General features: G+C 36.4%; 55 protein-coding genes and 8 pseudogenes (1 of these 63 running past the window's edge). 31 read left to right on the top strand and 32 right to left on the bottom strand.

What is annotated here, in order from left to right; translation table 11 throughout:
* Nucleotides 1-69 precede the first annotated feature (69 nt).
* Nucleotides 70-871, top strand: a pseudogene (locus AC5EUN_RS16750) (IS5 family transposase).
* 82 nt (nt 872-953) lie between these two features.
* On the opposite strand, the pseudogene AC5EUN_RS16755 reads toward AC5EUN_RS16750, so the two are convergent.
* Nucleotides 954-1,037: pseudogene (locus AC5EUN_RS16755) on the bottom strand (hypothetical protein); the annotation flags it as partial.
* A gap of 164 nt (nt 1,038-1,201) precedes the next feature.
* On the opposite strand from AC5EUN_RS16755, the gene AC5EUN_RS16760 reads away from it, so the two are divergent.
* From AC5EUN_RS16760 to AC5EUN_RS16770, 3 genes and pseudogenes are all read left to right on the top strand, one after another.
* Entirely contained in the window at nt 1,202-3,775 is a 2,574-nt protein-coding gene (locus AC5EUN_RS16760; protein WP_493352500.1) for a sensor domain-containing phosphodiesterase, read from the top strand.
* 156 nt (nt 3,776-3,931) lie between these two features.
* A complete protein-coding gene (locus AC5EUN_RS16765) occupies nt 3,932-4,879 on the top strand; it encodes a sensor domain-containing diguanylate cyclase (protein ID WP_151837486.1) in 948 nt (315 codons plus the stop codon).
* A 124-nt stretch (nt 4,880-5,003) separates the two neighbouring features.
* A pseudogene (locus AC5EUN_RS16770) lies at nt 5,004-5,144 on the top strand (transposase); the annotation flags it as partial.
* A gap of 24 nt (nt 5,145-5,168) precedes the next feature.
* On the opposite strand, the gene AC5EUN_RS16775 reads toward AC5EUN_RS16770, so the two are convergent.
* The gene (locus tag AC5EUN_RS16775) at nt 5,169-5,282 is read right to left on the bottom strand and encodes a transposase domain-containing protein (RefSeq protein WP_143221717.1); all 114 of its coding nucleotides are present in this window, start codon (nt 5,280-5,282) and stop codon (nt 5,169-5,171) included.
* On the opposite strand from AC5EUN_RS16775, the pseudogene AC5EUN_RS16780 reads away from it, so the two are divergent.
* Nucleotides 5,263-5,445: pseudogene (locus tag AC5EUN_RS16780) on the top strand (IS3 family transposase); the annotation flags it as partial. The gene AC5EUN_RS16775 and the pseudogene AC5EUN_RS16780 overlap by 20 nt on opposite strands.
* 50 nt (nt 5,446-5,495) lie before the next feature.
* Here the strand turns inward: AC5EUN_RS16780 and pdxR are convergent.
* Nucleotides 5,496-6,998, bottom strand: coding sequence for a MocR-like pyridoxine biosynthesis transcription factor PdxR (gene pdxR / locus AC5EUN_RS16785; protein WP_493352501.1), 1,503 nt, complete (start codon nt 6,996-6,998; stop codon nt 5,496-5,498).
* Nucleotides 6,999-7,287: 289 nt separating this feature from the next.
* Here pdxR and AC5EUN_RS16790 point away from each other — a divergent pair, with 289 nt between their 5' ends.
* Genes AC5EUN_RS16790 through AC5EUN_RS16805 form a run of 4 tightly spaced genes read left to right on the top strand, consistent with a single transcriptional unit; the run spans nt 7,288 to nt 11,587 of the window.
* Nucleotides 7,288-7,683 (top strand): nuclear transport factor 2 family protein, encoded by a 396-nt coding sequence (locus AC5EUN_RS16790; RefSeq protein WP_004638707.1) that lies wholly within the window; start codon nt 7,288-7,290, stop codon nt 7,681-7,683.
* A gap of 11 nt (nt 7,684-7,694) precedes the next feature.
* A complete protein-coding gene (locus AC5EUN_RS16795) occupies nt 7,695-9,131 on the top strand; it encodes an NAD(P)/FAD-dependent oxidoreductase (protein ID WP_224469563.1) in 1,437 nt (478 codons plus the stop codon).
* A 57-nt stretch (nt 9,132-9,188) separates the two neighbouring features.
* Entirely contained in the window at nt 9,189-10,628 is a 1,440-nt protein-coding gene (locus AC5EUN_RS16800) for an amino acid permease (RefSeq protein ID WP_034616928.1), read from the top strand.
* A gap of 59 nt (nt 10,629-10,687) precedes the next feature.
* The gene (locus AC5EUN_RS16805) at nt 10,688-11,587 is read left to right on the top strand and encodes an EamA family transporter (RefSeq protein ID WP_034616931.1); all 900 of its coding nucleotides are present in this window, start codon (nt 10,688-10,690) and stop codon (nt 11,585-11,587) included.
* A 214-nt stretch (nt 11,588-11,801) separates the two neighbouring features.
* On the opposite strand, the gene AC5EUN_RS16810 is transcribed toward AC5EUN_RS16805, so the two are convergent.
* The 14 genes from AC5EUN_RS16810 to AC5EUN_RS16875 all read right to left on the bottom strand — a co-directional run bounded on the left by AC5EUN_RS16810 (nt 11,802) and on the right by AC5EUN_RS16875 (nt 25,794).
* Nucleotides 11,802-14,984 carry a site-specific integrase gene (locus tag AC5EUN_RS16810; protein WP_081407407.1) on the bottom strand — a complete coding sequence of 1,061 codons (3,183 nt, stop codon included), beginning with the start codon at nt 14,982-14,984 and terminating at the stop codon, nt 11,802-11,804.
* Between the two features lie 28 nt (nt 14,985-15,012).
* On the bottom strand, nt 15,013-17,271 hold the full coding sequence (locus AC5EUN_RS16815) for a site-specific integrase (RefSeq protein WP_493352502.1): 2,259 nt from the start codon (nt 17,269-17,271) through the stop codon (nt 15,013-15,015).
* A gap of 54 nt (nt 17,272-17,325) precedes the next feature.
* On the bottom strand, nt 17,326-17,739 hold the full coding sequence (locus AC5EUN_RS16820) for a hypothetical protein (RefSeq protein WP_034616937.1): 414 nt from the start codon (nt 17,737-17,739) through the stop codon (nt 17,326-17,328).
* 248 nt (nt 17,740-17,987) lie between these two features.
* Nucleotides 17,988-18,302 carry a type II toxin-antitoxin system prevent-host-death family antitoxin gene (locus AC5EUN_RS16825; protein ID WP_224469566.1) on the bottom strand — a complete coding sequence of 105 codons (315 nt, stop codon included), beginning with the start codon at nt 18,300-18,302 and terminating at the stop codon, nt 17,988-17,990.
* A gap of 178 nt (nt 18,303-18,480) precedes the next feature.
* Nucleotides 18,481-18,888, bottom strand: a complete 408-nt coding sequence (locus tag AC5EUN_RS16830; protein WP_227518687.1) for a DUF6088 family protein — start codon at nt 18,886-18,888, stop codon at nt 18,481-18,483.
* A 27-nt stretch (nt 18,889-18,915) separates the two neighbouring features.
* Nucleotides 18,916-19,056: a hypothetical protein gene (locus AC5EUN_RS16835; RefSeq protein WP_227518686.1), complete on the bottom strand. Its 141-nt coding sequence runs from the start codon at nt 19,054-19,056 to the stop codon at nt 18,916-18,918.
* 26 nt (nt 19,057-19,082) lie between these two features.
* On the bottom strand, nt 19,083-19,364 hold the full coding sequence (locus tag AC5EUN_RS16840) for a hypothetical protein (protein WP_078390426.1): 282 nt from the start codon (nt 19,362-19,364) through the stop codon (nt 19,083-19,085).
* 29 nt (nt 19,365-19,393) lie between these two features.
* Nucleotides 19,394-19,639, bottom strand: a complete 246-nt coding sequence (locus tag AC5EUN_RS16845; protein WP_078390425.1) for a type II toxin-antitoxin system HicB family antitoxin — start codon at nt 19,637-19,639, stop codon at nt 19,394-19,396.
* 95 nt (nt 19,640-19,734) lie between these two features.
* The gene (locus AC5EUN_RS16850) at nt 19,735-20,118 is read right to left on the bottom strand and encodes a hypothetical protein (RefSeq protein ID WP_078390424.1); all 384 of its coding nucleotides are present in this window, start codon (nt 20,116-20,118) and stop codon (nt 19,735-19,737) included.
* A 15-nt stretch (nt 20,119-20,133) separates the two neighbouring features.
* Nucleotides 20,134-20,931, bottom strand: coding sequence for a hypothetical protein (locus AC5EUN_RS16855; protein ID WP_078390423.1), 798 nt, complete (start codon nt 20,929-20,931; stop codon nt 20,134-20,136).
* Nucleotides 20,921-22,252, bottom strand: coding sequence for a CAP domain-containing protein (locus tag AC5EUN_RS16860; protein ID WP_493352503.1), 1,332 nt, complete (start codon nt 22,250-22,252; stop codon nt 20,921-20,923). Before AC5EUN_RS16860 ends, AC5EUN_RS16855 begins: the two co-directional genes overlap by 11 nt.
* Before the next feature lie 29 nt (nt 22,253-22,281).
* Entirely contained in the window at nt 22,282-22,890 is a 609-nt protein-coding gene (locus AC5EUN_RS16865) for a hypothetical protein (RefSeq protein ID WP_493352504.1), read from the bottom strand.
* A 1,204-nt stretch (nt 22,891-24,094) separates the two neighbouring features.
* Nucleotides 24,095-25,006, bottom strand: coding sequence for a ParB/RepB/Spo0J family partition protein (locus AC5EUN_RS16870; RefSeq protein ID WP_493352505.1), 912 nt, complete (start codon nt 25,004-25,006; stop codon nt 24,095-24,097).
* 11 nt (nt 25,007-25,017) lie between these two features.
* Nucleotides 25,018-25,794, bottom strand: a complete 777-nt coding sequence (locus AC5EUN_RS16875) for a ParA family protein (RefSeq protein WP_005401940.1) — start codon at nt 25,792-25,794, stop codon at nt 25,018-25,020.
* A 946-nt stretch (nt 25,795-26,740) separates the two neighbouring features.
* On the opposite strand from AC5EUN_RS16875, the gene AC5EUN_RS16880 reads away from it, so the two are divergent.
* The 8 genes and pseudogenes from AC5EUN_RS16880 to AC5EUN_RS16915 form a co-directional block, all read left to right on the top strand.
* The gene (locus AC5EUN_RS16880) at nt 26,741-27,919 is read left to right on the top strand and encodes a replication initiation protein (protein WP_005324312.1); all 1,179 of its coding nucleotides are present in this window, start codon (nt 26,741-26,743) and stop codon (nt 27,917-27,919) included.
* A gap of 471 nt (nt 27,920-28,390) precedes the next feature.
* Nucleotides 28,391-29,260: pseudogene (locus AC5EUN_RS16885) on the top strand (IS982 family transposase).
* Nucleotides 29,261-29,851: 591 nt separating this feature from the next.
* Entirely contained in the window at nt 29,852-30,301 is a 450-nt protein-coding gene (locus AC5EUN_RS16890; protein ID WP_005324305.1) for a hypothetical protein, read from the top strand.
* Nucleotides 30,302-30,454: 153 nt separating this feature from the next.
* Nucleotides 30,455-30,727, top strand: coding sequence for a hypothetical protein (locus AC5EUN_RS16895; RefSeq protein ID WP_493352506.1), 273 nt, complete (start codon nt 30,455-30,457; stop codon nt 30,725-30,727).
* Between the two features lie 17 nt (nt 30,728-30,744).
* A pseudogene (locus AC5EUN_RS16900) lies at nt 30,745-30,870 on the top strand (hypothetical protein).
* A 293-nt stretch (nt 30,871-31,163) separates the two neighbouring features.
* Entirely contained in the window at nt 31,164-31,361 is a 198-nt protein-coding gene (locus tag AC5EUN_RS16905) for a hypothetical protein (RefSeq protein ID WP_005324302.1), read from the top strand.
* Nucleotides 31,362-31,491: 130 nt separating this feature from the next.
* Complete coding sequence (locus tag AC5EUN_RS16910) at nt 31,492-32,424, top strand: IS5-like element ISAha1 family transposase (RefSeq protein WP_493352508.1); 933 nt, start codon at nt 31,492-31,494, stop codon at nt 32,422-32,424.
* Between the two features lie 54 nt (nt 32,425-32,478).
* Nucleotides 32,479-32,631: pseudogene (locus AC5EUN_RS16915) on the top strand (cysteine hydrolase); the annotation flags it as partial.
* Nucleotides 32,632-32,734: 103 nt separating this feature from the next.
* Here AC5EUN_RS16915 and AC5EUN_RS16920 read toward each other — a convergent pair.
* The 5 genes from AC5EUN_RS16920 to AC5EUN_RS16940 form a co-directional block, all read right to left on the bottom strand.
* Entirely contained in the window at nt 32,735-32,956 is a 222-nt protein-coding gene (locus AC5EUN_RS16920) for a DUF6500 family protein (RefSeq protein ID WP_005324298.1), read from the bottom strand.
* 56 nt (nt 32,957-33,012) lie between these two features.
* Entirely contained in the window at nt 33,013-33,231 is a 219-nt protein-coding gene (locus tag AC5EUN_RS16925) for a hypothetical protein (RefSeq protein ID WP_005324296.1), read from the bottom strand.
* Nucleotides 33,232-33,235: 4 nt separating this feature from the next.
* A complete protein-coding gene (locus tag AC5EUN_RS16930) occupies nt 33,236-34,531 on the bottom strand; it encodes a Y-family DNA polymerase (protein ID WP_151732021.1) in 1,296 nt (431 codons plus the stop codon).
* 12 nt (nt 34,532-34,543) lie between these two features.
* The gene (locus AC5EUN_RS16935) at nt 34,544-35,179 is read right to left on the bottom strand and encodes a LexA family protein (RefSeq protein ID WP_005324292.1); all 636 of its coding nucleotides are present in this window, start codon (nt 35,177-35,179) and stop codon (nt 34,544-34,546) included.
* A 107-nt stretch (nt 35,180-35,286) separates the two neighbouring features.
* Nucleotides 35,287-35,937, bottom strand: coding sequence for an SOS response-associated peptidase family protein (locus tag AC5EUN_RS16940; RefSeq protein WP_005324289.1), 651 nt, complete (start codon nt 35,935-35,937; stop codon nt 35,287-35,289).
* A 321-nt stretch (nt 35,938-36,258) separates the two neighbouring features.
* On the opposite strand from AC5EUN_RS16940, the gene AC5EUN_RS16945 reads away from it, so the two are divergent.
* Complete coding sequence (locus tag AC5EUN_RS16945; protein ID WP_005324286.1) at nt 36,259-36,399, top strand: hypothetical protein; 141 nt, start codon at nt 36,259-36,261, stop codon at nt 36,397-36,399.
* A gap of 67 nt (nt 36,400-36,466) precedes the next feature.
* On the opposite strand, the gene AC5EUN_RS16950 is transcribed toward AC5EUN_RS16945, so the two are convergent.
* The 4 genes from AC5EUN_RS16950 to AC5EUN_RS16965 form a co-directional block, all read right to left on the bottom strand.
* Nucleotides 36,467-38,545, bottom strand: coding sequence for a catalase (locus AC5EUN_RS16950; protein ID WP_493352507.1), 2,079 nt, complete (start codon nt 38,543-38,545; stop codon nt 36,467-36,469).
* A gap of 291 nt (nt 38,546-38,836) precedes the next feature.
* Nucleotides 38,837-39,520, bottom strand: a complete 684-nt coding sequence (locus AC5EUN_RS16955) for a DUF421 domain-containing protein (protein WP_004986536.1) — start codon at nt 39,518-39,520, stop codon at nt 38,837-38,839.
* Nucleotides 39,521-39,591: 71 nt separating this feature from the next.
* Nucleotides 39,592-39,888, bottom strand: a complete 297-nt coding sequence (locus tag AC5EUN_RS16960; RefSeq protein ID WP_004981674.1) for a hypothetical protein — start codon at nt 39,886-39,888, stop codon at nt 39,592-39,594.
* A gap of 107 nt (nt 39,889-39,995) precedes the next feature.
* Entirely contained in the window at nt 39,996-40,172 is a 177-nt protein-coding gene (locus AC5EUN_RS16965; RefSeq protein ID WP_004986537.1) for a hypothetical protein, read from the bottom strand.
* Between the two features lie 617 nt (nt 40,173-40,789).
* On the opposite strand from AC5EUN_RS16965, the gene AC5EUN_RS16970 reads away from it, so the two are divergent.
* Nucleotides 40,790-42,196 carry an iron-containing redox enzyme family protein gene (locus tag AC5EUN_RS16970; RefSeq protein ID WP_078424965.1) on the top strand — a complete coding sequence of 469 codons (1,407 nt, stop codon included), beginning with the start codon at nt 40,790-40,792 and terminating at the stop codon, nt 42,194-42,196.
* A gap of 200 nt (nt 42,197-42,396) precedes the next feature.
* Here the strand turns inward: AC5EUN_RS16970 and AC5EUN_RS16975 are convergent, their stop codons facing one another.
* The gene (locus AC5EUN_RS16975; protein WP_004772208.1) at nt 42,397-42,630 is read right to left on the bottom strand and encodes a DUF2171 domain-containing protein; all 234 of its coding nucleotides are present in this window, start codon (nt 42,628-42,630) and stop codon (nt 42,397-42,399) included.
* A gap of 265 nt (nt 42,631-42,895) precedes the next feature.
* On the opposite strand from AC5EUN_RS16975, the gene AC5EUN_RS16980 reads away from it, so the two are divergent.
* From AC5EUN_RS16980 to AC5EUN_RS17000, 5 genes are all read left to right on the top strand, one after another.
* Complete coding sequence (locus AC5EUN_RS16980; RefSeq protein ID WP_224469575.1) at nt 42,896-43,909, top strand: acyl-CoA dehydrogenase; 1,014 nt, start codon at nt 42,896-42,898, stop codon at nt 43,907-43,909.
* A complete protein-coding gene (locus AC5EUN_RS16985) occupies nt 43,897-44,673 on the top strand; it encodes a PIG-L deacetylase family protein (protein WP_151862441.1) in 777 nt (258 codons plus the stop codon). The genes AC5EUN_RS16980 and AC5EUN_RS16985 overlap by 13 nt, the downstream gene beginning before the upstream one ends.
* Nucleotides 44,666-45,265: a class I SAM-dependent methyltransferase gene (locus AC5EUN_RS16990; RefSeq protein ID WP_224469577.1), complete on the top strand. Its 600-nt coding sequence runs from the start codon at nt 44,666-44,668 to the stop codon at nt 45,263-45,265. Before AC5EUN_RS16985 ends, AC5EUN_RS16990 begins: the two co-directional genes overlap by 8 nt.
* Nucleotides 45,262-45,906 carry a glycosyltransferase family 2 protein gene (locus AC5EUN_RS16995; RefSeq protein ID WP_004638728.1) on the top strand — a complete coding sequence of 215 codons (645 nt, stop codon included), beginning with the start codon at nt 45,262-45,264 and terminating at the stop codon, nt 45,904-45,906. The genes AC5EUN_RS16990 and AC5EUN_RS16995 overlap by 4 nt, the downstream gene beginning before the upstream one ends.
* Nucleotides 45,907-46,289: 383 nt before the next feature.
* Entirely contained in the window at nt 46,290-47,480 is a 1,191-nt protein-coding gene (locus tag AC5EUN_RS17000; protein ID WP_034617010.1) for an MFS transporter, read from the top strand.
* Nucleotides 47,481-47,543: 63 nt separating this feature from the next.
* Here AC5EUN_RS17000 and AC5EUN_RS17005 read toward each other — a convergent pair whose 3' ends face one another.
* On the bottom strand, nt 47,544-48,980 hold the full coding sequence (locus tag AC5EUN_RS17005) for a trehalose-6-phosphate synthase (RefSeq protein ID WP_151732050.1): 1,437 nt from the start codon (nt 48,978-48,980) through the stop codon (nt 47,544-47,546).
* On the bottom strand, nt 48,968-49,819 hold the full coding sequence (gene otsB / locus AC5EUN_RS17010) for a trehalose-phosphatase (protein WP_493352495.1): 852 nt from the start codon (nt 49,817-49,819) through the stop codon (nt 48,968-48,970). Before otsB ends, AC5EUN_RS17005 begins: the two co-directional genes overlap by 13 nt.
* Before the next feature lie 259 nt (nt 49,820-50,078).
* Between otsB and AC5EUN_RS17015 the strand changes: the two are divergent.
* A pseudogene (locus AC5EUN_RS17015) lies at nt 50,079-50,281 on the top strand (transposase); the annotation flags it as partial.
* Between the two features lie 76 nt (nt 50,282-50,357).
* On the opposite strand, the gene AC5EUN_RS17020 reads toward AC5EUN_RS17015, so the two are convergent.
* From AC5EUN_RS17020 to xseA, 3 genes are all read right to left on the bottom strand, one after another.
* On the bottom strand, nt 50,358-51,059 hold the full coding sequence (locus tag AC5EUN_RS17020; RefSeq protein ID WP_004986570.1) for an IS1 family transposase: 702 nt from the start codon (nt 51,057-51,059) through the stop codon (nt 50,358-50,360).
* Between the two features lie 63 nt (nt 51,060-51,122).
* The gene (gene xseB / locus AC5EUN_RS17025; RefSeq protein ID WP_493352496.1) at nt 51,123-51,317 is read right to left on the bottom strand and encodes an exodeoxyribonuclease VII small subunit; all 195 of its coding nucleotides are present in this window, start codon (nt 51,315-51,317) and stop codon (nt 51,123-51,125) included.
* Nucleotides 51,310-52,572, bottom strand: a complete 1,263-nt coding sequence (gene xseA / locus AC5EUN_RS17030; RefSeq protein ID WP_034617000.1) for an exodeoxyribonuclease VII large subunit — start codon at nt 52,570-52,572, stop codon at nt 51,310-51,312. Before xseA ends, xseB begins: the two co-directional genes overlap by 8 nt.
* A gap of 563 nt (nt 52,573-53,135) precedes the next feature.
* Here xseA and AC5EUN_RS17035 point away from each other — a divergent pair.
* The 6 genes from AC5EUN_RS17035 to AC5EUN_RS17060 all read left to right on the top strand — a co-directional run.
* Nucleotides 53,136-53,363 carry a hypothetical protein gene (locus AC5EUN_RS17035; protein ID WP_004984985.1) on the top strand — a complete coding sequence of 76 codons (228 nt, stop codon included), beginning with the start codon at nt 53,136-53,138 and terminating at the stop codon, nt 53,361-53,363.
* 94 nt (nt 53,364-53,457) lie between these two features.
* The gene (locus tag AC5EUN_RS17040) at nt 53,458-53,727 is read left to right on the top strand and encodes a hypothetical protein (RefSeq protein WP_004984984.1); all 270 of its coding nucleotides are present in this window, start codon (nt 53,458-53,460) and stop codon (nt 53,725-53,727) included.
* A gap of 501 nt (nt 53,728-54,228) precedes the next feature.
* Complete coding sequence (locus AC5EUN_RS17045; RefSeq protein ID WP_005399465.1) at nt 54,229-54,438, top strand: hypothetical protein; 210 nt, start codon at nt 54,229-54,231, stop codon at nt 54,436-54,438.
* A 545-nt stretch (nt 54,439-54,983) separates the two neighbouring features.
* The gene (locus tag AC5EUN_RS17050; RefSeq protein WP_005327575.1) at nt 54,984-55,340 is read left to right on the top strand and encodes a hypothetical protein; all 357 of its coding nucleotides are present in this window, start codon (nt 54,984-54,986) and stop codon (nt 55,338-55,340) included.
* 166 nt (nt 55,341-55,506) lie between these two features.
* On the top strand, nt 55,507-55,665 hold the full coding sequence (locus tag AC5EUN_RS17055; RefSeq protein WP_493352509.1) for a hypothetical protein: 159 nt from the start codon (nt 55,507-55,509) through the stop codon (nt 55,663-55,665).
* A 42-nt stretch (nt 55,666-55,707) separates the two neighbouring features.
* Nucleotides 55,708-57,671 carry the 5' portion of an excinuclease ABC subunit UvrA gene (locus tag AC5EUN_RS17060; RefSeq protein ID WP_493352497.1) on the top strand. 703 nt of this gene lie beyond the right edge of the window, so the window shows 1,964 of its 2,667 coding nt (coding positions 1-1,964); the start codon lies at nt 55,708-55,710; its stop codon lies off the right edge, out of view.

Genomic DNA, 57,671 nt, shown 5'->3' on the forward strand with positions numbered 1-57,671 from the left:
TTAGAGCCTATCCAGTATTAATTTCATTCTTTTTTAGCAATTGAAAAAATAATTTGTTAAATTTCCCCCATGAGAAAACCATATCCCAGCGACATTAGTCGAGAAGCTTTTAAAGAAATTGAACCGCTACTATTGAGCGGAAAAAAACAAACACGTCCAAAAGTCGTTGATGTCTATGAAGTATTTTGCGCATTGCTCTATATTCTAAAAAGTGGATGCCAATGGAGTATGCTTCCTCGAGACTTCCCACCTAAAAGCACTGTGCATTATTACTTCTCGATTTGGAATAAAAAGTCTTCAGAAACTGAACCTAGCATACTTGAGCAAGCTTTAAAAAAATGTAGTTGGCGAAGCCCGTATCAGCAATAGACGGAAATAACAAACGAGCTTTATCATGATTGATTCACAAAGTGTAAAAAACACAGATACTGCACGTGATAAAGGGTATGATGCTGGTAAAAAAGTTTCAGGCATTAAAAGACATATTATTGTTGATACTGAAGGTCTCCCGCATGGAACATTGGTTACGACAGCAGATAAAACAGATCGTCAAGGTGCGTTAGATACTATAACTTTGCATAAAGATAGCTTACAAAATGTAGAGGTTGTATTTGTTGATGGCGGTTATACAGGTGAACGCTTTTCTTTGGCTGTTAATAATTTAATCGGATCCCGAGTTGATGTAGCTAAACGAAGTGAATTGCATAAATTTGCAGTCATTCCACAACGCTGGGTTGTGGAAAGATCATTTGCTTGGTTAGAAAAGTGTAGAAGGCTCTGGAAAAACTGTGAAAAGCACCTAAATACGAGTCTTCAGTTCATTAATTTAGCCTTTTTAAGGCTACTTTTGCATAGAAAATATTCTGGATAGGTTCTTAAAAGTTTTGATTATTTTTTGATCCAAAATTAAATTTATTTAAGTCAGATGCTTACATATTTATGCAACAAAGCCATTCACGATAGAGGGTTGATCGTGAGCGCCCTAACTCCCGAGCAAGCGTAGCGATTGAACTTTTACTTTTCAAAGTAGTATAAATTTCGTATCTTTAATCTTGAGAAAGTTTAGTGTATTTCTTCATTGTGTGCCTTCCAATTGCGAGTTGAAAAAGTCTAATGATTCTACGAATACACCTAACTTTTTCAACTAACTACAAATGTGTCGCACTTATGATTTGAGTTTGCGTTTATTGAATGGTGTGTAATGTCTAGAGAATCTAATAATCCTGATACTTTATTTATTCTTGATTTTTTAGGTAAACAAACTGATTTAAAAGTTGTTTTGGATACAGTTTCAAAGTGGTTGGAAGGTTTAATTCCTGGATCAATGGTAACTATTATGTTTTTCTCAGAGAATGAAAAACATTTAAATTTAATCAGTGGAGGACAATATTTTACTTCAGCATATCGTAATGCATTAACAAATTTAAAGATTGGGCCATATGTTGGTGCATGTGGAGCAGCAGCTTATTATCGTAAAATCGTTATTTGTGAAGATATTTTTATTCATCCTAACTGGAAAAGATATCAAAAATTTTTTATTGAAGAAAATATTACTGCTTGTTGGTCTGTTCCTATAATTAGTGCTGAAGGTACTTTATATGGAACTTTTGCAACTTATTATCGAAAACCGAAGAGCCCAACAGATGATGAGATTAAAATGCTTAATCATGCGGCATACCTGACTGCTTTAGGGATCGATCTATATTATGAGCGTCAGCATAAAAATGCTATGAATGATAAATATCATTCTTTTTTTGATCATCATCCTGATACGGTATATGAATTGGATTTACATGGAAATATTAACCAATTAAATATAACATCAAAAAAGATTAATGGATTTGAGATAGAGCAGATTGTAGGACTACACTATTTAAATTTTATTCATCTTCAATATCAAAAAATAACAGAAGAAGCTTTTAACAAAGCTACTGAAGGTTATATTCAACGTCTAGAAATACAGATTTATGACGTTAGAGAGGAAAAATATTGGGCAGATCTCACCTTTTTACCATTATTTCAAAATAGAAAAATTGTAGGTGTATTTGCAATTGTAAAAAATATTACAGACCGATATAAAACAGAAGAGCATTTACACTTATTAAAACGGGGATTAGATGCAAGTCCTAATGGTATTGTAATTACTGATGCTACTTCAAATCATGAAATTGTATACATTAATCCTGCTTTTCTAAAATTAACCGGATATTCCGAAAAAGAAATTTCAGGTCGTAATTGTCGCTTTCTACAAGGAGAAGATACAGATATTAATGCAGTTCAGGAAATTCACCAAGCGCTTAAAGATAAGCGAGAAGTTCAAATTACCTTAAAAAACTATAGGAAAGATGGCACCTGGTTCTGGAATCAACTTACTCTTAGCCCAGTATGGAATCAAAATAATGAATGTACTCATTTTATTGGAACGCAGCAAGATGTAACTCAGAAACGTATAGATGAAGAATATATAAATTATCAGCGTACTCATGACAGTCTAACTGAATTAGTTAACCGTCAAGTTTTTGAAGAGTTATTGGACCTTGCCTTTTACAAAAAGGGTGGAATGAACAATACATTAGCAGTTTTATATATTGATTTGGATGACTTCCGTAATATAAATAAAGATCTCGGATATGCTGAAGGGGATCAATTAATTAAGCTGGTCAGTCAGCGTCTACGGACTATTTTACAAGAAGATGATGTTTTATCACGTTTTGCCGCTGATGGCTTTGCTCTATTATTAAACAAAGAATATACTCAGGAAAAAGTAACCCAAACAGTAGAAGGCGTCTTAAAAATTTTAGCTTTACCTTTTAATATAAAAGGGCATCATATTCGTCTGAGCGCAAGTATTGGTATTGCGACTGATACAGAGGAAGTCGAAAATTTTAGAGAGTTATTGCATCATGCAATTCATGCAATGCATGAAGCCAAAAATGAAGGACGTAACATTTGGCACTGGTATACAAGTGGCAGAAATACGGTTCACAAAGTGAATGACATCCAGTTACGCCATGAACTCATTATGGCCTTGGAAGATGAGCAATTTAAATTATTTTATCAACCTATCGTTGATAGTTTAACTAATAAAATTGTAGGCGTTGAAGCACTTATTCGATGGTTCCATCCTGAGCGTGGTTTAATTTCTCCATTGTCTTTCATACCTTTAGCCGAACGTACTGGACAAATTTCAGCGATAGGAAATTGGGTATTAAATCAGGCATGCAAAGATATTACTGAGATTAATAAGAATAGACCAGATCAACTTAGCGTGGCTGTAAATATATCTCCTATACAATTTAAACGTACTAATTTTTTGGCTGAGTTAAGGAATACCCTACTAACAAATAACTTTGATGCTAAGTTATTGAAGATAGAAGTAACAGAAGGGATGTTACTGATGGGTATTGAAAGATCGGTTGAAATTTTAAAAGCTATACGAGCACTTGGAATCAAAGTAGCAATCGATGATTTTGGTACGGGCTATTCCAGCCTGAGTTACCTCCGTCAACTGCCTATTGATCAAATTAAGTTAGATCGTAGTTTTATTCAGCATTTGCCAGAACATAAAAGTGATGCGGCAATTGTTATAGCAATTACTCAAATGGCAAAAACATTAAACTTAGAAGTCGTGGCTGAAGGTGTAGAAACAGAAGAACAAGCTAAGTTTTTAACAGAGAGCAAATGTAATTACTTGCAAGGCTATTATTTTGCTAAGCCCGTTTCTATAGAAGATTTAAAAGTTATTTTAGACAGGCTTTATTTCATAAATACCTGAAAGGATGAGTTCCCCTCTAAATGGCCTACCTTAAATAAAAACGTCTCTGACAAACCCAGTATGGTTCACACGATGAGAATTAAAGTTTCTATCGGTCCTATTTAATGGCATTTTGCCACTTTTTAGGTTTAATCCTAATCAAAATAGTGAGTAATTATGATCCCTTCTTATGAAAACTTTAAAGATTTTAAAGATGCTGGTGAAAAAATTTTAGAGTATTTACATAATCACTTAGGCTTTGCTTTATGGATGATTACTCGTACTGAAAGTAATGATTGGATAGTTTTGCAAGCTAAAGATCATGGATATGGAGTACAGGTAGGACAGGTCTTCAATTGGGCTGACTCATACTGCTCTAAGATGGTATTAGATAAAGGGCCACGTATAGCACCTGATTCGAAAAAGATTCCACTGTATGTAGAAGCAGGCATCAACAAACTGGTCGATATAAACGCCTATATTGGGCAACCTTTATTCAATGAGGATGGTTCTATTTTCGGCACCTTATGTGCTATTGATCCATCAGTACAGCCTCAAAGTATAGAACAATATAGTGATCTATTAGAGCTATTCAGCTTATTACTTAGTCGAATTTTACAAAATGAACTTAAAATTAATGAACAAAAAAGAGTTAGTGAAAAGCTTGAAATGGATTCATTAACCGATCATTTAACGGGTGTTTTTAATCGTCGTGCTTGGGATACATTTTTGGATTTAGAGGAAGATCGATGTAAAACCTACGGACATCCAACCACAGTGATTATTATAGATTTAAATGACTTAAAAGCTATAAACGATAAATTTGGTCATTCGGCTGGAGACCAAATGATCCAAAAAACGGCCGAAATCTTAAAGAAAAATGTACGCTCCAATGATTTAGTCGCGCGTTTAGGAGGAGATGAGTTTGGCATTCTAAATATTGAAACGACTTTAGAAAATACTCAGAAATTGGTGAATCGGCTTTTAAAGTCCTTACAAAATGCTGGAATTAATGCTGCTGTTGGTGTTGCGGCACGTGAACCAAGTAAAAATTTACGAGTGGCAGTAATTGAAGCTGATGAAAAAATGTATCAGCATAAACGTCAAATTAAAGTCATCATTTGATTGATCCATATGAACAGGATGTTTGAGGATCTAAAACAATAATCGTAAGTCTGATCCTAGCCAAAATAATGGACAGCATGTCCCTCTAAAGATAACCTAACTTTAATCTTTGGAGATTCAAGAAATGGCTAAACGTTTTAGTCCTGAATTTAAACAGCAAGCGATTGATTATGCACTTTCAAACTCACACGAGCCTATAGCTGCAATCGCCCGGAAATTAGGTGTGGGTTATTCAACTTTAGATAAATGGATTCGTGAAGTAAGCGTCCGCTGAATCCCATACCAATTTTTAATTCGATTTAGGTTTCCAGCAGTGCGGCAGCAATTCTTCAATTTGGGTCACTTTGTGTGTCGGCAGCTTTTGCAGCACATCACTTAAATAACGACAACTCGGTATTTCCATGAAAACCTTATCAAATTGATACAAGAAAGCAAAGGTTGGGACATTAGCAGGAACACAACAATTTTTGCCCGATCTCGTTGCTCTACTCGAAGAAAACAAGAAATTCAAACAACAACTCAAAATTGCTGAAATGGAAAAAGAATTTCTAAAAAAAGCGGCAACTGATGTGTCCTGTTTTTTCAGCACGCCTCAATAATACAGTGTCGCGGAATGCTAATCTGCCCAATTATATAAACAATATTCTTCAGTGGCTTGAGCCAGCCTTCTTATCCCCTCATCAATTTTATCTGCACTGATTGACCCAAACCCTAAACGAAGGAAATGTTTGTGTTTGTGATCATCTAAAAAGAAAGACTGCCCCGATTCAATGAATACGCCTAAATTTGCGGCATAATGAGACAAAACCGTAGTATCAATATCTGCTGCGGTATCAATCCAACATGCTGAACCACCATTCAAAGCATAAGGTTTCCATGTTGGAAGATATTGTTTTAATGCCTTATTGAGTATTTCACCCCGTTGTCGGTGTAATTGGTGCTGACGGCGTAACATGCTATGGTAATAGCCTTGATCGATAAACAAAGCAAAGACACGTTGATTGAACACATTTGGATGTCGTAACATCAGACGGCGTAAATGTCGAAGTTCTTGTATTAATTCAGGTGCGGCAACGATATATCCCAGACGTAACCCAGGTGCCAATGGCTTAGATAGACTTCCAAGATAAATGACTCGTCCATGTCGATCTAAACTTTTTAGCGCGGGGATCGTTGTATTTTGCACTAACACTTGAGCATCATATTCATCTTCAATAATAATGCTGTCGTTTTGTTCTGCTAACTGTAATAAATTTTGTCGGCGTTGTGGAGACATGGTTACTCCTGTTGGACATTGTCGCCCTGGTGTAACAAATAAATAATCACACTCATTTGCCCGAGTTAAAGTCACCCCCTCATAATCCACGGCTAAAGGCACAATATGCTGGGTCTGTAGCAAAAATATATTACGTGCATCTGGATAACCAGGTTCTTCGACACCAATCACATGATTCTGCCGCATTAATAACGTTGCCAACATATATAATCCATGCTGACTCCCTACGGTTAACAAGATTTCGTTCTCTTGAGCCATGATGCCTCGCGTGGGCAAAATATGCTGCCGGATTGCATCTATGAGATAAGCGTCGTCCCCCTGTGGAGTAATATCTTGTGACCATATTGAGGCATCTTTTGCAGATAAGGCACGTAATGCACATTCCCTCCAAGCCGAAGCAGGAAAGCTTTCCGCATCTGGCTGACCATAAATAAAAGGATAGGAATAATTCATCCAATCACTTGGTTTAGTTAAATGCCTTTGTGCTGAAGGTCGTATACAAAAGCGAGCACCCCAGGTCGTCGCTTTTGATGTAGTCCGAATGGTTTTACTCTCACTACTATCAATCTGGAAATTTAAACAGACAAAATGTCCACTCCGCTGTTTAGATTCCAAAATTCGCTCAGCAACCAATTGTTGATACGCAATGGTGACCGTATTTCTACCAACACCCAGTTGATCAGCTAAATCTCGGCTAGAAGGTACCGCCATACCTGGTTTTAAATAACCTTGTACTAAAGCCGAAAACATCATACGGCAGATTCTGCCTTGTAAATTCAAACCACTCTGTGCCGTATTAGAAAATAATGCCTGCCAAACTGTAGCTGAAATTACTGAACTCACTAATCAATCCTTATATCTGTGCATTGCTGCAATCAATTTTGATGCTTTCCTACTCAAACTGGTGCAAAGCTCATAGTTTCAGTCCACTTTTAAGCTAAAACTGGACTTACTCGATATAAAGCAAAAGGCATTCCACCATCAACAACTTAAACTAATTTTTAAAAAACAATAATTTAAATATATAAACCACTGGATCCATCAAAACTCTAAATCTGGTACTACGCCATATTTCAGTATTTCCGTACATTCATTTCATCAGTTTATAAAACCTAATTTTGGAGCAATACAAATGCAGCAAGCACAATTAATCCAACTTCTTACCGATTTTTCAACAGCTTGGAATCAACATGATATTGAACAACTCATGGCATGCATGCATCCAGAATGTCGTTTTGAAACTGTGGCGGGAGATGATGTTTTTGGAACCAGAATTGAGGGCTTAGATGCAGTTCGTCAAGCATTTAGTAATACCTTTCAAAGTTTTCCAGATGCTCAGTGGCGTAACGGTAAACACTGGATCAGTGATAACGCTGAATTTGGTATTTCAGAAACAACCTTTACTGCGACAACTACTGATGGTGGCTGGATTGAAGCCAATATGGTTGATGTCTTTACATTTAAAGATGGAAAAATTCTCGTCAAAAATGCATTCCGTAAAAATAGACCTGTTCAAGCAATCGCGTAAGGAGTCATTCAATGAATCAATCTGTTCAACATTCAAGTTCATTTCGCGAACACTTAGAACTGCATAAATCTATACCGCCACATAGTTTTAAAAGTTACAACGCACAGTTTGACCCATTAACCTCTCCTGTCCTACAGGGAAATGAAAATTATGCGCCAACTTATTGGGTCGGCACAGCAGGTACGCCACCCGAAGATGATGGGCCATTAATGGGTGACACCGTAGCGGACATTGTCATTATTGGTGGAGGCTTCACTGGGCTATCGACAGCATTAACACTGGCTGAACAATTTGGTGCCGCACCTCTTGTGCTTGAAGCAAACCGTACAGCGTGGGGCTGTACTAGCCGTAACGGTGGGCAAGGTCAAAATGCCTCAGGTCGTCTGTACCGATCCCAATGGATTGAAAAATGGGGATTAGACACCGCCAAACGTCTTGATGCTGAAATTCGGGAAGGTTTTGATTACTTCAAAGACCTCGTGAGCGGCATTGAATGTGATGCTCAAGATGGTGGACATCTTTATATTGCTCATCGCGCAAAAAAAATGGCTTTCCTCGAAAATGAAGGCCGAGTCATGAAAGAAGTGTTTGGCTATCAAACTCGTGTGTTGAGCCGTGAACAACTACATGAGGAATATGTTGCGGATCAGGAAGCTGCAGGTGCTTTGTTGGAACCCGATGGAGTTGGCGTACACCCATTAAAATTAGCTTTTGGCTATTTAAAACGTGCCCGTGCTGCTGGTGCCAAAGTACACACTTCAAGTCCGGTACTTGGATGGGAAACGCACAATGGCATCCATTATTTACGTACTCCAAATGGTATTGTCAAAGCAAAACGTGTGGCGGTTGCAACAGGTGGCTATACGCCTAACGGCTTACACCCGCATCTTTCTGGAAAAATCATGCCGATTTTATCCAACTCTATTGTGACACGCCCTTTAACAGAAGCGGAACGTGCTGAGTCAGGCTTACATAGCACCACATTTATTACAGATACTCGAACTTTACGTCACTATTATCGCCTACTCCCTGATGGATCTATGCAATGTGGTAGTCGAAGTTCCTTAACGGGTGCGGATGCGGATAATCCAGTCCATCTCGAACGGTTAAAAGAAGGGCTTTACCGCAAATTTCCAAGTCTACGTGGCATACCTATTGCTTATTCTTGGTGGGGTTGGGTCGATGTGAGTCATGACATGATGCCTCGTATCGTACAACCCAACCCTGAGGAAAGTATTTATTACGCTATTGGTTATGGTGGTAATGGTGTGTCTTTCTCCGCAATGGCAGGACGCCGTCTCGCAGAACGTGTGATGGGAATACAACGCCCTCAATTTGAGCTTCCGATTTATCAATCCCCTTTGCCTTCACATCTGTTTCGACCATTCCGTCGACTCGGGCAAGCATTGTTATATCGCTGGTACCACTTAAGAGATGAAGTGCTTTAAGCGCACATTCAATCATCTGTAATGATTCGGTTATAAAATTATAAGAGGGAATCCATCATGTATGATTCAGATTCAAATCAAAGTTTAAAAAGTGCTTTAAAACCTCGTCATGTCCAAATGATGGCACTCGGCGGTGTTATTGGAATGGGACTATTTGTAGGTAGTTCTGTAGTGATTCAAGCTGCAGGTCCAGCCGCCATTTTGTCCTTTCTGATTACGGGTGTGTTGATTATTTTAGTGATGCGAATGCTTGGTGAACTTGCAACCGCCTCTCCTGTATCAGGCTCCTTCTATGCATATGCACGCCATGCTTTCCAAGATTCGCCTTATTTATCTCGACTCGCAGGCTTCATGACGGGATGGATGTATTGGTACTTCTGGGTCATCGTGATTGCATTAGAAGCGATTGTCGGTGCAAAACTCTTTGCTTATTGGTTACCTGATACACCGCAATGGATCGTCAGTCTGGTTTTACTCGCCCTATTAACAGCAACGAACTTATTCTCAGTCAAATCCTTTGGTGAATTCGAGTTTTGGTTCTCATCTATTAAAGTTGCTGCGATTGGTCTTTTCATTTTCCTTTGTTCTTTATATATGTTCGGTCTTTGGCCAAACCATCAAGCTGCTGGATTTGGTGAATTGTTAAAGCATGGTGGTTTTATGCCAAATGGTTGGGGACCAGTCTTATCGGGTGCTGTTGCCGCAACAGGATTTTACTTTGGTGCTGAGATCGTTACTATTGCTGCTGCAGAAACCAAAGACCCCGAAAAATCTGTTGCCAAAGCAACTCAATCTGTAATTTCACGTGTACTTATTTTCTATGTTTGCTCAATTTTATTAGTGGTATGTATCGTCCCTTGGAATAGTCCAGAAATTGCGACGCCTTATGTAAGTGCATTAAAAATTCTTAATATTCCGTTTGTTGCAGACATTATGAATGTCGTAATTCTCGTAGCGGTGCTTAGTTGTTTAAATTCTGGTGTTTATGCTGCGAGCCGTATGTTGTTTGCGTTAACCCAAAATGGTGATGCACCTCGTAGCTTAACTAAACTTTCAAAAAATGGTGTTCCAATTCGTGCCATCCTATTCAGCACATTGTTTGGTTATCTATCAATTCTAGCTTCATACTTCTCACCAGATGCTGTTTTCCCTTTCTTGGTCGAATCTTATGGAACTGTAGCCTTATTTGTCTATATCGTGATTGCATTCTCGCAAATCCGTTTGCGTCGCCACTTAGAGCGTGTAGCACCTGAATGTTTAAAAGTTCGTATGTGGTGTTTCCCATACCTCAGTTATTTTGCAATCATCGGCATGCTTTCCATCTTTACTGCCATGGCTTTTATTCCTGGTCTTCAAAAAGCGTTCTGGTTCGGTATCGCAAGTGCAGGCATCCTGTTCTGTATCTTCATTATTCGTGATTACATAGAGCTAATTAAATTACGTCATCAAAGTACACAACTGAATACGCTCATCCCTGCCAAACAAACCAAAATTTAATCCTCAAACACAATGACCTGTACCAAGTACAGGTCATCCACGTCTTTAGGAAATTACATATGCTTTTAAAAGATAAACTTGCTGCCTTCGCAGTCGTGTTCATCTGGGGTATTAACTTTTATTTTATGAAAGTTGGCGTCAGTGAGATACACCCTATGCTCCTCGGATGTTTACGCTATCTACTGGTTTTATTGCCTGCCCTCTTTTTCATTCGTATTCCAAGCATCGGGTGGAAATGGTTATTACTTTATGGCTTTATTAGTAACTTTTCTCAATTTGCATTTATGTTCAGTGCAATTGCGACTGGAATGCCTACAGGTTTAGTCGCTTTGGTGGTTCAATCCCAAGCATTTTTTACTGTCATGATTGCAGCATTTTTATTACGTGAACAAGCCTTCTGGAACCAGTGGTTGGCCATAGCGATTGCCTTTATGGGCTTAATGCTAATTGCATTCGGTCAACAACATAGTCATGTGCCATTAATGGGGCTGGCATTGGTTTTATGCTCTGCAATTTCATGGGCCTGTGGTAATATCGTAGTCAAAAAAATGGGGCCTGTTAACCCAATTGGTCTGGTCGTATGGGGCAATATTCTTACCCCTTTATGGTTTTTACTTTTAGCAGTACAAAATATTGGCTGGCAAGGCGTCATAGCCGATTGGCATGCGCTGACATGGAAAGGATTTGGTGCTGCAGCATTTCTCGCTTACTTTGCCACTATTGTCGGATATGGCTTATGGATCTACCTACTGACACGTTATCCTGCTGCTAAAATTAGCCCATTGTCACTCTGGGTGCCTGTTATAAGTATGATTTTTGCCTATTTATTTTTAGATGAACAATTAAATACTTTGCAGTGGCTGGGTTCTTGTATTGTTATGCTGGGTTTAATGGTGCATTTATTGGGGCAAAAAATTCAATCACACATCACTTCACGTAAACTTGTCCGAACAACATAAAATAATTAAATAAGAGGCTTAGGAAGTTAAGCATATAAAAAAGTATGGTAACTTCCTTAGGCTTTATTGCATAAATATTTTGAAAGTTACTGATTTTTAATGTTTTTGTTGAATTTCAATAAAAATAAACATAATAAAATTATAGTGTTAGGTATTTGTGCAACAAAGCCTTATGAAATGTCAACAGACCTAATTTTAAATAAAAATATATAGCTTAGGCTATTTCCCATAGATAATCGTTTTTTATAGCCTCTAACATCAAACCAAACACAACACATAGCGTAATATTTTTCTCATTTCCGTCACGAAAACTCACCTTAATTTCACGGCTTTTCTGCTTAATATTCACTGGATAATTATCCGTTTTCAACTTGACGTTATCTGGTAAAAGTTGCTGAATGCCGATGATAAAATCCCCCATAATCCATTTCATTTTTGGTTTGTTATTCTCATCAAAACGATATTGAAAATGAATATAGTTTTTTCTTAGCTTGGTATGTTGAATTAAGATTGCTAAAGCAGACAAGGCTTTAGCTTTTAAAGGTTGCTCTAGTTCTGTGAATAGAACCAGTGTTTTTGGATCAAAATTTCTTTTAAGAGCATCATCGTAAAATTCAAGTAAATATTGCTCATCCATCGATTCTGTACTGTTTTGCTCCCACTTAAGTTTACTAAGTTTGGGTGACTTCCATTTCGCAGCTAACCAGATACAACGCTGAAGCCAAATATGCTCTTTATATTCTAAACGTTCAATGTAACAACGTATAATTTCATATGATGATGCCGTCATATCTGACTGGGTTTTAATTATAGGGAATGGTTGTAACTTCTTTAATGCTAAAGACTGGTGATAGAAGTCAAAGCCCTTATTATTTTGAATATACTGACGCAGATCTATCTCATCTTTAGTCTGTTGCTCCCCTAGTAATGTATTTACTAAAGAGTGATGGACTAGACACGGCGTATTGTAAATCCGATCAATCGCTAGCAGATCAAGCGTATGTAAATAGTGAGATGCTGTTTGTTCAATTGAGCTATGCCCCATCCAATCTGCTAACAGACGCCACTTATGTTGAATCACACCCTCATGTTCTATTGCACATTCTCCAAATAAATATTTACGCATCAATTTGGCATGATTCCAAGTATAGTCCGTATAAGTCATAACCATTTCCTTTGAACCACACCATGCGATAGCTAAATGATTTGCAGCACTATGGCGGAAACTATGAAAGCTATAATTGTGATCTTTACCTATAATTTCATTAAAGAGTATTTGTGTCATTTGAGTTATATATAACTCGCTAAGAATTTCTCCTTTACTCGAAAAAACGAGCCGCTTATCAATCGGCTGAATTAGATTGATATGCGAAAAATAAGTATTTAGATATTGTTTAATAAATTCCATTTCGTCTTTGAGTAAGACCGCATTGAGGTCCAATTGACGATTTGCATTTTGGCTTTTTAGTCTTCGATATACATTATTTTTTAAGGTGATCCGAATTTGTATATCTTGATTATGCTGTGAATTTTTCCAGATGAGCTCAGGGCAGATAATTTCTGCGAATGTAAGTCCTCGAATTTCATTGAGACGAAGTCCCAGTCTGTAAGCCAATAAATACATCAGTTGCAGCTGCTGCATATACTCTTGCTCTTGTAACGTTGAACAGGCGTTGATTTTCAACATCAATTTTTGTTTCAATTGATTAAAAATTTGTGGACTGACTAACTTTGCGTGACACAACTGTACTCGCTGAAAAGTATTGTATTTAAAGTTACTCACTTGTGGAGTTCCATATTTTTGTATACAGAATGTATGAAATGACTTGAGCCGTCCAAATGCATACTGAGCGCGACCTTGACGCATGTTCGGTTTCGATGTGCGTTGAATTTCATCACGATCGTCGATACCATTTAGGACGGATTCATACAGCTCTTCATAGTCTTGAGTATTCATTGTTTCAATCGCGTCTTCATACATATATATATGAAATAAATAATCTTTCGCCATGCTACTGAGATAACGCTCGATTGAACTCACTTTATTATTTTTCTCTTTTAAATCAAAAATCCAACCTAACAATCTCAGCTGGGCCTCAATAAGATTTTGTTCTTTGCTATGCACTGCTGTTTTTTTCTTTTGTAAACTTTTTTGGATATGCTTCCAACGCATCAATTTAATACTTTCGCTTTTACGTTGTCGCTTCTTGTTCTGTTTTGATTTTTCTTCATCACGTTCAAATAACATTAGTTCAAACGGAATTTCCTTAAGTTGCTGATGTGCCGTGATCATTTCTAACTGAGCCACTTCAGTTTGTAATGAGGGTCTTTGAGATGATGAAGTAAACGCATCATCTTTTGTTAAGGCCTGTTCCTTAAACCAAGCGGCCTTTTGATCTTGCGGTGTTAGTGACACGGTCTTAAGACGATTTTGCAAGACCTCACTTAAACACATATCCAAGCTTAAATCTGGATGAATTTCTAAACCTAGATTTACATGTTTGAATGTTTTTAAAGCTCCCATATCTATAAGTGCTTGATCGGAACATCGTAATATTTTTTTTAATTCTTGTATTTGTTCAGATACATCGACTTGTACACTGATCACATCAAATACAGCAATAATGGCTTCAATGACACAACGCGGATTTTGTGCTAGTACTCCCTGCCGTTTAATTCCCTCCATAAACATTTGTGCATAAGGATTGAACCACACGTGACGCCACTGATAAATGTTCTTTTCTTCAATTTGGTTGCCGTAATACCGATGTTGGGTGCGGTAATGTAGAACAAGAGGATTAGTAATCTTTTTATAGTCTGCGCGGTATAATTTCGAGCACAATGACGTTCTCGACTGCTGCATCTCATCAATCAAAGTATTACCAATTGCCGTCAGCTGACTCAAATCATTACAACCAGAGCAGTAGATTAAGCTTAGATAAAAATTCCCCCATAACTGTTGCGGTGTTTTCGTATCTACAGTTCTGCTCCGCCAATAAGTTTTAAGCTCTGCATTAATGTGAAAATGCAGTCGTCCCAATTTAATTCGCTCCTCTGTGGTTAATATCTGACGCTGTGGCGGGTCAATAAATTGAGTTTTCGGGCGAAGTTTGATTAGGTACGCATTTTCGGTGTTCCTTTCGTAATTCTCACGGTGTTTTAAGAAACATTTTTCACTATGTTGGATATATGGTTTTCTAAGTACATTTCTATTCAATTTCTTTTGATCTAAGAAGCAAATTAATCCATCATAAAAATCTGTCCAAATTTCTTTAATCTTTGCATCTACTACCCTCGGCTCTTGTCTATATTGGTTAATAAGATTCAATATTTCATCAAAGATAAATCCTACTTGTTGCGTAATTTCATCGTAAATAGCATCACTCTTTTTCATCATTATCTATCCTTTATTGAATGGTGCTCTATCACGATAAATGTTCGATATTAAGGGCTTTGATCATGTCATCAATACCATGAGTCACCTGAACCATGTACTGATGTACAGAAGCTGAGGAATAACGATAAAATAACTCTTGATCACGTTGATCATGGCCATACAGTGCTTGAATAACATTAAATGTAACGCCTTTTTCCACTAACATATTCATATCAAAATGACGATGCCAATTGTTATAAAAACAATGAGAGAGATAACGGTTAACCCAACTGCGATCAAGTGAACATATTTTTATTTTCTTGCTTGCCCATTCTTGAGCCGTCACTGGCAATTCTTTAGGATAAACAATTACCTGGCCAAAGAGATCCTCAAGCAAGATACTTTTACTGAATACAAATTTTAATAAATCCGCATAGTTGTCGACAACACTTTGTAAAAAATTGATATAACGGTTGAATGCTTGAATAAAAAACTTTGGTAAAGGAATAAAGCGACCATCCTTTCGAGAATTACTATTTTTCTTATCGTTTACATACAATAATTTCAATTTGAGATCATAGTCACTCAATTGACCAAGTAAGTTAGCTATCGGGCGTCGTGTTAAGCATAGTAAACTGACATGCCACATCCAAGCACTATATGCATTGACTCGCTCTATCACATGCTGATGTAATTGTATTTTCTCATCACAAAATTGTTTTAACTGAACAAAGAAATCGGTAACGAAACGAGGGTTAAGTGCCAATTGACTACCAAAACGTGCATCTTCAGATAGAGCATATGTTTTGAATTGTTGTAGTACGTCTTGCATCTCTGCAGCAATATCTGGCGTGGTGAGTGTTTTTAAATAAATTAAATAATGCTCATTGATAAGATGCTGTGCGACACCATTATAAAAACTGCTTGGCAAGTCATGATGACTATCTTTTCCCGACAGCACGTGTGCAATATACTCATTAAATGTGCGATGAAAAACATGAAAATACAACTGTGCTTGTAATTTTTCAACTGTGATTGAACCTATCTGCTGTTTTGAACTCCACTTTTTCAAGTATCTATTCACGTGATGGACAGTAATTACCTCACGGTTAACACGTAAGTTTAAATAGTCAAACCAGCTGCTAGAAAGATGAAGATCGTGTGAGACCGTATGATTAAGCTGATGTTGTTTTAAAATTTCAATCTTCTGTTTGGTGATATCTAAGTGTAGCCTGAGACGATACTCTGGCTTCTTAGAATTCTTATTTTTAATAAGCACACCCTCTTCAATCAATTGTGAATAATCAAGTAGTGCAACTGGCGAAAGACCTGTGGTGAGGCTTAGTAAACACGCTGCAGCAATTGCTGCTTCATTCGAATGGCCATTATTCAACTCAAGATTTAAAATATAAACCAAATGCCGAATCACATCTTCGCTCATATAATGAGCATTGGTCACAAACGGTTGTAGTCGACGCTGGCGGTGTCGCAGTAAATGCTCTACATGTTGATCAAGTACTTGATTAAACCGCGCAGTACTTAGATCTGTTGTATGTATTGTAATGCTGGAGTCTAATACATCCAGATCTCCTTCTTCATCTAATACAGTTTCTTGTGTAGCTATAATTTCAGCTGGATAATCGACTAAAACTTGTTGCCCTTTCTTCTTTCGGCGATAGCTGATGAGTTGTTTTTTAGACGGCCAGTCTTTCGTATGCTTTTTCTTTTTACGTTGTCTATGCACAATTTTTTTCTGTGTGAGTCTTTTCAAAATGATCGACAGTGCACGTAAATGTTTTAAAACTTTTTTCTCTTTAAAATTTCTACTCTCAATGTACTTGCCCCAGGCACGATAAACATCTTTATCAAAATCTGCTTGATTGAGCATAAAACTTAAATACAACTGTAATAATAATTCACTTTCTTCTACTAATTGCTGATCTTGATCTTGCTCGAGAATGGGTTTGGCAATATACCGCAATAAATCACAAATCTCTTTTTGCTTTGCGTGAGAACCAGACAACTGAGCCATGGCTTTATAATGTGCGTAAAAGAAATAACTTACTTTTAATACAAGATATTGTGTTTCGCGAAGCTCTGAAGATAAGTAAACACTGAAGTATGTGAATGCAGCATATAGATAATCGGCTCCAATTTGGCGTGATTCAACAATATTTTGATAGATCTTAGCTGCGCCACTTTTAAGCAAATTAATTTGCTTTAAATCATCCTCACTTAATCCAGCAAATTCTTTCAACATAGCAGTTTGCTGGAATTTCAAATAATCTTCTAAAAAGTTTTCTTTCATGTTTTATTAATCTCAGCTCAAATTTTCTGCTTCATCAAAGTGTTGAAGAAAAGATTATGATCGATATTTGAAAATTTCTAAGACTTGTTTTTTGATATCTTCATTACGAAAATCAAAGAAAATTATAAAAAAATGAGCATTTAATATTTTGTCGTCACCAAAAATTTCTTGATGGAATAGTGGATCGATAAATGTATCAAGTCTTAGGATTAACTGTAGCTGTGGGACATAATTCACACTTGCACGTACTTCTCGCTCATTTTTTAAAATAACTAAAATTTGCTTCCAGATCTTTATGTAGAGTTTTTTGAAACTGGACTGCTTACTTTTACTATTTCGCGGTTGAAGATTTTTTAAGCGCTTAAGCTGCGCTTTCACAGTAGTCAACTTGTCAATTTTAGCAGCGAATGGAAACATAAATTGATAAAGAAACACAGTTGTATTTGTTGCAAGCTGATCAAAAATCATACTCAAATAAATCTAAAATCATATACAAACTTTTATACCATTTTTTTTATTTAATTTTCTAAAACTTTAAATAAATTGAAAAATAAATCTCAAATTATTAATATTAAACATATTATTTTTCTTATTAATTAAAAATTCTTCCAAAAAAGTGGTGTTTATCGTTATTCCAACTGTATAACGCCCTTTCCCTTCAAGGGCATCTGAATGGAATCTTACGAAAATCCCATAAATATCACCAATAGCTATGCTTATTGCCCTTCTGCTTCTTCAAACACATCTTTTTTGTTTAAAAGCATATGTTTGATCGGCCGACCAGTTAACTGAGCAATATCCAACAGATCACAAACCATCTGTTGTCCTAGCTGTTCACGTCGAGCAGCTTCAACGATTTCCTGCATGTTTTTAAATTCTTCAAAGCTTAGAACAACAGCTTCGGGCGTATTGTTCGTACAAACAAAAACAGGTTTATGGCTATCTTTGACAACTTGAAAAATTTTACTCCAAGATTTGCGAACATCCGTCGTAGAAACAGTCGCACCATCAATAAAAGTTAATCCCTTCATATCTAAGACCTCATACTATATGGTAAGAATTGCATCATATTTGCCCTATAATTTGACCATCTTTCAAGCATGCAATATCAATATTAACTATGTAATTTAATTCTTGATCGCCTACTTGGAACAGGAATGATAGGTAGGGTGCAAATAGGAATAGTTCGTAGGCTTACACAGAAATAGGCTATTTCGGCAAATCGGCTGAAAGTAACTTTGCATACTCCTCAGGTGATAACTGATCTTTGATCGCTTTGATGATCTTATCATCCACAACATTTGGTCCTAAATAATACAGAGCTGAGATCGCCATACCGACCTTTTGCAAAGGGTATTGAAGCAGTCGTTGATCATCCGTGTGATTCAGTACCACATCTACACCCGCCAGTTTGAATCGTCTTGAACGGCCATTTGTATGTAAGACATGATATAGAGGCACTTGAGTACTTAACCCTAAACGATTGGCACAATAGCCTCCATCATATTGAAACGTCTCACCGGTTAATCGAGTGATCCCGGCTAACACTTTGGAGAGATCAGGGGGTAAGGCTCTCGGCGGATTAAAAAGATTGGAGAATTTAACTTTATAGTAAATATTGGGTACAACTAAACTAACCTCCCCCTAATCCAGATAATGCGATAAAAAGCTTAAAAACTGCTTTTTGGAAAGAGAAACTCTGAAATCTTGAACGGAAAACACGGAGCCTGCTGCTAAGTTTTTCAATTCAGCTTCTACTAAAAGTCTTTTAATATTGTCATCCATAGGCACAATTCATCATCTTGATATACTTATTTCAGACCAAATCGTTCTAATGCAGCTTCGTTAAAATCCTCATTAAACATCTGCTTCACCCGATGTTCTCTTTTTAACGTTGCGACAGTAGCGAAGAAACATGCCTCACATAAATACAGTTCATACTGTTCTCCATCATGCTTCGACCCACTGCCCCAATTGGCAGACAGTATCCCATGGTTCAGTTGCGTGGATTCCATGCAAACGTCACATAAAATATCTGCGGGTTGTTCTAGGTCTTTGTGTTGTTCTAGATCTTCGTGTTCTTTGCTTTCCATATTTGCATCCTCTTTTTTGTTCCCTGTGATTATTTCAGTGCCAGATCCAAAGCAATCAGGATCTCACCCTCTTGGCATTCACTGGGTGGAGGTAAAATCCGACCCTCTTCACGATAGAAGTCCACACTGGTAAACAGCGCATCTTTGGCCATCTGTAGCGCATCCTCGAAATTGTCACCACAAGTCATTGCCTCAGGAATATCTCGAAAAGAGACGTTATAAGCTTGCCCTTCTTGTTCGAATTTTGCTGGATAAAACACTGGACTACACACCATGATTGAATTCCTTTAAATACTGATCGAACTATTCATTTCTTGTTTTAAAGCCCCTACCTCAGCAAGGGCCTGTCTTGATCACTATTCCGATCTTGTTATCTAAAATAATAACCCAGCGTATCGTCTTTTGAGTCTCCCCACCCTGTCCAGATCTCAGTCAGCTGGACATAATCCTGATTGATGCTTTTGACTTTGTATAAAAAGCTACGGGGTGGAGAGGTCTCATTGAGACGTACTTTTTCAATTAAGATAAAGGTCTTGTCATCTAACCATCTGACTCTAAGATGTAGGGGATCCTGACATTGCCCCAGTTCTGCATACATCGCCGCATCTTTGCCATTTTTGGAGAAGGACAAGCCCGCACATTGGACATCCGGGATGTCCATCACCAGACGTTTTCCGATCAGGCTTTCTTTGGCGCCCGCACAGGCCAAGCTTGAAAGGCTGAGACATAAGCCCGCTAAAAATATTTTTTTCATGATGCTACTCGTTATTTATTCAGTTGAAGCGGTGTAAGACATATTGTCAATAAAGCCACACTGTAATATGTGCTGTGATGGATTCACGGGATGGTCATACAGACTGATATAGGCAATCATGCTGCTCAGATCAGAAGCATCCCGTTTATAGTGCTGGGTATAGATGTAAATCTGTTTAGGGCTGTAACGCTTTCCGTTTTGAAAGACCTCCCCGTTAAACACTTTTAAATGCGGATACTGTTGAAAGACCTGTTGGGTCTTAGTACGTTTCTCATTGTCATGTGCTGAGGCTTGATCCCACTGCTGTTTAAAGCGTTTAAATTGCTGCCCGCTATAGTGACTGAGCTGAATTTTTAAACCTTTCTCTAACTTTCGCTTGGTTTGGGCCATGTCATCATTGCGATAAATCGAGGTACTTGCCCCAGCCACACTGACCTGCATCAAAGCCTCAATCCGTTGAATCGGATTGCGTTGATCGTTGGGCAAATAGACCTCGATTTCAGGACAATCCTCACAGTAGTTTTCATCGTCTGGATCATCCACAACGGATGATTTTTGCTGGGTGTATTGCTGCTTAAATTGTTGTTGCAGCGTTGTTAGCTTAGAGGCTGCGGTATGCGTCCAATCTCCCGTAGCCAGTTGATTGCTAAACGACTGTTCTTGCTTGGCCCAATCCAAACAGTTTAAGCCCTGCGCTAAAGTCACTGGCTGCAAAGTCAATGCATTGGCGTTAGAAACGGGTTGAGCCACCGCTGTCTGTAATACCAGTAGTGAAGCACTGGCAAGTAAAAATGGCCTCAGCTTAAATCTCATTGGATGATTCTCCTGATAAGTGTTGTTCACTAGACTGATCATCAACTTTAAACCAGTAGGTATAGTCCTCAGCTTTTCCATCCACCAATACATTCTGCACATTAACGTCATAGATCACGTTGTATTCCATTGCGCTAAAATGGAATTGCAGATTATTGGCGACTAAACCATAGCTGATATTGTCATACTGGATGTTGCTGATCGTTTGGCTTTGCTGATTATCCCGTCTCGTCACGGTTAGTTTCGCCTGAGAAAAATCCACCGTATTGTTGGCATAGGTATTTTGTGGATTGACTAATATCGACAGGGATAAAGGTTCATTTTTTGAAAAGAATTTCTTCGGATAAACATGATACGGATAGGCAATCACCCCTTTCGGCATCGTGGTGCTTAAGGTTTGCGATGCATAGGGATAGACCACTTTCATGGCAGCGCCTAAGATGGTCGGTACGCTTTTAGCCTCAGTATTGGAGACTTCGCCATAGGCAGTTTTGCTCAGGAATGGACTCAAGATATGACGTCGATGTCCAATGCTGCTCGAGTTTTTTTCAATCAACCAATTGATCAGATGGGTATCAGCACCGTAGCTGGCTAAAGGTTGATAGGCTTGAACAAAGTTCAAGTTCGATGTTGAAGCCCCTTGATAGCCAATGTCACTAAAACAGCGCCACGTACGGTCCGGATAGTGTGAGGTCTTTTCATTCACCGCCAGTAACATAGAGGCTTGCATCATTTGGTCTTCATAGGCTTGGTCATAGCGAACTTTCGGCAGATTGTGTAAGGCACGGATCTCATTCAGGGTATTGATAAACAGCTGCCGCTCCGCCTCACTGGGTCTCCCTGCATGACAAGCATTCAAATCTTTATGCTCCTCTGCATGCGCCTCAATGACATCCACTACCATCGTGCTATTCACAGGCAGAAGCTGTGAGGTTCCTGCCTGTGTCAGTTTTAAAGTACATTTGCCCACATCAAGGGCTTTGAGCTCCCCTTGTTCGAAGTCACAAATATTCGGACTCTGACTGCTAAAACTGAAGGTCAGATCTTGATCAGTCTTCAGATTTAACTGATAGGCCTGACCTTTGAGAAAGCGATGGATCTCTAAGGGTTCAAAGCGTTGTGCTGTCTTGTTTTTACAGATTCCTTCTTGTAGATATTCTGTTTCAGCACACGTCACGGGTTGAGGTGAAGTGCTGCCATTATTTGAGTCTTCTACTCCACCAGAACTTGAACCACCACCACATCCGACCATCGCCATACTGATGGCCAGCATCAAGGTGCTGGTTCTAATCGATGGTATCCCCATTTTTGAATGTTTCATACGTTTATTCCCCCTCTTATTCTTAGTTTTTATTGGTAATGATCAGCCGATAGTAATTGGCGGATTTCACTGGCCATTTTTGGGCTACGCCAAGGAAACAACACTTTAAGGCAGTAATGCGGTTTGAATGGGTCGCGTGTTCCAATATTGACTTGATATTCTCTTTTGACTGGGCTGTGATGTTCGTGATGGTGGATATGCGTTCCCGTCATCGGATTGCTGGTGATTGTGCTGGAATAAGAGACTTTATCTTCAACTAAGTTGAAGTGGCCAACCGAAGTAATATAGTCAAATGGGTATTTCACTAAACGCTGTTCAGGTTCATCAAACAGAATAATGGTTTTATGCTGACTGTTAATCCAGACCCCACGATTGTGATAATTAAACTGTTCACCTTGACGGGTCAGTTGCTCCGTCATGCCTGCAAAGTAAGTATTGCCATATTCATAGAAGTAATAAGTGATCACAAACCACAACAGCCAGATGCCAAAGAATAGAGAGCCAAACCATCCAAAGGAAAAGACTTTAGCCATAATTAAAAAAATGACGATCGGCACCACGATGCACTTTATAAAAACTTTGGATTTTGGTGGGCGATTTTCGATTGGAATGATTTTTGGTTGAGTGAATTCAGACATCATTGTTCCCCGCATGTTCAATGCAATTGACAATCACAAGGGGATATAAAAATAAGTATTTTTTTATAGGCGTGATTGAGCCATCCACCTTAGAGATTGTTCGTGTAAAAATGTTTTTTTAATACCGCTTAAAAATTAAAATCAGTGCTGTATGCCTTGTTTAATGACACAACAAGGTTGAACGAGTGCGGAGGTACAGGGAAGAATAAATAGAAATGACATAAGAAATTCCTTTGTTTAGAACAAGAAATTCTGCCAGTTACTGCTAAATAATGGTGGCAGAACGAAAGAGGGTTAGCAGACTGGTAAACAAAGAAACCAGCACGTACAAAGACGTCCCCCTTCCGCCCTACCATAGAGAAAAGGGGGACGAGTGGGTACAGCAGAATATAAAGTCAAACTTTATATTCCTTCTTTGTTTACAGGGTCTGCTAAAACCCACTGGCAATGTAGGCCAGCGAGCTCATATTAGATTTATCCAGCGCTTTAGTCAATTTCGAAATACGATAAAATTCACATTATTCGGTTAAATGAATTTAGTTGAGTTGCTGACTTCAGCGATAAACCCAAAATTAATACAATCCATTAAATGCTTTTGATATTCATATATTTTTTTCATTTCTTCTTGGGTAGTTATAAATATTACCGAAATCATGATCCATTCTTATAGATTAATTGTACCACACTCGACACACTATAACTTGATGATGGAGAAAACATACTAATCTTCGAATTCTCACCTAGAAAATGGTGATAGCCTTCGCCTACTAATGAATATAAAGCACTAGTACTCAATGTTTAAGGTGTCTTAATAAATGCAAATTATAACTAAAAAGTACCAATCTAAATATCATCTCCAAGTTATAGGGGATTTGAAACAACACTCTTTAATCATAATAATGTGAAATTAAAAGCTTTCAAAATCAAAAGAAATGAATCACATGAAATTCATAAAAAATTCTTGGGAAGATCTATTTATAAAATATTCACTCTATCACCATCTCAAGAGGATTAAAGCTAAGTGTCATAGAATTAAATCATTTGTGATAAAGTTAAAACAAAGAACATTTGGAATCGAGTCAATCAAGTGCATACTCATATATCCCTTCTTAATAAACTTACAGAATGAACCAGTCCTTGCACTCAAGTTTATTTAGATAGAGTAACCCGAATTATCGTATTGATGAAAAAGTGTAGCAAATTGCTACACTTTTTCATTTCTCTCTACCAGCTCTTTCAATAAAATTTCAAGTTTATCTAGACTAGCATTGTCAATACTCGAAATATTTAGAGAAACCTTTAACTGCTTATCATTGAACTTGATATTACCAGCGACTTTTCCAGCGTACTCAATTTTTTTTACCACCGATGTTGATGCTGTTTCTTGATTACCCTGTGTAAGTATTTTTTCTGCATGAGATACGGCTTTCGTTTGTTCAAGCTTCCCAAGCTTAACTTTATTCCAAGCATTAATTAAAGCTTCTTCTGCCAATTCTTTTAAGTCTGCATGATCAGATAAAAATTTTTTAAACGCTGTAGCTGCAGTTCGACCAAGCAGTTGCGGATCTTGAGCTAAATCCCCCAGAACTACCTCAGGCAATTTTTCAAATGCCAAATATTTATACATATCTTCACGATTTAGGCCTAAAGATTTGGCTAAACGTTGCTTATTCTTTTTTAAACTCTCATCCAAGCCATTCAGTCCGATATAAATTTCAAAATCGGTTAAATCTTGGCGTTTTAAATTTTCTGCTAATGTTAGCAAAGATGCTTCTTCGTCATTAGCATCTATGATAATCGCTTCAATTGTCGATTTTTTCAAAAGTTCATGAGCGCGTAATCGACGTTCACCAGCAATCAGTTCAAATTTTAAATTTTCAAGCTTTCTGACTGTAATAGGCTGGAGTAATCCAACTTCATCAATAGACTCAGATAGTTCTTTAATCTCCTGCGGATCAAATTTTTTTCGTGGCTGGTACGGACTCCGTGAAATGTCTTCTATATGGACATTTCTTCTGAATTCCTTCAACTCTTTAATATTATCTTTTTGAGCTAGCTGATGTTTTTGAGTATTTTGTTTTAGCTTTTGAGCTAAAAGTTCTTTTGCAGTGGCCATAAATATCCCAATCAGTTAACTTTTTTTAATATTTCTTCTGCTAAACGTTCGAAAGCTTTGCGAACTTTCCCGCTTTTATCTAGTTTTAGAAGTGATTGTTGCATAATAGCTGCTTGATTCACTTTTGTGCTTTGTGGAATTGTTGTTTCCAGTATATGACCTACTTGTTTATATGCTTCATCACGGATCAACTTACAAACATTTTGGCGTTCATCATGTTTAATTAGTAAAGCTCCTAAAAGTTTAAGTTCAGGATTAATGCGTTTGATTTTTTCCAAATGATTTAACAGGTCGGTAACACCGTATAATCCATACTGTGATCCAGATTCAATTGGAATAACTACATGAGTAGATGATGCCAAAGCATTACTAGTCAAAAGTTTTAAACTTGGAGGACAATCAATTAAGATAAAATCATAAAGATCTTTTAAAAACTCAAGTTTAGTTGCTAATTCTTCTGAAGGTCTTGGCGCATCTTCTTTAAGTTGATCTTCCGTTTTACCTAAATTAAGTGAACCATAAATAAGTGATACATTTTCAAAATTTGTATCTTCTTCAAGGGCATCGGTAAGTAATGAAACATCACCTATTAATAGTTCCGCAGTTGTAACACCAACTTCACTTGGATGACGTAATCCTATATGCAAACTAGCATTAGCTTGAGGATCTAGATCTATAACTAATACTTTTTTACCAAAGTTTGCCAGTTCAGAAGCTAAATGAACAACTGTTGTTGTTTTACCACAGCCGCCTTTGTGATTTGCAACAGCAATAATTTTTGCAGACATACTTGTCAAGTCATTCTATATTTCAATAACTAACTAATATAAATAACTTTGCCCTAAGTTACTATACCTTTTGAATTTATAAAATTTGATTGTATGTATGCAATACAATTTTTAAATTTAAAATTTTACATAGCTAGCTTATTAATAATTAAAGTTAATTTATAATTAAGTTAATTTATAATTAGAGTATTTTTTATTATTATATTTCAATTGGTTATATCTGTAAAGGTGGAGGTTTTGTCATTGATAAGTGGAATACATGTCACTAATAAGTGGAGTATTAGTCATTGATAAGTGGAATACTTGTCACTAATAAGTGGAAACAAAATCACCTAAAAGTGCGGTGTATGTCACCACAGTGGAATACTTGTCACATATTTTTATTAATTTGCATAATTTTCATATTAACTTACAGTAATTCAATATTTTATTTTGTGGATATTTTTTAAAATTCAGTCTTTATAGTGGAATATTTGTCACTTTGTAATATTTATCTGTGGGTAAAAAGAAGTGTTATTTAATTGTAAGATTCAGTTTTATTGGCTATTAGGGAAAAACGTGGAAAACTTATCATCTATGCTTATAACCTTGTCTAAAATTTAAGCTAAACAATTAAGTTTATTATCAATACTAAATTTCTAACATATTTAAAGGTGGAAAACTTGTCATACTATCGAACTTTAAGTGAATAATAAAAAATCATCTAGCAATCCTAGTGATTAAACTTTACCTAATTTGAAATCCTAAATCTATTAAAAGTGGAATGTTTGTCACTATCAGTATAATAAAATGACATTATGGTGGAATGGTATATATATTTTCCACTTTATGGTGACGATTATTCCACTTTAAAGTTTTAAGGTGAAAGTGTTGAAAATTTTTCCACTTTTGTATATAAAATTACCCATACACATTAAAACCGCTATTTTGATAGCGAATATGCTCTATGACTGAAGTACATCAAATCAATGAACAATTGGATTCAATCCCATATTGCATAGGCAATATTCGTCAAAACGGTGTTGTAAGCACAAGTAATCGCTTGATAAGGCCTATTGAGCTTTCAGCAAATGAATACAAAGCATTGCTTTATGCAATGGCTGTTGCAAATTATGGGGAAAAAAATAATGCGGATAAAGAAATCACTGAACAAACATATATCTATTTATATAAAGATGATTTAGCAGATCTATTAGGTTTGAGTAAGCGGAATTCTATAAATGTCGCAATTGACCGTATTTATAAAGAATTATCCTCAAGAGTAGCGCACTTCGTTATTGAGGAGCCCGTTGATGATGGGCGAAAAAAAACAAAAAAAGTGCATTCCGTTGTTCCAATAATACGCGAACTTCGATGGGAGGATGATTCTAAGAATGCACTTCAGATTCGATTCACAAGTGAGGTGCTTCCATACTTTACCCAACTGGCTGGAGGAAACTTTACAACATATCAGTTGAAGCATTTGTTTGCACTTGATTCTGTTGCTAGCATGAGTCTTTATACTTACTTTATTAAAAACGAATTTAAATTTAATACTCAGGAAACATACGAAGTGCCACTCCTCTTAGAAAATCTTAAGGCACTTATTGATATTAATGAAACTAAGTATGATCGCTGGGTAGACTTCAGAAGATATGTATTAGATAAAATTGTTGCAGAAATTAATGAAAATACTGACCTACAGTTGGAATATGAAACAGTAAAAAAAGGACGACCAATTGTAGGTGTTAAATTTAAACTGCATCATAGAGGTTTTGATAAGAGTGAAATTGAAGATAAGAAGACAGAAAAGCTTAAAATTTATTTAGATGTACCTTTCGAAGATAATGCAGAAGTTAAAGAATTAGGTGCTAAGTTTGATACTACGGTTCGTTCCTGGTATATCTCAAATGATGATGCTAACTGTATGCAATTAAAAAAATGGTTCAAAGCTATAGGCTGTTTAACGGACTCTCAAGCAAATGTTGTAATAAATGATTCATTATTTCAAATGGATTTTGCGGAAGTTGGTATGAGCTTGGCTGATTTCAAGCGAAAGATGAAACATAAGCTTAAAACAGATCGTATATTTGTTGAAAGTATCAAAGAACGTTTAAATGAAATCTTTGGTAAAAATGTTATTTGAAAGTGTAGCAAGTTGCTACACTTCTTTATGTTCAGGTTTATTGCAATATTTGGTGTAATGTGAAAAAAGGGGTTCCATTTATACTAGATTCACTGCACTATCGTATGAAATATTTATAATTGAGCATAAAGAAGTATATATATTTTATTGAAAACTGAATAAGTACACTAACAGATAAAATGAATAGTTCTTTAAGATATGAACGGTCTAAGTTTTTTAATTTACTAAATCAAGGTAAGTTCAAGCACTTATCGCTAAATTTTAATTTGCATTTTCGAAGGTACAATATATGAGCGTATTATCTTTTTTACAGTCCAATTTTTTGTAAAGGTAGGGTACTACACCTAAAGATGGATAAAAATTTTTAAGAACTCTAATTAACCCGAATAGTGGATAAGAAATGGACTTGAAAAACAGAAGGACTAGAGCCATCAGTTGAGTTACCACACAAAACTCACAACTCTAGTTCTGATGTTCAATAGTACCGAATTATTCTGTGTAATTGATGATTTCTTTCTTAAATTTGAAGCAACTTATTGGAAATTTCTCAAGCAAAACAATCACTGCTTAAGAATCCGAAAAGTGCAATTGAGTATCTCTGAAATCCTCTTTATCGCCATTTGGTATAAGTGTTCTCACTTCAATAATTTCAAAGCATTTTTTTCATGGCTGAAACAGCATAAAAGTCATTTATTTAAGAGCTTACCTTGTTATCAACGCATGATTCACCTGATTAATATGCATCAATTAGCACTACATGCTTTACATGTAGTTGTAATGAAAGCTCAACATAGCCAATATTTATGGATTGATTCAACGACTCTACCTGCCTGTAAAAATCAGCATATTCAGCGTCATAAATCATTAGCCAAGATCGCATCTCGAGGTAAAAGTTCAATGGGGTGGTTTTATGGCTTTAAAGTACATATCGTGATGAATCAATTCGGAGAGATCGTTAGCTCAGGCTTATCCAATGGGCATGTTGCTGACATTAAAATGGTTGAACAATTAGCTGAATGTTTACAGGCGAAACTCTATGCCGGCCGTGGCTACATCAGTCAATAATTAAAAAGAAGATTAAAAGAACAAGGTATTGATTTAATTACCTATCATGGAAAGAACATGACGTCTATTAAATTATCTGTATCAGATGAATATCACTTAAAGCAGGGCAATAAAATAGAAACGTTATTCAGCTTATTGAAAGGACACTACAATTTAGTGACGAGTAGAGCACGTAGTGCTTGTGGATTTCTAGGAGGGATTTATGCTTCATTGTGCGCATATCAATTGAGCCACCGAAATAAGCCAACCATTCGAGTAATCGAATCATTGGCTTAAACAGGATTCGGGTTAATTTATATACCCAATACCTCTATGTTGGGCAGTTTTTCGTTTAATGAAAAATGAATAACAGGTATAAAATTAATATTCAGCTTGTAACTAGATAATTCATTGTAAGTAAAATAAATAACTGGAAGTCTTATCGCATAAGGGCTACATTTAATTAATAAGGATAAGATTCTTACAATAATTAACATATAATTACTGAAAAATATACGTTATTTCTCCATATTGAATTTACTGATAGCAATTTAGATTTTAATGATTGTGTCCTTCAAACTAATCATTAATCAAGTATTCTAAATTGGTGTTGGATTATAATAATAAATGTTACATGAACCGCTACTTTTCTCACGAAAAGCTCCACCTCCTTAGGGAGGTTTTTTTTGAATAATTTCATAATTTTAATTATAGTATGGAATTTAACACGTATTTAACTAATTTTGAGGATTACGTAGCATTTTGTGTAATTTTCTACTTACAATCTTTACTTGATTGTTCTTCTATATAACGCATACCCTCTATGGTTTACTTTGTGTAAGTATACAATTGATTACATTAGGAGCATATGAAGTAAGGAAGTACATTATGCCACAATATCTTACATTGGCTGAAAACGTCATCGAGAGTATTAAAAAAGAGGGTGAGGGTGAGTGTGATCGAAAGATTTTTTTTACATTAATTATTTTACATGTTAGAAAACAATTAAAGACGTCTCACCTAAAATTTAATCAAGAAGTATGTAATTCAATTTTTGATGATGAAAATCATATTGCTGACGTGTCAACAGTAGATTTGAGCTTGATCCCTCGGATCGATAATGGTGGTGAATTTTTATTATGGTTGGCTGGTTTTATTCAGCAAATAACTATTGATGAGAATAAAGAAGAGCAATTACCTTTATCTACTATTATGAGACAAAGTGTGAAATCCAGATCAGTTATATCTGCTGGAAATCTAGCTACCGATGTGGATTATGGACAGGAAATTAAAAACTACTTTTTAGAATCCACAAAAAACATAGAACGAGGAGATTGAATAATATTTTGAGTGTTTTGTAAGAATATATGTGAGTTATAATAAAAATCACTTAATTGTTTTTATTTGAGTGAACCTGTTTTTATTAGTTTTTCAAAACAATATTAATTTAAATTATATTAAACGTTAAAGTAAATATGAGAATATGGGTCTATGAATAATAAATTTGAATTACATGTGCTTAGCCAGATTTATGATTTTTTGATCGAAAAAGTAGGATTTAACAAGCAGTCTCTTCACCTCAAAGTATTGTATTTATTTCGAGAAATACATGTTGGTGAAAAAATTGACTTTAATGTTTTATCTTCAAATAAGATATCTGGAAATTTTGGTGATGTATCATTGATAAATTTATTGAATGTCCCTCATTTTAATGAAAAAGACAAATTTATTAATTGGGTTTACAAATCTATTAATTTGTCGTAATTAATTTGGTGAAATTTATGAAAATTTTTGCAACAGTTAGTCTAGTATTTATACTCGGTTTATCTGCCTGTCAGTAGAGAGATACTGACACTTATGATCAGGATAAAACAACAACTCCACACTCTAAGGATAGAGACCAATAAAGACAAGGTCTTTTAATCGTGCGCTTTTATTTTGTGTTAATTTATTGGTATTATTAAATTTAGATGATATCAATTGAGAGGTGTTGAGTGATCAAATTATTGAAGTGCTTATTTGGTCTACATAGTAAGACGGAAGTCCAATATTTTAAAGATGGTGAGCTTGAAGTGTGTCAAATCTGCCTTAAAGTTAAATATATCAAATAGATAAATTTGCGTAACTAAGTCTATAAAAACCTGCTAAAGAATATTTTTGGTGGGTTGAGCTTACTTGTGAAACGTATAAAATACCTATCATGAAAAGACCTCCTAAATGTAAAGTAGTTCAAAAGTCCACCTGGACTACAGAACAAGATATTTACCTGATTGAAAATAGTTTGCAAAGTATAGATGAGTTATTAAAACATCTACCCTATTCTGAAGATGAAATTCTTGATCGAAAGAAAACTCTAGGCTTAATTAAACGTGAATGGCAGTTGAGAAAATTTATATAAATTTTTACTTAATCTTTTTCTCTTTATTTTAAAGATCATTTATTTTAATTAATATCAATTTTTTATAGATATTAACGGCTTTGTTGCACAAACCTATCTCTATAGGCTTATTCCACAATATAATTCTCAAATTAATAAGCCCACCCCTAAAATCTATCGTACAACCAATTGGTCTTCTTATAACAGTGCATTAATAAATCGAGGAAATCTCTCAATTTGGTTTGATCCCAAGACTCAATGGTACGCTCAACCCAAAGGTAAACATGGTCGAAATCAAACTTATTCAGATACAGCCATCCAATGCTGTTTAATGATCAAATCCTTATTTCGTCTTTCTTTACGCATGGTCACTGGCTTTGTGCAAAGTCTCATTCATCTTTGTAGATTAGATTGGACAGCACCAGACTATTCCACCATCTGCAGAAGACAAAAGCATATTGATATTGCAATTAACTATCAAAAAAGCAGTAATGGTCTCCAGCTACTCGTCGATTCTACTGGCTTAAAGTTTCTAGGCGAAGGTGAATGGAAGCGTAAGAAACACCAACCTGAATATCGTCGCCAATGGCGTAAACTTCATATTGGTATAGATGCTGAAACCCTTCAAATACGCGCTATTCAACTCACTACAAATAATGTGAGTGATTCACAAGTGCTTGGTGATTTACTCGATCAGATTCCACAAGATGAGCAGATTGACTCTGTCTATACTGATGGGGCTTATGACACCAAGCAATGCCGTCAAGTAATTGCAGACCGACAAGCACATGCGGTGATTCCGCCAAGAAAAAATGCGAAACCTTGGAAAGATACAAAGACCAGCTCGCTAGAGCGAAATGAATTACTTCGAACAGTTAAACGTTTAGGAAGAACAATATGGAAAAATTGGTCAGGCTATCATCGCAGAAGTCTGATAGTAAACAAGATGCATTACATCAAATTATTAGGCGATAAACTCCGTGCGAGAAACTTTCAAAGCCAAGTCAATGAGATTCATGCACGTGTGGCCGTATTAAATAAATTTACAGATTTAGACCGACCTCACACCCAAGTTGCCACTTAAATTTAGATAACTTGGAAGAAGTTTAGCTTTTGAATATTTGTGCAACAAAGCCGTTACAAGGTAAAAGTTATTCATGATGCTTGTGCAACGCTAGACCAAGAATTTAATGGCATCAAAGTATCTGCTGGTCATGTCCATGCAACATTAATGGCTGCTTTTGAATTTGCATATGCTCAAGTTATATCAACTGAAGATTATGTTAGCTAAAGATTAAGATTTTAATATTGTACTTTATTTATAACTTTTATTATAATAATCAATATCATAAATCAAATCATGATAGAGTTAAGCGCTCTATCATGGTTTTTTGTTACTTTGACTCACCTAAAACAAGTTGCCTAACTTTAACTGCTTTCTCGAAGTGATCTAATTTGTGTTTCATAATCCACCACTGAGCAGCCTCCATCAATAGTTCTGGGTTATCGTTTTTGTTCTTGAAGAAAGCGTAAAATGATAGACCAACATTTTCCCCTTTCTTCTCAATTTTCTCGTTGCATCCACGAATAAAAATTTCTTTTAATTCATCTCTCATTCCCGATGTATCCTAATTTTTCAATATCTTTAAAAACCGCTTAACGCCAGATCGATTTAGTTCACCGTTCCCAACACTGGAATCATTCTAGGTCCAGCCTGTCTCGCCTTACCAATAATTTCCACCAGTTCATCATAAGTCAGCTCAAACTTATCCTCACTGTCAAAAACATAGACCATATTCTTGTCTTTGAATTCTTCAGGTGTAGGCGGTACAAAACGCTTTGGAATTAAAATCTGCGCCAATTGTTCATTTGAAAGTTTATAAATATGCATTGTCTTATCTCACTCTAACGAGTTCATTCCATTCGGTTAAGTAGTTCGGGGATTTGCGTTCTTGATTCATTTGCCAGTGCTCATCTTTGCGCCCGCATAAACCCAAGGACAGCGTGTTCTTGCCATACTTGTGGGTGATGTGATTTAAGGCGTCGGAGAGCTTGGCTCGCTTAATCTGTAGCGAATAATCGGTAAATAGGTCAGGGGAGAATTTTGCTTTCGGGACAATCTCCATCAGGATGATTCCCGCCTTTTTATACTTAAAGCCGGGTTTGAATATTTCATCAATGGCCCGCATGGCTATACGGGTAATCTCTAAAACATCGTCGGAGTGCTCGGGCAGCTGCATAATCACGTAAGGTGTGTATTTTGCACATTTATCAAAGCGACCTGTCTGAATAAACACCCCAATCATCTTGCATAAGGACATATCATCACGAAGTCTTGAGACAGCTCTCTGCACGTATAAGCGCACTGAAGATTTGATGTTTTCAATGTCGTAAATGGGTTGGCCATAAGATTGGCTGCTGATGATTTGCTTTTTAGCAGGTGAATCGCTCTCTATATCGATGCATGAGATCCCATTCAATTCGCGTACGGTCTTTTCCATGATAATGCTGAACTGCATTTTAATTTCTGCCGGGTGCGCTTGAACTAAATCCAAAACTGTACGGATATTCATTGCATTAAGCTTTTTACAGTTCTGACGCCCAACACCCCAAACCTCGCCAACGTCGATCTGTGCAAGCATGGCCTCAGTAGAGCAAGGATCCATATCGACTAGATTGCATACCCCATTAAAAAACTTATTCTTCTTGGCTAGATGGTTGGCAATTTTTGCTTCAGTTTTTGAGCGTCCAATGCCCACACAGCAGGGTAAAGTGAGCCACTGCCAAGCAGTTTTACGAATGTCTTGGGCATAGTCGGTTAAATCAAATAAATGCTCATAGCTGGTGAGATCCAAGAAGCATTCATCAACTGAATAAATCTCTTGTTCTCCTGGTGCAACATACATCCCCAGTAAAGTCATAAAACGACGAGACATGGCTCCATAAAGGGCAAAGTTGCTGGAGAACACCTGAACATCATGCTTCTTGATGATGTCTTGAATTTGGAATACTGGCACACCCATTTTAATGCCAATATCTTTGGCTTCTTGGGAGCGTGCCACGGCACAACCATCATTACTCGAGAGAACAATGACCGGACGATTATTAAGGGACGGATTAAAAATACGCTCACAACTGACGTAGCAGTTATTCACGTCAACTAACGCGAATATACGATTTTCAGCTTTCATTTTTTATACTTCTTATTTGCTGGTAGAGCGTCTATAAAATTGCTTGAGGTTGAAGGTCACAACCCCTTGGATGGAGATAGACTGACTGTCTTTCGGAATTATATGCTCGTAAGCTGGGTTTTCAGCTCTTAGCCAAATAGGGGGAAGTTCATAGTCTTCATCCCCAAACATTTCTTTGATTTCTTGTTTTGACATCTTAGCGGTCATCATTAACCGCTTAAGTGTTATTTCACGCTCATCGATGAGGGCTAAAACGATATCTCTATGCTGTGCTGTAATGCTCTTATCGACCAAGAAAGGGTCATCAATTTCAAAGCCAGCGTAAAGCATAGACTCACTATCGACCCGCCCCATGAACGTCGATATTGGGTTAAAAATAAGGAAGTCATTTAAGTCGATCGACTTATCGATATGGTCTTTGGTACCAAAAGCAGGACCAGCAGAAAAACGTTCAAGTGCGGACGGAATTTCGAGGCGGGTTTTGACTGAAATTTCTTTAAGATCAAACTTAGAACCTAGCTCATGCTCTTTTTGTATTTTTTCAAATACAGTATTGACTGTAGGACTTGGAGCGCCATCTGGGCCCATAAGTGTTTGAAGGAATGACCAGACGTCATCCGAGAAATAGATCGGTAGTTTCTTTGACATGTTTGACTCCTACGCTACGAGGCGTGTTTGGAACTGAACTCTTTTTTTAGGATAGTCGGTGGCAAATTAAATTTCAAATTTAAAAGCTGTGGATAATCAATGCACCTTCAAATTAAATTAGGTTGAGCACCATTTTCGGATAAGCGGGATTTAGGGAAGGAGATGTACTCATCCTGCATTTCAAAGAAGAATTCATGCGCCTCTTTAAAGCTGCAATTCAGCCATTCTTTGCGGTATTCATCAGGGATTACGATGATCGAACGCTTCTCATCTTTAGGCTTATGGAATTGCTTCATGAAAGGGTGTTTATCAGCATTGATAGTGAGCATACTCATCGATCGGATTTGCTCTCCATTGATGACAGCATTCTCGTATATGGCCGCCACTGTAAAGGGCATGCCATCTTCACGAGCAATCCCATACCAGTGAGATTTCCCGTCAATATATTTAGGTTCAAAGATGGTTTCGACTGGAATCAAGCCAAACTGAGACTTATGCCAAGCTTCCCTAAAACTGGGTTTCTCAGCGACCGTCTCAGTCCGGGCATTGTATGTGTACTTGCCGAAATTCTTTTCCTTGGCCCATTTGGGAATCATTCCAAAATTAACTGATCTCCATTCGATCTTGCCGTCATTGGAAAAGATCAAAGGTGAAGGATAGTTCGGGAAAATGTCTTCAGGGAACTCCAACTGATCAGGCTCAGGGAGATCTAGGAGAAATGCACGATTCTTTCTGATCGCTTCGAAATTTGCGCACATAGACTTATCCCTGTTTATTCTTTATGATCGTCGATCAAATAATAGCCCAAATAGAAATAAAAATTACTTTTAAAAAAAATCGTTAAAACAATATAGTAGCGGAAGTTTCAAAATTATTTTCTTATTGAAAAATACAGAGGAAAATGAAGAAGTTTTTAGAGGTATCTATTTGATGTGGTCACTGAAGAACAGCTTAATTAATTCATAATAAACTTAAAGTGCTAATTACTATAAAGGTAGGATTGCGTAACATATCTATTATTGATAGATAGAGCCTGATGTCATATCTATTATTATAGTATTTCACGTGATGGAACCGACATGCTTAATAAGCAAAATCCAGAATCAAAACCTCAAAAAGAATCAAACGATGACAAGGGTGATCAGAAAACCTATCAGAATCCAGATCCTCAGAAAAAACCAAATGAAGAGCCTGAGAATCCACTTAAAGAGCAAAAGTAGATCAAAAAGCCCTCGTCGAGGGCTTTTTGAAATCAAATACTTACACTACTTTTAATCTCAAATAAATTCATGCTGGAATAGCTGCGACAACTTTTTCTCTATCCCACAAACGGTGATTTTGAATAGCTTGTTTGAATTGATCTTGGATCTCTTTAAAATTTTGAGTAGAGAATAGAGCTGCATCCTTAGTGAGCTGAAACTCATCTATTAAAGCGCATTTATCACCCAGGAAAACAATGGGCTTGAGATGTTTATATGTCTCTAATACATAATGTTTAGAAACTCCATCAGCCTTAAATACTTCTAAATTATTCCCATCAATCACGATTACGGCATCATAAGTCACTGAAGGCTCGCCATTTTGTCTTCCATCTACGGGTATTTCATTGCCATCACAAGATTTAACAGGGGCTGCGTTCGGTGCTAAAGTTTCCACAATAGCTTTTTCGGCTTCAGCCCATATTTTAATATCATCTATTGATGACGCATTTACACCGTTATGAACGAGCAAGGCAATTTTTCGCTGTTTAATGTCAGATGCAGGAAAAGATGAGGTACTTAATCTTTTCGAAGATGCAATTACGGGTTGGTGCAGACTATCTTGCTGTTTAGGGGGAGTTTTAATACCTAACTCTTTCGCAACATATTCAGCTAAGTCCAAGTCAATATTAGCTAAGACAGCGTAAACTACACGTCTGCGGATATCTTCCGATTTAACCTTAGATAATTCAAAAGAATATGCATCCTTAATATGCTGTTGTTCATGTTTTTCCAAACTATGGTAGTGCATTGTGGCTTGCGAGAAATGATCAGCGAAACTTTCTGGTCGAACTCTTAGTTTGCTGCCTTGTACTTCTTCAGGATGTGTCTTGAAGGCACCACTGTCATTAGGTGATTCTCTTGGCCAATTTTCATCAACAGAATTAGGTTCATAATTTGCCTTTCCTTTATAAACTTCGTGATTAGCATAACCACCTCGTCTATTCGTATGAAAAGGACAAACGGGTTTGTTAATTGGAATTTGATTAAAATTTACCGTACCTAGTCTGTGTAAGTGAGTATCCGTATAGCTAAACAGCCGTCCTTGTAAAAGGGGATCGTTACTAAAATCTATACCTGAGACAATATTTGCAGGACTAAAAGCAACTTGTTCTGTTTCTGCGAAAAAATCATCTGTATTTTTGTTTAAAACAAATTTACCTAGTGGAGTGACAGGTACAAGTTCTTCTGGGATTAATTTTGTAGCATCTAAGACATCAAAGTCCCATTGTTTTGCATCTTCTTCAGAGAAAATTTGTGCGCCTAATTCCCATTCCGGGTAATTGCCACGCTCAATAGCATCCCACAGATCACGTCTGTGAAAATCGGGATCTTTGCCATTAATTTTTAAGGCTTCATCCCAGACGACTTGAGCTACCCCTTGCTTTGGAGTCCAATGGAATTTCACTAAGAATGCTTCATTATTCTTATTAATCAATCTAAATGTATGAACACCAAAACCTTGTATAGAGCGTAGATTTCTTGGAATTGCTCTATCTGACATTATCCAAGTAGTCATATGTGATGCTTCGGTATTTAAAGAAATAAAATCCCAGAAAGTATCATGGGCAGATTGACCAGTTGGAACTTCATTGGCATCTTCTGGTTTTACTGCATGAACAAAGTCCGGAAATTTAATAGCATCCTGAATGAAGAAGACAGGGATATTATTCCCCACCAAATCATAATTTCCTTCTTCAGTATAAAATTTTATAGAAAAACCTCGTACATCTCGAACGACATCAGCCGAACCTCGCCCACCTTGAACTGTAGAAATACGGACAAAGATAGGAGTTCGATTATTTGTGTCCGTTAGGAACTTAGCTTTAGTCCATTTTTCATTACCGGTATAAGCTTGAAAGTAACCATGAGCACCGACCCCTCGAGCATGTACAACACGTTCTGGAATACGCTCACGATCAAAATGAATAAGTTTATCCCTTAGAAGAAAGTCCTCGAGAAGAGTAGGGCCTTTCTCATTAATTTTTAGACTATTTTGATTATCAGCTACGGGAACACCTAAAGAAGAGGTAAGGGTTTTACCTATAGGATCCACGTATGCTTCCTCAGAAAGTTGGTCGATTTTTGGTGTATTTGGTTCTTTCATATCACATTCTCTTATACATTTGCTTTATAACGTTTTGTGAAATTAAGTATTTGTTTTCACTTAAGTTAATGGCTTATTTGTTGACGGATATTGTGTGCTTATACAATTTAATTAGGTTATCTACAATCGAATATGAGTTTCTTGCAAGAAAACTCTTTTTTGGATCAAAGATACCCATATAAACTTTAAGTATTTATGCTTTGAGTAAGGTAAAGAAATGTGTATTTTTTGTTCGCTTAAACTATTCATTTTAAATAATATTGAAATAATCTAAGTCAAAACAAAAGCTTATTAATTTTGATATTCCTCGCAATACAAACAGGATTTAGCCCATTTTGTATTTTGACAGCGAGGGCATTCTTCATTTAAATGATTTAAACGTTGGGTTTGACCACACAACATACAAGAATAAAAGTGATCGACATTATGATGATCTGCGATTTGGTATTCATCGGGAAACAGAGGAAGGCCCCATTTTATATTTTCTTTAGAATATGGGATCACGCTTAGGCAGCCATCAGTCTCAAGCAGTGCTATTTTAACTTGTCCGAGATGCTCTATTTTTTTTTGGCGCATTTCAGCAAAGAATTCATCGTATGAATACTTTTCTTGCTTAATATCTTCAACAATCAGTAAACCATTTTTGACGATGTATATAGGTCGACCTTCCAATACGGTCTCAATAGCATCGGATTTCATCATTAAATAAGTTGTTAAGCGATATAAAGCCATAATTACTGCAAAAACGATGACAGCATGTATGATCGGAACTTCTTCATAGAACATAGCATCGCCAGCAGCAGATCCTAAACTAAGAATAATTGCGATTTCAAAGATGGAAAGTTGCCTAACACCACGTTTACCAGAAAATCTTAAAACTAAGATAATCAGGAAGTACATCAAGACACTACGAAGTACAATTTCTGCTGCAAAAGTAAATGTAGTATCAGCTAATAGTATTTTTATAAAGTCCATTTTACACCTATTTAATTATTATTTAGATGTGCTGATAATGAGCCTAAAAGGCTCATTATCATTATATTGGCTTACATTTTGTCCCATGCATCTTTAATCGCATGTTTGGCTTGTTCCCACTTTAAGCGTGATTCAGCCTTTAGTTCTTCCCATTTTACTTTTAGATCACTTTCTGAATCCTCAAATCGTGCATCAGTACCACGCTCATTTCGGGCATGCTGACCTAATTCATAGGCTGAACGAAGATCACGGTCATAATCTACATCAGGAAGTTCTCGTTGGATATCGCCGTAATATGGGCGGTTTGAATAATCTGTACGCCAATCATGCTTGATTGGGTTTTCGTCTTGATGGTCATTGATAGTCATAATGAACTCCAATTCTATCCAACTAAGAATTCAAAAAAAATTCATAGTTGGATTTAATTAATTAATGAGTTTAAGAATTTAATAATATTATTCAACATGAAAAACTATTATTTCTGTTGAGCGTGTTGGTCATTTTTCTGGTTTTGGTTCGGTTGTTTTTGCTGATTCGGATTTTTTTGTGGTTGGTCTGGTTGCTGTTGCTGTTGTTGCTGATCTGGCTTTTTTTGCGGTTGATTTGGCTGCTGCTGTTGCTGATTTTTCTGCTGTTGATTTTGATTAGTCATTTTACTGAACCTCATAAGATTAGAATTAATCTACATTAATTAATCAGTAGATTTATTATTAATATCATAATTTGTGTTTTAAAAAACATCAGAGGTGTTACATTTTAATTTTTGAGTTAAATTGTGTTTGTTTTAAAGGTTTAGGTGTTGATAATAAATGGAAATATATATTTTGTTTTTTACAAAAGGCTAACAATGTTAAATTTTATTCTTAATTCAGATTTATATCTTTTTGATTGGATTTGTGTTTGTAATTTATTGATTTTTTTTGAATTTGAAAAAATAAAAATCTGTGTTGGATCAATGAAATAACGAAAGGAATAATAACGGTGCTTGTACTTTCAATAAATAAAGTTAAAAATTTTATAAATTAGATATAATGCTTTTTACTAATTTTAAACACCATAATTTTTTTAATTCCAATGAGTGTGATTTATATCACAGATTGTGAAATGTTTCTTTATTTCAAATATTATAATTATTTACTTAAATTTTTGTATTTTAAAATAAATAAACTAAAGGATTACATTTGTTAACGTTTCTTTTCAAAGTTGTTAATTAATTAAGTGCAAGTGTCAATTATGTTGGTATAAGTTATTTACCGCGAGAGAATTATAATGCCTACTGCAGTAAAAGAGAGAATTTTAAATTTAATAACCGATGCCCATCAGAAATATTTTGAAATAACACAATTTTTCTTAGATCCATCAGTGTCGCGTTCTGCAAAAGAGTTGAAAGCTTTTCATTTCCTAGAAAACGAAATACTTCATTTGGATAGTGATTTCTCTGATTTTCCTACTAATGTTGATCAATTGGCAGTCTGGATGCAGAAACAAAATAAAACACAATGCTTGCATTACAAAGAGTACTTAGAAAGGCGTGAAAATGGGAGTGCAAGGGAGTTTTTTGGAACTACAAGTAAAGCTTATGAGTTTTTATACAAAGTAGCACCGACCAAACGTGTAGACGGGGCTTGGCTTTATAGCTTTACACAGTACTGGAATGATCCAGCTTTTAGAGACTTTATACAGATATATGTTGAGGAGTTGGGGTTAGGTTCCAGTCAAAGTAACCATGTAAAACTTTTCAATAAATTACTTCTATCACTTGGTCTTCATCAATTTTCAATGAATTTGCCTGATGAATATTATCACCAGTCAGCAATACAATTAGCTTTAGCTTATGCTCCATCAGATTTTATACCCGAGATTGCAGGTTTTAATTTTGGATACGAACAACTACCACTTCATTTACTGATTACAAATTATGAACTTAAAGAGTTAGGTATTGATTCCAAATATTTTAACCTACACATTACAATTGATAACTTTGATAATGGGCATGCTCAATTAGCTACAAATGCGATTAAATGTTTAGCCAAACGCTACCCAAATCAATCCGAATTTATTCGTAAATTAAAGATAGGCTTTTTATTGAATAATCGGGGAGTTAGCTCAGTTCAAATAATAAAGAACCTAAATACTGAGCGAGTGGTTCTGGAAATTTTCAAGAGCAAAGCTTTGGTTGGAAAGCACATGCATAATGAGAAATGCAAGTTTAATAATAAGTCTGTAAATTCATGGCTATCAGAAGAAGATCAGGTTGAGGAATTCATTAGTGAGCTAATAAAAATAGGATGGATTAAGCTTAACGAAGATCCAGAACATAGCCGATTTTGGAAGCTGATCAATGAAGAAGATGGGAAAATGTTTGGAGTTTTCTCTGCTGCAGAAAAAACTTTTATTTATGATTGGATTGCTGGTGCTAATTTAAGTAGACGCATTAATCCAGTAAATTCAGAATATATAAAAAACTTTATAGAACTAAATGATTTTAGTTATTTGTCAGAAAAAGAATTATCGCTGTTACAGCAGCAAATTCAGATATCTACAAATACTGGGCATAAAATTAGCAAATTGATGCCATATTTAGCTCCACATCAACATCACCAAGAGATTGGTTTATGGGCTACGCAAAAAGTAGTTGAGTATATTTTCCCATTCTTAGGCAGTAATTTTAAATAAGAGTAGGCTAACTTATTAATTTATACAGAATAGATGTAGTCTATGACAAATAGATTGCATCTAGCTATTTTTTACAAGTATGAAATGAAATACCTATGACTCAAACGGACATTGCGAAGGATTAGGGCTTTTTTGAAATTACTTACAAAGAAATAAAGAGTACGATCAAAGTCTAGCCGTACTCTTTATTTTAGGATAATTTAAATAGCTTGCCATTGTTGCTTAACTTCTTCTGAATTTTTAATCAGAACTACTTTGTCATCTTTGACCTCACCAATCCATGCCGTTGGGATCAGATGATGCTGATCATTTTCATCACGCGTCAGTTTGAGTTGGCTATCACCTTCGAGATGATCAACTGTTCCGACTTTGGTACCACAAGAAGCAATTACATCTGAATGTTTTTTAATATCTTGAATATTTAAAGTACTCATTTCTTAAAACCTCTTTTATAAACATTACAACACAGAAGCCTTTAAGCTACTGCTTATTTCATCATAATTGTTGGATTTTAAATAATCCTTACATGATGATTTTATAGATTCACATAAACCTACTATTTAGTTAACAATGAAACAAAAAGAAATAAATAGTTAAATAATTACGAATAATTATCTTTTCATTACAATTTATCTATTTAACTAAACAGATTATTTCAATTATTATTTAAATAAACTCATTTGAATTAAAATTTTAAGAATGAATAGAAAAATATTTATAAAAGGCTCAACTTTAGACATATTAAATCGCTTTGAGCAGTATTCAGCTGAAGAAAAGCTAAGTCAACGTCCGATTGTGTTGAAACAGTTGATTCATTCTGTTGGACGATTGCCTGAACCTGCTTCGGGACAAACCTATCAACGCTGGCAAATTTTTGCCCAGATAGCTGGCTTTGACCTAAGTTTAGGAAAGCTTTTTGAGTCCCATTTTGATGCTTTAAGTATTTTGCATGAACTCGGTTATCAACATGAAATCGATGAGGAGACATGGGCTGTTTGGGCTGCCGATGGTGGACCCGTGCCGTTACAGGTCGAAAATGGGCTTTGTCATGGAATTAAGCCGTGGTGTTCAGGCGCTGAATTTATTCATAAAGCATTAATCAGTTTTAAAGATCAACAGGGGCAATCTCAGCTCTGCATTATTGACCTCAACCAATCATTGATCACCATTGATCTGGCACACTGGCAAGCTATAGGCATGAAGGGAACACAGACCGCAAGAGTCAATTTTCAGGGGATAGCAGTCAAACTCATTGGTCATCCCAATGACTACCTTGATCGGGTTGGTTTTTGGCATGGTGCTGCGGGTGTTGCAGCTTGCTGGTACGGTGCCGCGGTACGGTTAGTGGATGAGCTACAACAAAGTTGCCTTAAAACCCCTAATCCTTTTAAGAAAATGTATTTAGGGCGGTTGGTAACTCGACTTGCTGTAACCCGACAATATTTCCAATATATCGCGCAACTGATTGATAGCCAACCCAAGCTTAGCCATGAACGGGATGTACGGATCTTGCGTGCGCAGGCAGAACAAAGCTGTTTGGAGGTTATTGAAGGGGTAGGAAAAGCGCTTGGAGCACGGCCTTTTTGTGAACAAGCAACTTTTGCCAGCCTAATGGCTGATTTACCTGTATTTATTCGGCAAAGTCATGCGGCATTCGATGATGAGCAAATTGCTGAACGATGTTTACAGGAGCAAATATCATGGCAGCTCTAAAACATCCTTTAGTCGAAGATCGTATTATTGAAGGGCAAGGGACCTCCCGAGAACAATGGCTGCATGCATTTGAGCAGCAGCCGCTTTCTCTACTCAATTTTAAAAAATTTCAATCTAAAAGAATCTTGATTGTCGCACCCCATCCAGATGATGAGATACTGGGGTGTGGCGGCTTGATGCAACAATTAATTATGTTGAATTGTCAGTTGGTGATCGTTGCCGTCAGTAATGGGACACAAAGCCATCCACATTCAACCAAATACAGCCCAGATCAATTAGATCAAATTCGCCCACAAGAAAGCTTAGCGGCTTTACAGTGTCTAGATATTTCTGAATATGTTCAACGTATTGCATTAAATTTACCAGACGGGCAGATTCATTTGCACAGGGAACATCTGTGGCAAGAATTAGACAAGTTGGTTAAAGCGGAAGATATTTTAATTTGTAGCTATGCACTGGATGGGCATCCAGATCATGAAGCGGTAGGAAAGACTGTACAGGCATTTGCTCTAGCTCATGACATATCATATTTACACGTGCTGATCTGGGCTTGGCATTGGGCGCGACCACTAGATCCGCGTATCCACTGGCAAAAGGCTAGAGCTTACAACTTAACTCAGGCCCAATTAATCAAAAAACGTCAGGCCATCATGCAGTTTAAGAGTCAGATTGAAGCTGATGAAAGTACAGGCAATGCTGCGATTTTATCTCCAGCAATCATCGAACGTTTGTTAATGCCTTGGGAGGTTTATCTTTGTGAATGATTCTAATCAATATTTCGAAGCCTTATATCATCACAATAATGACCCTTGGGGCTATGATTTACATTGGTATGAAGCTCGTAAAAGGCAGATTTGTTTGGCATTGCTTACTCAACAGCGTTATTCATCAGTGTTGGAAATCGGCTGTTCCAATGGCCATTTAAGTGTACATTTAGCCAAACGCGCTGATCAGCTTTTATGTCTAGATTTTTCTGAACATGCTGTTCATTGGGCCGCTAAACGTTTACAGAATTTGAAGCATGTGAGCGTTCAACACCAAAAAATTCCTGAATATTTTCCTGAACAGAAATTTGATCTGATTGTCATCAGTGAAGTGGCCTATTACTTATCACGCAATGAACTGCATGAACTGATCGATCAGCTCCAAGACAGTTTAACGCCACAAGGTGAAATCCTGTGTTGTCACTGGCGTCACGCCATTCAGGATTTTGAACTAGATGCTTATCAAGTCCATCATTATTTAAAACAATCTTTGTTGTTCACTCATTATTTAAGTCTGAATGATCCAGATTTCATCATTGATATCTGGACGGTAAATCCTTCATCTTTGGCAAAACAACAGGGCTTAGTATGAAAATAGGTATTGTTATCCCAGCCCATAATGAGGAACAGAATTTATCCGCTTGTTTGCAGTCAATTAAACACGCTATACAGCATATAGGTCACGGTCAGGTCGAGATTCTAGTGGTTTTAGACAGTTGTACTGACCAGTCCCTCATGATTGTAAAGTCACATCAAATGAATTGGCTTGAATGTAATTTTGCTTGTGTGGGCAAGGCCAGAGACCTTGGCATTAGGCAGCTAATCGATCAAGGAGTTACATGGGTCGCTTGCACGGATGCTGATACAATTGTAGATCCAGATTGGTTACTATGCCAAATGCGACATCAGCCAACAGATGCTATTTGTGGAATCGTTATACTGGATGATCTTAGTCACTTATCAATACAACAACAGCAAAAATATCTGACGCATTATCAAGACATGATGGATCATCAACATATACATGGGGCGAATTTAAGCTTTAGTGCCGAAGCCTATATTCAGGCGGGAGGCTTTGAACCTATTCCTTGTCATGAGGATGTCTCATTAATTGAAAAATTTATTAAGCAATGTTGCAAAATCACTTGGAGCAATTTGGTTCGCGTCACCACTAGCAGTCGATTAAATGGACGTGCACCTGAAGGTTTATCGTACTTTTTAAAACATTTATAAAATTGACCTAATTCGAGAGAGAAAGTTAATCCACAGCTTTAGCGGGTGACATATATTATTCAGCTTTATAAATGAGCTATTTAATTCTGTCATCTTTACAAAATTTAAGTAAATTCATATCTTTGCCTAATTAAATTGAAAAGCTAAGAAGAAAAAGTGTTAAAAATAAATGCTTTAATTTTATTTGGATAAGTAATAATAAGTTATTGATATATATAAATTTTATTTTTGTAAAAAATACTGTTTTTAGATTGGTTTTGTGTATAATTTCGTCATAAAAGCCTCTGTGGATTTATAGAACTTCTCTATAGATTAGCAGAGGTTTTTCTATGGCGATTTATCCGAGATGGACGCTCTGAGTTAATTTGTGTGGATGGTATTAAATGATCCTTTTTTCCAGAACTGCTCTTATTGATCCTGAAATTCAATTAAGTGCTCAACGTCTTTCAACTCGTTTTAGCTTTTTCGGTCTTGGTTTCGCCACGGCTGCATGGGCGCCGCTGATTCCTTTTGCCCAGCAACGTTTGCATTTTAATCATGCCGATTTTGGTTTGTTGCTATTATGCAGCGGCTTAGGTGCAATGCTAGCTATGCCTGCAACAGGTAAAATTGTTCAGCGTATTGGTTGTCGTGTGCCGATCGGTTTCGCTTTACTCTTGCTTGCCGTTTTATTGCCAAGCCTAAGCTTATGGACCACGCCGTTAATGATGGCGATCACCTTATTCTTATTTGGTACAGCAGCGGGAAGTCTGGGCGTTGCACTCAATATTCAGGCCGTAGTGGTTGAGAAAAATAGCTTAAAATCATTGATGTCTGGCTTTCATGGTATGGCGAGTCTAGGCGGATTAGCTGGGGTACTGACGATTACTGCATTGCTTGCTTTAAGTATTTCGTCTGTTATGAGCGCATTTGCTGTGAGTTTACTGTTGGTAATTATTATTTTTCTTTCAGTGCCATACAGCATAAAATCTGTAGAAAACACCAGTCTTGAAGCATCCTCGAAAGTGAAAAATTCGATACGCCAGCGCCTGCCACAACCTTTGATTATATTAATTGGTATTGCCTGCTTCATCATTTTCATGACGGAAGGCGCTGCGATGGACTGGAGTGGTATTTATTTAACGCAACAATATGGAGTTAATACCGCTTTTGCGGGATTGGCGTATACCTTCTTCGCGATTGCCATGACCACAGGACGTTTTACGGGCCATTATCTGATCCGTTATTTTGGTGAAAAAAAGCTTTTAACCTATAGCGCGATTTGTGCAACTTTAGGTTTAGCTTTGGTCAGTATCGCGCCTCATTGGTGGCTGGTTTTAGTGGGTTATACACTGGTTGGGACAGGTTGTTCTAACATCGTCCCGATCATGTTTTCCCGTGCTGGACGTCAGACGGTGATGCCGAGCGCAGTTGCACTGTCCTGTGTTTCGACTTTGGCTTATACAGGTATTCTGGTTGGACCTGCTTTCATTGGAATGATTGGTGAGCTGATTGGTCTAAAGACAGTATTTATGGCGTTATCTGGTCTATTATTATTGATTGTGGCTTTAAATCGGTTTACTTATGTGAAATAAGCATCATAGTAAATTGAACTGGCAATACTGGATATTATTGCCAGTTCCTTACAAATCGAAGTACTATAAATTTTGATAAATAGGGTTAACGTTACGCATTCCCAGGAATCTGAAATCCTGCATAGCGGTTTTGTTCTGTAAGTCGTTAAGAAATGCATTGCGCCAGTCATTAATATCAAAATTTTTTAAACCTTTCATTAGTTGTTTGTAGCGTGAAATACGTTCATGTCGTGGCATTTCCAGTGCTTTTTTTAAGGCATTGACCATCGCCATTTTGTCGGTGGGATCAACCAGAAGTGCTTCTGACATATGCTCTGCAGCACCTGCATATTTGGATAGAATAAGTACACCAGGATTGGATGGATTTTGCGCGGCAATATATTCTTTCGCGACCAGATTCATCCCGTCTCGTATTGAACTGATCCAGCACACATCGGCTTGACGATAGATTTGCATCAAATGATGATGTTTTATTGCATCATAAATACATTCCACAGGTTGCCACTCTTCCTGTGCAAATTCCTGATTAATCATCTCGATCTTAATCTTGAAACGCTCAAATAAACGTTGATAAGCTGGAACTTCCAAACGACATGGGCAAGCAATTTGTAAATGTTGAATATGCTGCTGATACTCAGGATATTTCTCTAAGAACTCTGCATAGGACAAAAAGCGTTCCAGTAAACCTTTTGAATAATCAATCCGATCTACGCCGATAATAGTTTTTGCAGCATTCAGCTCTACTGGACGGGTAAGGAAGTCTTGTACATCAATAAACTTATGGGCCGCTTTTTGAATCGCTGTTGGATTTACACCAATTGGGTAGCATTTAATTATGGTTAAACGTTGATGGTAGCTTAACAAAGTTTGTTGAATTTTCTGTGCGTTCAATAAAGATGTGCATACTTGCATACACACTTTTTGATCTTTATCTGTTTGTAGCCCCACCACATCGTATTGGCATAGATCCTCAATCAATTGTTGAGCACATGGAATTTTTTGCCAGATAAATAAAGGTGCAAAAGGAATGTGCAGGAAAAATCCAATTTTATTCTGCATACCGAGTTCACGGCAATATTTCGCCACACTTAAAAAATGATAATCATGAACCCAAATGGTATCGTCTGGATCTGCAATTTCGGCAAGTTTTTGAGCGAATAAAGAATTTACTTTTTGATATCCTTCGTATTCTGATGTTTTAAACTCAATCAGGTCTGAACGATAATGCATGGCAGGCCAAAGTGAATTATTGGCAAACCCTGCATAATAATCTGAATATTGAGAATTTGTTAAAGGGCAGGTGACGTATTCAACTTTATCCTTCCGAAGAATATTAAAATGTACTTCCTCTTGCTTATGAACTCGTTCGCCATTCCATCCGAGCCATATACCACCAATATCATCTAATGCATCTTGTATAGCGACTGCAAGCCCACCTGCTGTAGTTTTTTGCCCATTGGGAATACTGACTCGATTCGATAAAATAATTAATTTAGACATGTTTTCTCTCCATCTAAGTTGTTGTTACCCTTAACATTATGGTCATGGTTTCGAATGTGTTCTAAAAATAATTCCAAAAAATTATGTACTTGCTTTGTGTCTTTAAGCTGGTATTTGGCATAGGTAAGCCCTTGACCGACTTTGATTGAGATGCCATCTTCCACCTGATTCACAAAATAAAAACCATCTTCGTCCGTGACGTCATCGCCAATGAAAATTGGTGTGTAAACCTCATACTGGTTTAAATGAGCTAAAACTTCCTTGATTGCTAAGCCTTTATTGGCTTGAGCGGGTATTAATTCATAAACGAATTTCCCTTGAATTAATCTTAGGTTGGGGAATACCTTTTGACCTTCTAATATTATTTTTTTTGCTATATCTTCTAGCTCTGGAGCTTTCCTATAATGCAATGCAATTGATGATTTCTTGTTTTCAATCAGTAAACTCGGATAGGCGATACATGCTCGAGCTAAAATTTTGTAGATAGTTGAAATTTCTAAGAAACGCTTTGGGGTACGTAATTCTTTTTCATTTCCTAGATATATTTCTAATCCATGCAATGCAGCAATTGGAAGATCAAGGGATTCAAATAATTTACGTGCAGAATCAATATCTCGTCCTGTCACAGCTATAACAGGAATCTTCTTTGAAATAATTTGTCTTAAAATATTTAAAGTCTTAGTCGGAATATAACTGTCAGTAGGATCTAGTTGAAAATCAGATAAAGTTCCATCTATATCTAAGAATAGACATGGCTTATTGTAATTTGAACTAAACTTATCTATTAAAGAGTTCAAGTATTCTAATTGTAGAATTGATTCATCTATTATATTTCTCAATTTTAATATCTCATATTGCAATTATATTTTATTATAGGTCGATATTTTTTTTATAATACTTAAGTTGTCAATAAGCAAACACAAGCAGAACGTAATTTACATTATTAATGCTTATAATACATCGTAAACCTTTCTTACATGTTTAATAAGAATTCATTTTTTATATTTATTATGGCTTTGTTACACAAAGATGTATAAGTTGAAGTCGCTTTATTGCATAAATTTCTTCTTGAATATTTTTCAACAATATAAATTCCAAATGAAGAAGCCTGTACCTAAAATCTATCGTACAGTGAATTGGTCCACCAATAACCGAGCTCTCATTAATCGTGGGAATATTGCCATTTGGTTCGATCCAAAGACCTAGTGTATGCACAATCACAAGGCAAGCATGGTCGAAATCAAACTTACTCTGACACCGCTATTCAATGTTGTTTAATGATCAAATCCTTATTTCATCTAATGTAGACCAAAAAGTAAAATAAAATTTTCCCATATTATTAACTTATTAGGTGGTGTTTCAAAAAGTATGCTGGCGTTAAACAAATCCGTTATTAAGGTAAAAGAAAGTCAAATCAAAGGCTTTAAAATGATTTTCGAGCTTTTTAGAAAAGTTGCAACTTCTCCTGAATCCACGCCTGATTCGATGACGAGTTCTACAATTGTTACCTTCAATACCGACGGTAAAAAACTTACCGATCACTTGCTTGCAACATTGAAATGCTGTGATAAAACTATCCCAGTGATCACTCGCAATTCGAGCATATTGAACCCCAAGCTTTTTAAGTCTAGCTTTAAGACGTTGAACCGTTGCTAAATCCCGCTTACCCCAAACATAAGCAAGAATTTCTCCAGATTCTCGATAGTAGGCATAAATAAGCCATTGTTTATTTTGCTTATTCCCTACAAAAGTCCAAAGTTCATCGACTTCAAGACATTCGTAGTGGCTTTGTTTAGGCCGAATCTGATAGATCGATTCACTTAAGGTTCGTAATACCTTGCCAATGCTGATACGCTCGACTTCAGCAATATCTCTTACACCGCTTCCTCTCACCATTAAATGTAAGATCTTGCCGGTAATACCTGAGTTACACCCTTGATAGCTTAATGCATGATCACCAATAAACTGACGTTTGCAATCTTTGCACTGATGGTTTTGTTTCCCATCTACTTTGATGCCATTTCTCTTTATATTGCTACTTAGACAGGTAGGACATTTGATTTGTAGCGTTATTTTCATACCTCTATTTTATCAAAAGCCATATTGTTTTTTTCAGTATACTTTTTGAAACACCACCACTTATTATTCCTTAAATGTCTCATTCAAAGCTTGTTGTACAGCATCAACACGTGTTTTACAGGCTTTGTATGCCACCATAGACTCTTCAACGATTTTCATTAAATTGTCGATGTCGGGCTCTTCCTGTGATTCCAATAGTTCAGCATTCTTTTTAAGGACTTCATAACCTTTCTTGAAAGAGAGTTCTTTTTTACTCATTCCTATATACCTTCGTTACATTTGCTTGAATGGTACCATCCAGTAATTCGACCTGGATGTTATCACCTGAGATTTGTTGAATAGAGCGAATAGCTTTTCCTTCACTACGAACAATTCCGTAGCCTTTAGCCATCACGTTTCTTGGATTCTGAATTAAGGTTTCACGCATCAGTGATTCGACTTGATTCGTTGCCAGTTTGATCTGTTGCTGGGCTAAGTAATGCAGGGTGCTTCGCAGCAAATCTACGCTTTTATTAGCTTCATTGATTTGCCCATGTGCAAGCGTCTTAATCACTCTCATGTATTGATCATTTTGACTTTGGTACGCCGTGATTTGATGTTGAGATAAGAGCTTTATGGTTTGGAATGAATCTAAGACGTCCTGCGTCCGTTCAGCGATAAGATTACGAATACCACCAATCACTTTACTTGGTGTATCAAATGAACGGTTTGCAACTTCATCTAGTATTGTGCGGTCTTTCTCGTGACCAATGCCGACCCAAATCGGAACAGTTCGTTTAGCCAACAATGCTGCCAGTTCGTAATCATTTAAATAGGCAAGGTCGTTCACAGCACCACCGCCGCGGATAATCACAATGAGATCAGGTGGGATATTGAAATCGGTAGCCCATTGTCTCAGACCATTACTTAGAGAAGTGATGATACTCTGTGCTGCCGTGTTCCCTTGAAATGTGGCTGAATAGTATTTGAAATGACATACACCAGATTTTTCTAAAGCATCAGCATCTTTTTTGAAGTCACCTAAACCTGCCGCATTCTCAGGAGCAATTACCAGGACATTCTGAATATCAAACGGAGTAGGAATGAGCTTATTTTTATTTAACAGACCTTCAGTGGTTAGTCTTTCTAATATTTGTTGATAACGCCGTGCAATGTCTCCAAGGGTATAGCTTGAATCAATATCTTCAACATTAACTGAAAAGCCATACTGTGGATCAAACTTGGCTCTGACTTTTACCAGGACATTTAAATCTTTTGAAAGCTCTACACCGCTTTCCCTTTCAAACTTAAGCACCATTTTCTGAGCTGTAAATTTCCAGATGGTTCCTTTACAACTCGCTATAACTTTGTCGGTACTTTCATCCTTTTCAGCTAACTCAAGATAGTAATGTCCGCCCTTAATATTTAGATTACGGATCTCAGCTTTCACCCATACAGGCTCATTGAAAGTAATTTGAATTACTTCCTGTACGGTTGATAGATAATCACTGAGAGAAAACTGAGGTTCAGACATTAGATCAATTATTTGAAGTGCTTAGATGAATAGTATTAAAGCAAAGCTAGAAGTGCAAATTGAGAATATGCTCACTTGACCCTGATCAAGGTATATGGCATATTTCTGCTATAGTGGACGTACATATGGAAATTCACTTAATTACCGTAAAAAGCTCATCATTTGATGGGCTTTTTTTGTTGCTAGATAATTTGGAATAAAATGTGAATGAGGTCTCAATATAAACCAAGTATATTAGTTGGTATTAAGTTCTCCATGATAGTTAATATCAGTTTATACCTGCACCTTCCCCAAGTTGCAGGTTTTTTTTCTTCATTTTTTATTCGATTAATGATTTAATTATTTTGTTGTAAATAAAAACAACGATTCCTTGTTTCGGCGCAAAAGACCAAGGGGAAAAGCCTTACAGAAATGTAGGGCTTTTTTAATAGGAGCTTAACTTAAATTGTATTGGTATAAATTTTAATTTTTTATCAGATGCTTAGTCGATAAAGTGCGTTCAAATAATTGCGCTTTTTTGTTGTGATATATTTTAATCATTACTTACAACAAGAAGAATAGAAATGAATATTTATATCGGTGGTGATTTAGATGGCAGGGTAATAGTGCTTGATAAACCATGTTTTAATGCTAAAAAAGTAAACAAGACAAAAGCAGCAAACTACATTAAGCAAATGTATGTCATACATGGTGACGTCTATTATTTTTGGCGTGATGCTGAGCTTAAATTATTGGAAGTTACTCAACGTATAGAGATCTTACTGGCAAAGACTAAGCGAAAATCTATTTAACTGTCCCTGATAGTAAGTTTTTTATTGTCTTTATCCGTAAAAGAAATTAGTTTAAATTGAACCAATTGTTAAAATAATTATGAGAACGGAAAAAATGAATAGAAAATTTGAACTACATGTGATTAGCCAGATCTATGACTTTTTAGTTGAAAGAGAGGCGTTTACCTCACTAAACCTTGATCGGAAAGTTACGGAGTTTTTTCGGGAAGTACATGTAGGGCGAGAAGAAGATTTTACAATTCTTGAATCAAATAAAATCTCAGGAAACTTTGGTGAAGTTTCCTATATCAATTTATTGAATGTCCCTAATTTCAACGATAAAGATAAATTTCTGAAATGGGCACATAAAGCTTTAAATTTATAAGTTGTAATAAATCAGTGTAATTTAATACGAATTGTTTCATTGTTTAACAAATTCAATTACATAAATAATAATGTGGTTACATTATGAACAGTAATTCATCATAAGGCGGTTAGATAAATACAAATCACAGTGATATGTTTGAATCAAAAGTTCTACATGGATGGAATTAAAGATGAAATTCTTAACTTTGGTGAGCATAGGTGCGGTAGCAAGTTTCTGTTTATTGTTAAAGAGTCACACTACTGAAAATTCATTTCATTCAAACTTCGATAAAGTTGTTCGAAATGCTGTCTTACAGGGATTCATATAAATATAGATGCCTAAGATATATAGCTTTTAAGTACTTAAAGGAGAAATAAGATGATCAGATTATTAATGTGTATATTTGGCCTTCATGGTGCTAGAGAGATTGATTACACCAATGACCAAAAAGAAATTTGTGTATGCCGAGAGTGCTTGAAGAAAGTCAAGAGTCCTTATGAATAGGTATAATTTCTTTTTATGAAAAGACAGTCTAAAAAATCTGAGCATATAACCTCAAATTGGACAATAGAGCAAGATAGTTTCTTAATTGAAAATAGTTTTATGGTGATTGAGCAGCTTATCAATCATCTGCCTTTTACTGAAGATGAAATTATTAAGCGTAAAGAGGTACTAGGTCTCACTAGAAGACATAGACAGATGCGTAAATTTTTAAGCAATCCATCTTAAGAGAGTTCTAAGCCTCTATTTTTTTAAAACGGATCAGACATAAAAGACCCCGTTCGATATCTATTATTCGCGGAGGTTTTTTTCTCTTATGGATGTTGTTATACAACTTTATACACTTAATTAACGTCACAGTTACTTTTATAAAATCTCTTACAAGTCAATCCCTAAAATTTGTGATAATCGTTTGCATTTAGAGTCAAATGCCTTCTTAATGATTAGAGGATTAAATAGAACAATTGAAGGAGATGGATATGACCTCGCAAGAAGTACTCGTATTTTCAGCCTCAGCATTTGGTCTCACATTACTCATTTATGAGTTTGGACAGATGTCCATGATGTTTAGTTAAACCACCTTCGGGTGGTTTTTTATTGCAAGATATAACTACATCACAATATGGATAGAATATGTAAACTGGTTAAATTTTAGTGTAATTATGAATTTACAATATTTACTGGAAGTTTCGTTTACGTAACAAACGAGTAATTAATTATTGATTATTTATTCACATAATAGTTTAGGTATGATTTATATAAAGGAAATTATCATGCCACAATATCTAGCTCTGGCTGAAAAAGTCATAAAAGACATTAAGGAAGAGGTTGGTATTGAAAGGGATCAAAAAGGCCTTTTCACATTGATAATCCTCAAAGTTAGAGAGTATACCCACTCAAGTAATTTAAAAGTTGATCATGAAATTTGTGCGACCATTTTTGATGATGAGAATAAAATTGAGGGTATTAAAAGGTTGGATTTAACCCTAATTCCTCGAATCTCAAATGAAGATGAGTTTCTGTTATGGTTAGCAGGTTTCATACAACATATTACTATTGATGAGAGTAAGAAAGACCAGATTCCTCTATCCATTGTTATGAAACAAAGGGCTTTGTTGCACAAAGATTAGAGCTCCTTAATTGATTCAAATTTAGGATAAAATTTTAATAATTCATTGTTTTTATAGAACCTCTTTGCTTGTTGATCTGAAATCACTTATCGGCAGTAATTTTGTATTATAAGCCTCATTAGGATAAACAGAGTTAATCAACTCATCCAATAAAGAGGTACTTCACATGGATGAAGCTACAATCAAAAGTATGACAGCTGAATTAGGTAAAGGTTTAAAAACTCCTGAAGATTTAAACCAAATGACAGCCATATTTAAATGTATTAGTTTAGCAATGAATTGTTTTACGATTCAGTTCGATGATCGATTAAAAGATCATATATAAAAAATGGGACTTACACAAAATAATTTACAGGCTCGTAGAAACATGAAAATACATTCTTTTGGTGAACACAATAACATTACTTTATCTAATAATTGTATTGAAGTTCGAGGTGCACGTGAGCATAACCTTAAGGATGTAGATGTTTCTATCCCAAGAAATGCACTTGTTGTTTTCTCAGGTGTATCGGGTTCAGGAAAATCATCACTTGCTTTTGGAACTATTTTTGCTGAAGCACAAAGAAGATATTTCGAATCTGTTGCACCTTATGCAAGACGCTTAATAGATCAGGCCGGAGTACCAGATGTTGATGCTATTGATGGTCTACCACCAGCAGTAGCATTGCAACAACAACGTGGTGCAAGTAATACCCGTTCTTCTGTTGGAAGTGTAACAACTTTATCAAGTCTCGTGCGAATGATTTATTCGCGTGCTGGTGCATATCCTGCCGATCAGCCAATGTTATATGCCGAGGACTTTTCACCGAACACTCCTCAAGGTGCTTGTCCTACCTGTCATGGTTTAGGTCACATTTATGAAGTTACAGAATCGACAATGGTTCCTGACCCAACACTCAGTATTCGTGAGAGAGCTATCGCATCATGGCCACCTGCTTGGCACGGGCAAAACTTACGCGATATCCTAGTAACCCTAGGGTATGATGTTGATCGACCATGGAAAGATTTACCGCAATCGGATAGAGACTGGATTTTATTTACTGAAGAAACCCCAACAGTTCCTGTCTATGCTGGTTTAAGCCCCGCTGAGACTCAATCTGCACTTAAACGTAAACTAGAACCCAGCTATATGGGCACTTTCACTGGTGCTCGTCGCTATGTCCTTCATACTTTTGCTAATACCCAAAGTACGTTGATGAAAAAACGTGTTTCACGTTTTATGGAAGGAAAAATATGCCCTTCCTGTCATGGTAAACGCCTTAAACCAGAAGCCTTATCTATTACCTTTGCTGGAGTAGATATTGGTGAGTTTATGCAACTTTCTTTGGATAAGTTAACTTGCCTGCTTGAGCCCATTGTTCTTGGCAATTTCGACGCTCATGATGCTGGAGAAAAGACTAATAATAAAGTAACCCAACTTGATAGATCTGAACGAGCAACAACAGGTAGAGCTGTGCATTCTGTATCTCCAGATGTAAGACGTACGTCAGCACTTTCAGATGAAAAGAAAATTGCTGCCCAGCGTTTAGCAAATGGTGTGGTGGGGCGTTTAAATCAATTACGCCAGTTAGGTCTTGGTTATCTAACATTAGATAGAGCCACACCGACTCTTTCAGCGGGAGAGTTACAACGTTTGCGTTTAGCAACACAATTAAGTTCTATGCTATTTGGTGTAGTTTATGTACTGGATGAACCGTCTGCTGGATTACATCCTTCAGATAGTCACTCATTATATGATTCTCTCGATAAATTAAGAGACGCTGGAAACTCCGTATTTGTTGTAGAGCATGATTTAGAGCTCATGCGTCGTGCTCAATGGTTAGTGGATGTTGGACCAGATGCAGGAGAGCAAGGTGGTAATATTTTATATAGTGGAGTACCTCAGGGTTTAAGTGAGATTTCAGCTTCACGTACTGCAAGTTATTTATTTAATAAAATCCCAGTTACTCAAAGTTATGGACGTACACCCTCTGGTTGGCTTGAACTTAACAATATTTACCGACATAACCTGCATAATATTGATGCTCGTATACCTCTTGGTGTACTTACAGCAGTTACAGGTATTTCAGGTTCAGGTAAATCTAGTCTCGTTTCTCAAGCTTTACCCGAGTTAGTACTTTCATATTTAGGCAATGAATCTGAAACTGAAAACAATAATGAAAATAATCCTTTAAATGAAGGAATGTTGGTTACCGAGGTTACACAGGGTTCTCTGGCTGGTGATGTGGAGGCTATACAGCGTCTGGTACAGGTTGATCAAAAACCAATTGGCCGTACTCCACGTTCTAATCTGGCAACTTATACGGGTTTATTTGATCATGTTAGAAAGTT

This window comes from Acinetobacter sp. CAU_H_S170_2 (assembly GCF_058890445.1).

Excerpts from the sequence above, each read along its gene's own strand:
- AC5EUN_RS16760 (WP_493352500.1), top strand. The coding sequence starts at position 1,202 with ATGTCTAGAGAATCTAATAATCCTGATACTTTATTTATTCTTGATTTT.
- AC5EUN_RS16765 (WP_151837486.1), top strand. The coding sequence starts at position 3,932 with ATGATCCCTTCTTATGAAAACTTTAAAGATTTTAAAGATGCTGGTGAA.
- AC5EUN_RS16775 (WP_143221717.1), bottom strand. The coding sequence starts at position 5,282 with ATGGAAATACCGAGTTGTCGTTATTTAAGTGATGTGCTGCAAAAGCTG.
- AC5EUN_RS16790 (WP_004638707.1), top strand. The coding sequence starts at position 7,288 with ATGCAGCAAGCACAATTAATCCAACTTCTTACCGATTTTTCAACAGCT.
- AC5EUN_RS16795 (WP_224469563.1), top strand. The coding sequence starts at position 7,695 with ATGAATCAATCTGTTCAACATTCAAGTTCATTTCGCGAACACTTAGAA.
- AC5EUN_RS16800 (WP_034616928.1), top strand. The coding sequence starts at position 9,189 with ATGTATGATTCAGATTCAAATCAAAGTTTAAAAAGTGCTTTAAAACCT.
- AC5EUN_RS16805 (WP_034616931.1), top strand. The coding sequence starts at position 10,688 with ATGCTTTTAAAAGATAAACTTGCTGCCTTCGCAGTCGTGTTCATCTGG.
- AC5EUN_RS16810 (WP_081407407.1), bottom strand. The coding sequence starts at position 14,984 with ATGATGAAAAAGAGTGATGCTATTTACGATGAAATTACGCAACAAGTA.
- AC5EUN_RS16815 (WP_493352502.1), bottom strand. The coding sequence starts at position 17,271 with ATGAAAGAAAACTTTTTAGAAGATTATTTGAAATTCCAGCAAACTGCT.
- AC5EUN_RS16820 (WP_034616937.1), bottom strand. The coding sequence starts at position 17,739 with ATGATTTTTGATCAGCTTGCAACAAATACAACTGTGTTTCTTTATCAA.
- AC5EUN_RS16825 (WP_224469566.1), bottom strand. The coding sequence starts at position 18,302 with ATGAAGGGATTAACTTTTATTGATGGTGCGACTGTTTCTACGACGGAT.
- AC5EUN_RS16835 (WP_227518686.1), bottom strand. The coding sequence starts at position 19,056 with ATGGATGACAATATTAAAAGACTTTTAGTAGAAGCTGAATTGAAAAAC.
- AC5EUN_RS16840 (WP_078390426.1), bottom strand. The coding sequence starts at position 19,364 with ATGGAAAGCAAAGAACACGAAGATCTAGAACAACACAAAGACCTAGAA.
- AC5EUN_RS16845 (WP_078390425.1), bottom strand. The coding sequence starts at position 19,639 with ATGGTGTGTAGTCCAGTGTTTTATCCAGCAAAATTCGAACAAGAAGGG.
- AC5EUN_RS16850 (WP_078390424.1), bottom strand. The coding sequence starts at position 20,118 with ATGAAAAAAATATTTTTAGCGGGCTTATGTCTCAGCCTTTCAAGCTTG.
- AC5EUN_RS16855 (WP_078390423.1), bottom strand. The coding sequence starts at position 20,931 with ATGAGATTTAAGCTGAGGCCATTTTTACTTGCCAGTGCTTCACTACTG.
- AC5EUN_RS16860 (WP_493352503.1), bottom strand. The coding sequence starts at position 22,252 with ATGAAACATTCAAAAATGGGGATACCATCGATTAGAACCAGCACCTTG.
- AC5EUN_RS16865 (WP_493352504.1), bottom strand. The coding sequence starts at position 22,890 with ATGTCTGAATTCACTCAACCAAAAATCATTCCAATCGAAAATCGCCCA.
- AC5EUN_RS16870 (WP_493352505.1), bottom strand. The coding sequence starts at position 25,006 with ATGGCCACTGCAAAAGAACTTTTAGCTCAAAAGCTAAAACAAAATACT.
- AC5EUN_RS16875 (WP_005401940.1), bottom strand. The coding sequence starts at position 25,794 with ATGTCTGCAAAAATTATTGCTGTTGCAAATCACAAAGGCGGCTGTGGT.
- AC5EUN_RS16880 (WP_005324312.1), top strand. The coding sequence starts at position 26,741 with ATGACTGAAGTACATCAAATCAATGAACAATTGGATTCAATCCCATAT.
- AC5EUN_RS16890 (WP_005324305.1), top strand. The coding sequence starts at position 29,852 with ATGCCACAATATCTTACATTGGCTGAAAACGTCATCGAGAGTATTAAA.
- AC5EUN_RS16895 (WP_493352506.1), top strand. The coding sequence starts at position 30,455 with ATGAATAATAAATTTGAATTACATGTGCTTAGCCAGATTTATGATTTT.
- AC5EUN_RS16905 (WP_005324302.1), top strand. The coding sequence starts at position 31,164 with ATGAAAAGACCTCCTAAATGTAAAGTAGTTCAAAAGTCCACCTGGACT.
- AC5EUN_RS16920 (WP_005324298.1), bottom strand. The coding sequence starts at position 32,956 with ATGAGAGATGAATTAAAAGAAATTTTTATTCGTGGATGCAACGAGAAA.
- AC5EUN_RS16925 (WP_005324296.1), bottom strand. The coding sequence starts at position 33,231 with ATGCATATTTATAAACTTTCAAATGAACAATTGGCGCAGATTTTAATT.
- AC5EUN_RS16930 (WP_151732021.1), bottom strand. The coding sequence starts at position 34,531 with ATGAAAGCTGAAAATCGTATATTCGCGTTAGTTGACGTGAATAACTGC.
- AC5EUN_RS16935 (WP_005324292.1), bottom strand. The coding sequence starts at position 35,179 with ATGTCAAAGAAACTACCGATCTATTTCTCGGATGACGTCTGGTCATTC.
- AC5EUN_RS16940 (WP_005324289.1), bottom strand. The coding sequence starts at position 35,937 with ATGTGCGCAAATTTCGAAGCGATCAGAAAGAATCGTGCATTTCTCCTA.
- AC5EUN_RS16945 (WP_005324286.1), top strand. The coding sequence starts at position 36,259 with ATGCTTAATAAGCAAAATCCAGAATCAAAACCTCAAAAAGAATCAAAC.
- AC5EUN_RS16950 (WP_493352507.1), bottom strand. The coding sequence starts at position 38,545 with ATGAAAGAACCAAATACACCAAAAATCGACCAACTTTCTGAGGAAGCA.
- AC5EUN_RS16955 (WP_004986536.1), bottom strand. The coding sequence starts at position 39,520 with ATGGACTTTATAAAAATACTATTAGCTGATACTACATTTACTTTTGCA.
- AC5EUN_RS16960 (WP_004981674.1), bottom strand. The coding sequence starts at position 39,888 with ATGACTATCAATGACCATCAAGACGAAAACCCAATCAAGCATGATTGG.
- AC5EUN_RS16965 (WP_004986537.1), bottom strand. The coding sequence starts at position 40,172 with ATGACTAATCAAAATCAACAGCAGAAAAATCAGCAACAGCAGCAGCCA.
- AC5EUN_RS16970 (WP_078424965.1), top strand. The coding sequence starts at position 40,790 with ATGCCTACTGCAGTAAAAGAGAGAATTTTAAATTTAATAACCGATGCC.
- AC5EUN_RS16975 (WP_004772208.1), bottom strand. The coding sequence starts at position 42,630 with ATGAGTACTTTAAATATTCAAGATATTAAAAAACATTCAGATGTAATT.
- AC5EUN_RS16980 (WP_224469575.1), top strand. The coding sequence starts at position 42,896 with ATGAATAGAAAAATATTTATAAAAGGCTCAACTTTAGACATATTAAAT.
- AC5EUN_RS16985 (WP_151862441.1), top strand. The coding sequence starts at position 43,897 with ATGGCAGCTCTAAAACATCCTTTAGTCGAAGATCGTATTATTGAAGGG.
- AC5EUN_RS16995 (WP_004638728.1), top strand. The coding sequence starts at position 45,262 with ATGAAAATAGGTATTGTTATCCCAGCCCATAATGAGGAACAGAATTTA.
- AC5EUN_RS17000 (WP_034617010.1), top strand. The coding sequence starts at position 46,290 with ATGATCCTTTTTTCCAGAACTGCTCTTATTGATCCTGAAATTCAATTA.
- AC5EUN_RS17005 (WP_151732050.1), bottom strand. The coding sequence starts at position 48,980 with ATGTCTAAATTAATTATTTTATCGAATCGAGTCAGTATTCCCAATGGG.
- AC5EUN_RS17020 (WP_004986570.1), bottom strand. The coding sequence starts at position 51,059 with ATGAAAATAACGCTACAAATCAAATGTCCTACCTGTCTAAGTAGCAAT.
- xseB (WP_493352496.1), bottom strand. The coding sequence starts at position 51,317 with ATGAGTAAAAAAGAACTCTCTTTCAAGAAAGGTTATGAAGTCCTTAAA.
- xseA (WP_034617000.1), bottom strand. The coding sequence starts at position 52,572 with ATGTCTGAACCTCAGTTTTCTCTCAGTGATTATCTATCAACCGTACAG.
- AC5EUN_RS17035 (WP_004984985.1), top strand. The coding sequence starts at position 53,136 with ATGAATATTTATATCGGTGGTGATTTAGATGGCAGGGTAATAGTGCTT.
- AC5EUN_RS17040 (WP_004984984.1), top strand. The coding sequence starts at position 53,458 with ATGAATAGAAAATTTGAACTACATGTGATTAGCCAGATCTATGACTTT.
- AC5EUN_RS17045 (WP_005399465.1), top strand. The coding sequence starts at position 54,229 with ATGAAAAGACAGTCTAAAAAATCTGAGCATATAACCTCAAATTGGACA.
- AC5EUN_RS17050 (WP_005327575.1), top strand. The coding sequence starts at position 54,984 with ATGCCACAATATCTAGCTCTGGCTGAAAAAGTCATAAAAGACATTAAG.
- AC5EUN_RS17055 (WP_493352509.1), top strand. The coding sequence starts at position 55,507 with ATGGATGAAGCTACAATCAAAAGTATGACAGCTGAATTAGGTAAAGGT.